At 68.1% G+C, this 55463-nt stretch carries 62 protein-coding genes and 2 riboswitches (2 of these 64 cut by a window edge); of the genes, 14 read left to right on the forward strand and 48 right to left on the reverse strand.

The window, feature by feature from the left end; genetic code table 11:
• The 4 genes in view from ACAG24_RS10180 to ACAG24_RS10195 are tightly spaced (each overlapping or abutting the next) and all read left to right on the forward strand, a layout consistent with a single transcriptional unit that may run on beyond the window.
• On the forward strand, positions 1–409 hold the 3' portion of the coding sequence (locus tag ACAG24_RS10180) for a hypothetical protein (RefSeq protein WP_370471956.1). Its footprint begins 65 nt before the window's first position; the window shows 409 of its 474 coding nt (coding positions 66–474); the start codon falls outside the window, past its left edge; it ends in the stop codon at positions 407–409.
• Entirely contained in the window at positions 400–1359 is a 960-nt protein-coding gene (locus ACAG24_RS10185) for a vWA domain-containing protein (protein WP_370471955.1), read from the forward strand. Before ACAG24_RS10180 ends, ACAG24_RS10185 begins: the two co-directional genes overlap by 10 nt.
• A complete protein-coding gene (locus ACAG24_RS10190; RefSeq protein ID WP_370471954.1) occupies positions 1356–2267 on the forward strand; it encodes a vWA domain-containing protein in 912 nt (303 codons plus the stop codon). Before ACAG24_RS10185 ends, ACAG24_RS10190 begins: the two co-directional genes overlap by 4 nt.
• On the forward strand, positions 2264–2977 hold the full coding sequence (locus tag ACAG24_RS10195; RefSeq protein ID WP_370471953.1) for a hypothetical protein: 714 nt from the start codon (positions 2264–2266) through the stop codon (positions 2975–2977). Before ACAG24_RS10190 ends, ACAG24_RS10195 begins: the two co-directional genes overlap by 4 nt.
• A gap of 10 nt (positions 2978–2987) precedes the next feature.
• Here ACAG24_RS10195 and ACAG24_RS10200 read toward each other — a convergent pair whose 3' ends face one another.
• Together ACAG24_RS10200 and ACAG24_RS10205 are read right to left on the reverse strand one after the other, a co-directional pair.
• Positions 2988–3401, reverse strand: coding sequence for an ester cyclase (locus ACAG24_RS10200; RefSeq protein ID WP_370471952.1), 414 nt, complete (start codon positions 3399–3401; stop codon positions 2988–2990).
• A gap of 64 nt (positions 3402–3465) precedes the next feature.
• Positions 3466–3822, reverse strand: a complete 357-nt coding sequence (locus ACAG24_RS10205; RefSeq protein WP_370471951.1) for a DUF4229 domain-containing protein — start codon at positions 3820–3822, stop codon at positions 3466–3468.
• A 49-nt stretch (positions 3823–3871) separates the two neighbouring features.
• Between ACAG24_RS10205 and ACAG24_RS10210 the strand changes: the two genes are divergently transcribed.
• Entirely contained in the window at positions 3872–4036 is a 165-nt protein-coding gene (locus tag ACAG24_RS10210; protein ID WP_370471950.1) for a hypothetical protein, read from the forward strand.
• A gap of 28 nt (positions 4037–4064) precedes the next feature.
• Here the strand turns inward: ACAG24_RS10210 and ACAG24_RS10215 are convergent, their stop codons facing one another.
• The 21 genes from ACAG24_RS10215 to ACAG24_RS10315 form a co-directional block, all read right to left on the reverse strand.
• Complete coding sequence (locus ACAG24_RS10215) at positions 4065–5135, reverse strand: MinD/ParA family ATP-binding protein (RefSeq protein WP_370471949.1); 1071 nt, start codon at positions 5133–5135, stop codon at positions 4065–4067.
• Positions 5136–5207: 72 nt separating this feature from the next.
• A complete protein-coding gene (gene ccsB, locus ACAG24_RS10220; RefSeq protein ID WP_370471948.1) occupies positions 5208–6182 on the reverse strand; it encodes a c-type cytochrome biogenesis protein CcsB in 975 nt (324 codons plus the stop codon).
• Complete coding sequence (resB, locus tag ACAG24_RS10225) at positions 6179–7765, reverse strand: cytochrome c biogenesis protein ResB (RefSeq protein ID WP_370471947.1); 1587 nt, start codon at positions 7763–7765, stop codon at positions 6179–6181. The genes ccsB and resB overlap by 4 nt, the downstream gene beginning before the upstream one ends.
• Positions 7765–8544, reverse strand: a complete 780-nt coding sequence (locus ACAG24_RS10230; RefSeq protein WP_370471946.1) for a cytochrome c biogenesis CcdA family protein — start codon at positions 8542–8544, stop codon at positions 7765–7767. The genes resB and ACAG24_RS10230 overlap by 1 nt, the downstream gene beginning before the upstream one ends.
• Positions 8541–9125: a TlpA disulfide reductase family protein gene (locus tag ACAG24_RS10235; RefSeq protein ID WP_370471945.1), complete on the reverse strand. Its 585-nt coding sequence runs from the start codon at positions 9123–9125 to the stop codon at positions 8541–8543. The genes ACAG24_RS10230 and ACAG24_RS10235 overlap by 4 nt, the downstream gene beginning before the upstream one ends.
• A 14-nt stretch (positions 9126–9139) precedes the next feature.
• Entirely contained in the window at positions 9140–9745 is a 606-nt protein-coding gene (locus ACAG24_RS10240) for a histidine phosphatase family protein (protein ID WP_370471944.1), read from the reverse strand.
• Positions 9742–11040 carry a glutamate-1-semialdehyde 2,1-aminomutase gene (hemL, locus tag ACAG24_RS10245; RefSeq protein ID WP_370471943.1) on the reverse strand — a complete coding sequence of 433 codons (1299 nt, stop codon included), beginning with the start codon at positions 11038–11040 and terminating at the stop codon, positions 9742–9744. Before hemL ends, ACAG24_RS10240 begins: the two co-directional genes overlap by 4 nt.
• Positions 11041–11103: 63 nt before the next feature.
• On the reverse strand, positions 11104–12468 hold the full coding sequence (locus ACAG24_RS10250; RefSeq protein ID WP_370471942.1) for a cytochrome P450: 1365 nt from the start codon (positions 12466–12468) through the stop codon (positions 11104–11106).
• On the reverse strand, positions 12452–12913 hold the full coding sequence (locus tag ACAG24_RS10255; RefSeq protein WP_370472615.1) for a pyridoxamine 5'-phosphate oxidase family protein: 462 nt from the start codon (positions 12911–12913) through the stop codon (positions 12452–12454). Before ACAG24_RS10255 ends, ACAG24_RS10250 begins: the two co-directional genes overlap by 17 nt.
• Positions 12914–13005: 92 nt before the next feature.
• Positions 13006–13338 (reverse strand): hypothetical protein, encoded by a 333-nt coding sequence (locus ACAG24_RS10260; RefSeq protein ID WP_370471941.1) that lies wholly within the window; start codon positions 13336–13338, stop codon positions 13006–13008.
• 57 nt (positions 13339–13395) lie between these two features.
• On the reverse strand, positions 13396–13989 hold the full coding sequence (locus tag ACAG24_RS10265) for a TetR/AcrR family transcriptional regulator (protein WP_370471940.1): 594 nt from the start codon (positions 13987–13989) through the stop codon (positions 13396–13398).
• Positions 13976–14860, reverse strand: a complete 885-nt coding sequence (locus ACAG24_RS10270) for an oxygenase MpaB family protein (RefSeq protein ID WP_370471939.1) — start codon at positions 14858–14860, stop codon at positions 13976–13978. The genes ACAG24_RS10265 and ACAG24_RS10270 overlap by 14 nt, the downstream gene beginning before the upstream one ends.
• Before the next feature lie 117 nt (positions 14861–14977).
• Positions 14978–15262 (reverse strand): hypothetical protein, encoded by a 285-nt coding sequence (locus tag ACAG24_RS10275; RefSeq protein ID WP_370471938.1) that lies wholly within the window; start codon positions 15260–15262, stop codon positions 14978–14980.
• Positions 15259–15750, reverse strand: a complete 492-nt coding sequence (mce1N, locus tag ACAG24_RS10280; protein ID WP_370471937.1) for a transport-regulating membrane protein Mce1N — start codon at positions 15748–15750, stop codon at positions 15259–15261. Before mce1N ends, ACAG24_RS10275 begins: the two co-directional genes overlap by 4 nt.
• The gene (locus ACAG24_RS10285) at positions 15747–16178 is read right to left on the reverse strand and encodes a hypothetical protein (RefSeq protein WP_370471936.1); all 432 of its coding nucleotides are present in this window, start codon (positions 16176–16178) and stop codon (positions 15747–15749) included. The genes mce1N and ACAG24_RS10285 overlap by 4 nt, the downstream gene beginning before the upstream one ends.
• A gap of 20 nt (positions 16179–16198) precedes the next feature.
• A complete protein-coding gene (locus ACAG24_RS10290) occupies positions 16199–16621 on the reverse strand; it encodes a DUF1129 domain-containing protein (protein ID WP_370471935.1) in 423 nt (140 codons plus the stop codon).
• Positions 16618–17598, reverse strand: coding sequence for a porphobilinogen synthase (hemB, locus tag ACAG24_RS10295; RefSeq protein WP_370471934.1), 981 nt, complete (start codon positions 17596–17598; stop codon positions 16618–16620). Before hemB ends, ACAG24_RS10290 begins: the two co-directional genes overlap by 4 nt.
• A 14-nt stretch (positions 17599–17612) precedes the next feature.
• Complete coding sequence (locus ACAG24_RS10300; RefSeq protein WP_370471933.1) at positions 17613–19310, reverse strand: bifunctional uroporphyrinogen-III C-methyltransferase/uroporphyrinogen-III synthase; 1698 nt, start codon at positions 19308–19310, stop codon at positions 17613–17615.
• Positions 19307–20242, reverse strand: coding sequence for a hydroxymethylbilane synthase (gene hemC, locus ACAG24_RS10305; RefSeq protein WP_370471932.1), 936 nt, complete (start codon positions 20240–20242; stop codon positions 19307–19309). The genes ACAG24_RS10300 and hemC overlap by 4 nt, the downstream gene beginning before the upstream one ends.
• Positions 20243–20267: 25 nt before the next feature.
• The gene (locus ACAG24_RS10310) at positions 20268–21635 is read right to left on the reverse strand and encodes a glutamyl-tRNA reductase (RefSeq protein ID WP_370471931.1); all 1368 of its coding nucleotides are present in this window, start codon (positions 21633–21635) and stop codon (positions 20268–20270) included.
• Between the two features lie 87 nt (positions 21636–21722).
• Entirely contained in the window at positions 21723–21977 is a 255-nt protein-coding gene (locus tag ACAG24_RS10315; protein ID WP_370471930.1) for a glutaredoxin family protein, read from the reverse strand.
• Positions 21978–22016: 39 nt separating this feature from the next.
• Between ACAG24_RS10315 and ACAG24_RS10320 the strand changes: the two genes are divergently transcribed.
• Both ACAG24_RS10320 and ACAG24_RS10325 read left to right on the forward strand, forming a co-directional pair.
• On the forward strand, positions 22017–22928 hold the full coding sequence (locus ACAG24_RS10320; RefSeq protein WP_370471929.1) for an HAD family hydrolase: 912 nt from the start codon (positions 22017–22019) through the stop codon (positions 22926–22928).
• A 36-nt stretch (positions 22929–22964) separates the two neighbouring features.
• Entirely contained in the window at positions 22965–23504 is a 540-nt protein-coding gene (locus ACAG24_RS10325) for an FAS1-like dehydratase domain-containing protein (RefSeq protein ID WP_370471928.1), read from the forward strand.
• Between the two features lie 24 nt (positions 23505–23528).
• Here ACAG24_RS10325 and ACAG24_RS10330 read toward each other — a convergent pair whose 3' ends face one another.
• From ACAG24_RS10330 to ACAG24_RS10370, 9 genes are all read right to left on the reverse strand, one after another.
• Entirely contained in the window at positions 23529–24596 is a 1068-nt protein-coding gene (locus ACAG24_RS10330) for a lysophospholipid acyltransferase family protein (protein ID WP_370471927.1), read from the reverse strand.
• 41 nt (positions 24597–24637) lie between these two features.
• Complete coding sequence (locus tag ACAG24_RS10335; RefSeq protein WP_370471926.1) at positions 24638–25729, reverse strand: SDR family oxidoreductase; 1092 nt, start codon at positions 25727–25729, stop codon at positions 24638–24640.
• A gap of 29 nt (positions 25730–25758) precedes the next feature.
• Positions 25759–25860 carry a 30S ribosomal protein bS22 gene (locus tag ACAG24_RS10340; protein WP_003402602.1) on the reverse strand — a complete coding sequence of 34 codons (102 nt, stop codon included), beginning with the start codon at positions 25858–25860 and terminating at the stop codon, positions 25759–25761.
• A gap of 140 nt (positions 25861–26000) precedes the next feature.
• On the reverse strand, positions 26001–26273 hold the full coding sequence (locus ACAG24_RS10345) for a helix-turn-helix domain-containing protein (RefSeq protein ID WP_370471925.1): 273 nt from the start codon (positions 26271–26273) through the stop codon (positions 26001–26003).
• A gap of 140 nt (positions 26274–26413) precedes the next feature.
• Positions 26414–27286 carry a pyrroline-5-carboxylate reductase gene (gene proC / locus ACAG24_RS10350; protein WP_370471924.1) on the reverse strand — a complete coding sequence of 291 codons (873 nt, stop codon included), beginning with the start codon at positions 27284–27286 and terminating at the stop codon, positions 26414–26416.
• Positions 27287–27307: 21 nt separating this feature from the next.
• Positions 27308–28126, reverse strand: a complete 819-nt coding sequence (locus ACAG24_RS10355; RefSeq protein ID WP_370471923.1) for a thioesterase family protein — start codon at positions 28124–28126, stop codon at positions 27308–27310.
• 51 nt (positions 28127–28177) lie between these two features.
• Positions 28178–29023, reverse strand: a complete 846-nt coding sequence (locus tag ACAG24_RS10360; RefSeq protein ID WP_370471922.1) for a sugar phosphate isomerase/epimerase family protein — start codon at positions 29021–29023, stop codon at positions 28178–28180.
• Positions 29024–29026: 3 nt separating this feature from the next.
• On the reverse strand, positions 29027–30238 hold the full coding sequence (locus ACAG24_RS10365; protein WP_370471921.1) for an Rv0497 family membrane protein: 1212 nt from the start codon (positions 30236–30238) through the stop codon (positions 29027–29029).
• A gap of 27 nt (positions 30239–30265) precedes the next feature.
• Complete coding sequence (locus ACAG24_RS10370; protein ID WP_370471920.1) at positions 30266–31342, reverse strand: Ppx/GppA family phosphatase; 1077 nt, start codon at positions 31340–31342, stop codon at positions 30266–30268.
• Positions 31343–31354: 12 nt separating this feature from the next.
• On the opposite strand from ACAG24_RS10370, the gene ACAG24_RS10375 reads away from it, so the two are divergent.
• Both ACAG24_RS10375 and ACAG24_RS10380 read left to right on the forward strand, forming a co-directional pair.
• Positions 31355–32158, forward strand: a complete 804-nt coding sequence (locus ACAG24_RS10375; RefSeq protein ID WP_370471919.1) for a DUF3109 family protein — start codon at positions 31355–31357, stop codon at positions 32156–32158.
• A complete protein-coding gene (locus tag ACAG24_RS10380; RefSeq protein WP_370471918.1) occupies positions 32155–32457 on the forward strand; it encodes a YciI family protein in 303 nt (100 codons plus the stop codon). Before ACAG24_RS10375 ends, ACAG24_RS10380 begins: the two co-directional genes overlap by 4 nt.
• Before the next feature lie 14 nt (positions 32458–32471).
• Here the strand turns inward: ACAG24_RS10380 and ACAG24_RS10385 are convergent, their stop codons facing one another.
• Positions 32472–34886 carry a glutamate-1-semialdehyde 2,1-aminomutase gene (locus ACAG24_RS10385; protein WP_370471917.1) on the reverse strand — a complete coding sequence of 805 codons (2415 nt, stop codon included), beginning with the start codon at positions 34884–34886 and terminating at the stop codon, positions 32472–32474.
• Positions 34887–34900: 14 nt separating this feature from the next.
• Between ACAG24_RS10385 and ACAG24_RS10390 the strand changes: the two genes are divergently transcribed.
• Positions 34901–35455: a dTDP-4-dehydrorhamnose 3,5-epimerase family protein gene (locus tag ACAG24_RS10390; RefSeq protein WP_370471916.1), complete on the forward strand. Its 555-nt coding sequence runs from the start codon at positions 34901–34903 to the stop codon at positions 35453–35455.
• Here ACAG24_RS10390 and ACAG24_RS10395 read toward each other — a convergent pair.
• The 12 genes from ACAG24_RS10395 to ACAG24_RS10450 all read right to left on the reverse strand — a co-directional run bounded on the left by ACAG24_RS10395 (position 35436) and on the right by ACAG24_RS10450 (position 47927).
• The gene (locus ACAG24_RS10395) at positions 35436–36488 is read right to left on the reverse strand and encodes an NAD-dependent epimerase/dehydratase family protein (protein WP_370471915.1); all 1053 of its coding nucleotides are present in this window, start codon (positions 36486–36488) and stop codon (positions 35436–35438) included. The two genes, ACAG24_RS10390 and ACAG24_RS10395, sit on opposite strands and share 20 nt — an antisense overlap.
• Positions 36485–37144 (reverse strand): PIG-L deacetylase family protein, encoded by a 660-nt coding sequence (locus ACAG24_RS10400; protein WP_370471914.1) that lies wholly within the window; start codon positions 37142–37144, stop codon positions 36485–36487. The genes ACAG24_RS10395 and ACAG24_RS10400 overlap by 4 nt, the downstream gene beginning before the upstream one ends.
• The gene (locus ACAG24_RS10405) at positions 37141–37941 is read right to left on the reverse strand and encodes a glycosyltransferase family protein (RefSeq protein ID WP_370471913.1); all 801 of its coding nucleotides are present in this window, start codon (positions 37939–37941) and stop codon (positions 37141–37143) included. The genes ACAG24_RS10400 and ACAG24_RS10405 overlap by 4 nt, the downstream gene beginning before the upstream one ends.
• Entirely contained in the window at positions 37938–39182 is a 1245-nt protein-coding gene (locus tag ACAG24_RS10410; protein ID WP_370471912.1) for a methyltransferase domain-containing protein, read from the reverse strand. The genes ACAG24_RS10405 and ACAG24_RS10410 overlap by 4 nt, the downstream gene beginning before the upstream one ends.
• Positions 39179–40504, reverse strand: coding sequence for a lipopolysaccharide biosynthesis protein (locus ACAG24_RS10415; RefSeq protein WP_370471911.1), 1326 nt, complete (start codon positions 40502–40504; stop codon positions 39179–39181). Before ACAG24_RS10415 ends, ACAG24_RS10410 begins: the two co-directional genes overlap by 4 nt.
• On the reverse strand, positions 40501–41394 hold the full coding sequence (locus tag ACAG24_RS10420) for a glycosyltransferase (protein ID WP_370471910.1): 894 nt from the start codon (positions 41392–41394) through the stop codon (positions 40501–40503). The genes ACAG24_RS10415 and ACAG24_RS10420 overlap by 4 nt, the downstream gene beginning before the upstream one ends.
• Before the next feature lie 506 nt (positions 41395–41900).
• The gene (gene regX / locus ACAG24_RS10425) at positions 41901–42587 is read right to left on the reverse strand and encodes a two-component sensory transduction protein RegX (RefSeq protein WP_024446069.1); all 687 of its coding nucleotides are present in this window, start codon (positions 42585–42587) and stop codon (positions 41901–41903) included.
• Positions 42588–42594: 7 nt separating this feature from the next.
• Positions 42595–43800, reverse strand: a complete 1206-nt coding sequence (locus tag ACAG24_RS10430) for a sensor histidine kinase (RefSeq protein ID WP_370471909.1) — start codon at positions 43798–43800, stop codon at positions 42595–42597.
• Positions 43801–43942: 142 nt separating this feature from the next.
• The gene (locus ACAG24_RS10435; protein WP_370471908.1) at positions 43943–44695 is read right to left on the reverse strand and encodes a phosphoglyceromutase; all 753 of its coding nucleotides are present in this window, start codon (positions 44693–44695) and stop codon (positions 43943–43945) included.
• A gap of 51 nt (positions 44696–44746) precedes the next feature.
• The gene (locus ACAG24_RS10440) at positions 44747–45250 is read right to left on the reverse strand and encodes a type III secretion system chaperone family protein (RefSeq protein ID WP_370471907.1); all 504 of its coding nucleotides are present in this window, start codon (positions 45248–45250) and stop codon (positions 44747–44749) included.
• Complete coding sequence (gene mshA / locus ACAG24_RS10445) at positions 45247–46575, reverse strand: D-inositol-3-phosphate glycosyltransferase (RefSeq protein WP_370471906.1); 1329 nt, start codon at positions 46573–46575, stop codon at positions 45247–45249. The genes ACAG24_RS10440 and mshA overlap by 4 nt, the downstream gene beginning before the upstream one ends.
• 56 nt (positions 46576–46631) lie before the next feature.
• Positions 46632–47927, reverse strand: coding sequence for an ROK family transcriptional regulator (locus ACAG24_RS10450; protein ID WP_370471905.1), 1296 nt, complete (start codon positions 47925–47927; stop codon positions 46632–46634).
• Between the two features lie 223 nt (positions 47928–48150).
• Here ACAG24_RS10450 and ACAG24_RS10455 point away from each other — a divergent pair, with 223 nt between their 5' ends.
• Entirely contained in the window at positions 48151–48906 is a 756-nt protein-coding gene (locus ACAG24_RS10455) for an SDR family oxidoreductase (protein WP_370471904.1), read from the forward strand.
• 255 nt (positions 48907–49161) lie between these two features.
• Here the strand turns inward: ACAG24_RS10455 and ACAG24_RS10460 are convergent, their stop codons facing one another.
• Positions 49162–50463 (reverse strand): L,D-transpeptidase, encoded by a 1302-nt coding sequence (locus tag ACAG24_RS10460; protein WP_370471903.1) that lies wholly within the window; start codon positions 50461–50463, stop codon positions 49162–49164.
• Between the two features lie 15 nt (positions 50464–50478).
• A complete protein-coding gene (locus ACAG24_RS10465) occupies positions 50479–51528 on the reverse strand; it encodes a UDP-N-acetylmuramate dehydrogenase (RefSeq protein WP_370471902.1) in 1050 nt (349 codons plus the stop codon).
• A 26-nt stretch (positions 51529–51554) separates the two neighbouring features.
• Here ACAG24_RS10465 and ACAG24_RS10470 point away from each other — a divergent pair, with 26 nt between their 5' ends.
• A complete protein-coding gene (locus ACAG24_RS10470; protein WP_370471901.1) occupies positions 51555–52076 on the forward strand; it encodes a DUF2505 domain-containing protein in 522 nt (173 codons plus the stop codon).
• Between the two features lie 21 nt (positions 52077–52097).
• A complete protein-coding gene (locus ACAG24_RS10475; RefSeq protein ID WP_370471900.1) occupies positions 52098–52922 on the forward strand; it encodes a class I SAM-dependent methyltransferase in 825 nt (274 codons plus the stop codon).
• Positions 52923–52933: 11 nt separating this feature from the next.
• On the opposite strand, the gene ACAG24_RS10480 is transcribed toward ACAG24_RS10475, so the two are convergent.
• Complete coding sequence (locus tag ACAG24_RS10480; protein WP_370471899.1) at positions 52934–54472, reverse strand: high affinity choline transporter 1; 1539 nt, start codon at positions 54470–54472, stop codon at positions 52934–52936.
• 27 nt (positions 54473–54499) lie between these two features.
• Positions 54500–54618: riboswitch (guanidine-I (ykkC/yxkD leader) on the reverse strand.
• A 126-nt stretch (positions 54619–54744) separates the two neighbouring features.
• Positions 54745–54811, forward strand: a riboswitch (guanidine-III (ykkC-III) riboswitch).
• A gap of 11 nt (positions 54812–54822) precedes the next feature.
• On the opposite strand from ACAG24_RS10480, the gene ACAG24_RS10485 reads away from it, so the two are divergent.
• On the forward strand, positions 54823–55463 hold the 5' portion of the coding sequence (locus tag ACAG24_RS10485; RefSeq protein WP_370471898.1) for an agmatinase family protein. It continues 523 nt past the right edge of the window; 641 of the gene's 1164 nt are visible here — the first part of the coding sequence; it begins with the start codon at positions 54823–54825; its stop codon lies beyond the right edge, outside the window.

The following is a 55463-nucleotide window of genomic DNA, read 5'->3' on the forward strand; positions in this document are numbered from 1 at the left end:
GGGGCTGGCGTTGCTCGTCCTCGTCATCGCTTGGTACGCGCTGGTTCTCGTCGTCACCATGCCGTCGCACCGGCTCCGTCGGATTCCCGGTGTCGAGGAAGCACACGCGCGGCTGCTCCGGTACCGGTTCGCGAAGACGGTCCGGTCGATCACGCAACGCCACCGCGACGGGGAATTGTCCGCGGAGCAGGCCAGCGCGGCGCTGAGTTGCACGCTGCGCAGCTTCCTCCACCAGGCCACCGGCACCCGCGCCCAGTACATGCAGTTACGCACCATCGCCGCAAGCGATCTCGCGCCTGCGGCGCCGATGCTGGAGGCTCTCGGCAGCGCGCAGTTCGACAGGGCCTCGTCGGCGGACGTCGGCCGCCTGGGCGATGAGACCGAAGAACTGATCCGCTCGTGGAGTTGACGTGGTGGCCCGTCGCGGCCGCCGGACTGGGCGCCGTGATCCTGGCGATCGCGCTGGCGGTGCTGGTGCCGATCAAGGGCAGGCAGGACCGCCAGCTGCCCCTGGCCAACACGGCCCGACTGACCCGGCTGCCCGAATACCGGGCAGTGGTGCGTCGACAGATGCGGGCCGCGGCCGTGGCCATCACGCTGCTGATCCTGCTGTGTGCGGCGACCGTTCTGGCCGGCGCCCGCCCCGTCGGAACATTCTCGGGCGCCGAGGCTTCTGCGCCCCGCGATGACATCATGCTGTGCGCCGCCGGACCCGCGGACGACCAAGCCACCAGAGACGTCCTCCGATACTTCGCGCGGCAGGCCACCACCTACGGATCCGAACGCATCGGACTGACGTCGCTGAACCGGCGGCTGCTTCCGTTGACGCGTGACTACCAGTTCGCCGCCGGTCGGCTGGGCGACTTCGCGCGCGACGCCCCGACAGCGCCCGCATTCATCGCCCCCGTCGAGTACGACGACTACTCCCCTACCGTGGCCGACGCACTCGCGTTGTGCCTGACCGGCTTTCCGGACTTTCAGACCACCAGCGACACCCGGCGATCGCTCATCTATGTGGGACCCGGCGCGCTGCGTCCTCCCGGCGACACCACACCGTCGCTCTACACCGACGCCCAGGTCATCGACATGGCCCGACGGGCCGGTGCGCAGATCAACGCCATCGCGACACCGGGACGCGACACCGCCTCGTTGAGTACTGCCGCCGACGCGACAGGGGGACGGTTCTTTCGATTCGACGCCGCCGACGTCGACGGCCACCTCGACGCGATCCGCGCTTCGGCACCGCCGGGACCCGAGGATCGTGCCGACGCGCGACAGGATGCTCCCGCGGCCGCCATCATCGCCGCGCTCGCGTTGTCAGCGCTGTTGGGTGTCTCACTGCTGGCGGTGCGGCGATGACGTTTGATCCCGTGCTGCCCCCGCTGGTGCTGGCGTTCGCGGCCGTCGCCCTGATCACGCTGCGCCTGCTGTCGCTTCGGCCTGCCGGGCGAACGGGCCGTCACGCGGTGCTGCGGTGGGCGCTGACCACTGCGGCGATGCTGCTGGTGCTTCTCGCCGCCGCACGCCCGGTGACGGGATCGGCGGCCGACACCGCGCCTGCGCAGGCGTCGCAGACCGGCGCCAATGTGTACTTCCTGGTCGACCGGTCCGCCGATTCGGCGATCACCGATTTCGGTGGCGCGTCCCGAATGTCGGGCATCCGGGACGACATCGAGGCGGTGATGGACGCGCACCCCAGCGCGAGGTTCGCCGTCATATCGTTCGCGGCGCGGCCCGCGATCGACTGGCCCCTCTCCGCGGACGCGTGGAGTCTGGTGCCCGTCGTCGAGGCGCTCAACCCGTACCCCGGTGTCGACAGCACCGAGGCCAATGCCGGAGCTGCCGCCAATGTGCTTCGCTACCAACTGATCTCGGCGGGGCAACAGTTTCCGCAGGCCGACAACCTGGTGTACTACCTCGGTTCGGGCGCCGGGCAGTCGACGGTGCCGCAGGGCATTTTCGACACTCCTGCTGTGGACGGTGGCGCCGTCTTCGGGTACGGCCCGGGCCCCGGCGAGAACACGTTGCGGTCCATCGCAGGCCAACTCGGACTCCCCTACATCCAGCGCACACCCGGCGAAGCCCTCCCCCGCGCCGACGGCACATCGAACCAGGCGGGCTCTGCCGATCCGGTAGCGGGGCAGGAGCGCACCGAACTCTATTGGGTCTTGATGATCCTGGCGTCGCTTCTGCTGCTGCCCGAGATCTACCTGACCGCGCGAGACCTCCGTCAAGCCAGAGCCACCCGTACGGAGGTCCTGCCGTGAGCCGAGTCCCCGCCCGGATACGAACGCGCCGACGGTTGCTCGCGCTGTCCGCGTTACCGACGATCGCAGCCGTCGTCCTCGGCGCAAAACTGATCTCGGTCGCCGTGGTGGGAGACTCGGCCCGGGAGAACTTCGCCGCGGGCGACATCGGCGCACTACGCGACGACGTGTCGATACTTCAGATGCTCAACATCGTGGAGCCCGCGAACGCGCAGTGGGCGGCAGGCGGGCTCGCCGTGCTCGAGGACCGGTTGGATGACGCACAGGCGCACTTCAAGGCGGCACTCGCGAACACCGATGCGGCACAGTCGTGTCCGGTGCGGGTGAATCTGCAACTCGTCACGGAGCGCCAAGGTGACATCGATGCATGGGAGGCCAGGCTGGACGAGGCCCGGCAGACCTACGAAACATCGCTGACCGTCATCGCCGAGGCCCCGTCCGGCTGTTTCGCGGGTAACTCGGACCCCGATCCGCGACGACAGGCCGTCCGTCAGGACGCCGAGGCGCGCGTCCGCGCCAAGATCGCCGGTCTGGGGACGGTGGCACCCCTCGCACCACCGTCCCCGCCGCCACCGGCGGCACCTGAGGCGCCTGCCCCGCCACCCGCCGCCGCGGTCGACCCCGACGCGCCCCAGGATCCCCGTCGCCTCGATATCGGCGGCGATCCGCTGGAGGTGCTGCGCCAGGTGCTGCGGGACGCGGCAGGATGACGTCCTGCCGCTAGGCGCGCGCGGTGCTGGTCCAGTATTCGGCGATCCTGCCGTTGGAAATGCGCAGTAGATCGTTGCCGGTGAACCGCGCAGGCCCATCCCTGCCCGACCCTGTGGCGATCCAACGAGCAGCAACCATGTCGCCGTCGACGATGGGTCCCACGTCGACGACGAATACCAACTCCTTGAGCGTGGTGCGGGTGCGGTCGACGGCGGTCTGCAGTTCGTCCGGCCCGCGGACGTCGTGCGTCGGCCAATGCCCAACGAAATCGGGCGTCACCAGCTGCGGCGCAATGCGATGGCCTGCCCACAGTTCGTCGATCCAGCGCTTGTAGAGGCGCTGGCCGATCATGCGTCTGGGGCTACTGATACCTATGGGGCTCGTCATGCCTCTGGGACGGGTCATGACCTGCGGCTTAGTCATGCATTTCGGTTTACCCACCACGAAACGCAGCTAAGCCGCCACTTTACGAATTCGTCATGCGGCGTCAGGTGCCCGCCGTGCCGCCGTCGGCGTCGCGATTCGCCGTCCCCGTACCGTCTCCGGCGCCACCTCCGCGCAGCCGCGCCTGGAGCTGCTCACGGTCACGGCGTCGCCGCGCGTCCATCGCCGCGATGCTCGCGGTCGCGCGCCGGCGCAGCGGACTGAACACCCAGATGCCCAGCGGAAGGGCGATCACGATGGCGAAGAGCAAAGCCACGACGACCGGAAACTCGCGAATCCCGATCAGGTGTCCGACCCCCAGAATCGCTGCCGTCACCACCGCCACGAGCAGCAGCCGTGCCACCACATAGGCCAGCACGTCGAGATAGGGCCGGGATGCGGGCCGCGGGTCTTCGGACACGAATCTGAGCCTACCGATGACGCGTATATTGACAGGAAGGAGGTTTTGAGTGGCTTATCTGCTCCTGATTCTTGTCTTGGCCGCAGTGGTCTACACCGTTTGGCGACTGGCCCGGATGAACGCGAAACGACCGCGCACCCGGACCATCGGACCCGACGACGATCCGGATTTCCTGCGCCGGATCAATCCGCGCGACGACCAGCCGAGGTCCTGACGAGGCGTGACTGCGTAAGACCCGACCGTTAACCCGCCGGGTCGGCAGAACGGCTTGCCCCTGGGAACCCGTCCGCGACAACAGCAGCCAACTCCAACAACGACTCTCGGGTCTCTGCGCGCAGGCGGTCGAGGCTGATCTCGGCGCCTTCCTCGAGGTGAGGGTCGAACGGAACCTGACACACCGCGCGGCAGCGCCGCGCGAAATGGTCGGTCACCTTTGTGAGATCGACCTTCGCAGTGCCCTTTCCGGAGCCTTTGACGCCTCGCTTACCTGCGGGCCGCACGCCGTTGATCACGGCGATGGAGTTGCGGACCAGATCCTGGTGGCCGTGGGCATCGAGCCAGTCCAACGTGGCCGACGCGCTGCGCGCTCCGTCCACCGACCCCGAACTGATCACCACGAGAACGTCGGCCTTGTCGATGACAGCCGACATCGCCGAGTGCAGCATGCCGGTGCCGCAGTCGGTGAGCACCACACTGTAGAAGCGCTCGAGCACCTCCACGGCCCGCGCGTAGTCCTCGGCCGAGAACGCCTCCGACACCGCGGGATCACTTTCCGACGCCAGCACCTCCAGGCGGCTGGGCCCCTGCGAGGTGTAGTGGCGGACATCGCTGTAGGCCGAGATCCCCTCGGCGTCACGGAGCAGATGGCGCACTGTCGCCGCGGTCTCCAACGGCACTTTCTGGCTCAGCGTGCCGCGGTCGGGATTGGCGTCGACGGCGATCACGCGATCGCCGCGATGTGCCGCGAACGTCGCACCAAGGGTGGCCGTGATGGTCGTTTTCCCCACCCCGCCCTTCTGCGACAGCATCGCGATCCGGTAGGCGCTCCTGAGCGGGCGCTGAACACGGGTGACGAGACCGTTGTGGCGGACTACCCTGGGGCTCTCCCCCAGGTTGATCAGCCGGCCCGAACCGCGGTAGACCCACTTGCGCCACCCCGCCGAGGGTGACGCGGGGGTGGTGCGCAGCAGGGCGACCGCCGACGGGTCGAGGTAGGGAACGAGTTCCTTGCTCGGCGGCGGAGCGACCGTGACGATCGGTGGAGCGCCTTCGGGGGGAGTCGGCGCCGTCCACTCGGCAGGGATGGGCGCCATGGGGTCAGAGAACCGTTGCTGTGCCCGAAACCCGCCCGGCACGTCAGACAACCGTCACGTCCCTTCGTACGGTCAGCCGACGCCCGCATACGAGTGCAGGCCCACGGTCACCAGGTTGATGAAGAACAGGTTGAAGACCATTGCGACGAACCCGGCGATGTTGATCCACGCCGCCTTCTTGTCCCGCCATCCCGCGGTCGAGCGGGCGTGCAGGTAGGCCGCGTAGATGACCCACGCGATGAACGACACCGTCTCCTTGGGATCCCAGCCCCAGTAGCGACCCCACGCCTCCTCGGCCCAGATGGCGCCGAAGATGACCCCGAAGCCGAACACCGGGAACGCGAAGATGGTTGTGCGATAGGCGATCCTGTCGAGCGTCTGGGCGTCGGGCAGCTTGCCCACGATGCGCCCGATCCCGTCGGTGCGGTCCGCGTTGCCGAGCTTCGACATCTTCACCAGGAACAGGATGCTGGCCACGCCGGCCACCAGGAATACCCCCGAGCCCAGGCTGACGACCGACACGTGGATCGGCAGCCAGTAGGACTGCAACGCGGGCATCACCGGCGCGGCATGCGAGTAGAGCCACTTGCCCGACACCGTCAGCAGGATCAGCACGGGGACGAGGACGAACACCCACAACGAGCGGTACTGGGCTTTGCGCAGCACCCACGCCGCCGCGACCAGACCGCAGAACGACGTGAGGTTGATGAACTCGTACATGTTGCCCCACGGGACCCGCGAGGTGGACAGCCCGCGCAGCACGATGCAGGCCAGCAGCAGACCTATCCCGACGTAGGTGAGCGCCATGCCCGCCGAGCCGAGGCGCTCGTCCAACGGGCGGCGCGGGGTGTCGGCGACGATGCCGGGCCCGGCACTGTCACCGGTCACCCGGCCCGCGTTGACCAGCTCGCGGTTCTCGACCTTGCGGCTGCGGTTGTAGGCGAGCTCGACGGCGAACAGCAACAGTGCCGCGAGCAGCACCAGCACGGACGACGTGAACGCCCAGTCGGAGTAGCGGGCCAGCCCGATGTCGATGGTCGTGCTCATGAAAGATCCGCTTTCTTCTCTCGCTCCGCCGGTGCGGCCTGCTCGATCCCGGTGAGAATCCGCGACGTCAACCGCTCGAACTCGTCACCCCACCCCGAGTTGTCGGTGCGGGCCAGGCCGCCCAGCTCGACGTTCACCGTACCCGCAGGTCCCGGAGAGAGCCGCACCCAGACGCGTCGGCGCCGAACGATCAGCGACACCAGAAGCCCGCCCATCATCGTCATCGAGAAGACCAGCACCCAGATCTGCGCGGGGTCGTGGGAGACCTGGAGGTTGACGAACGGAACCGCGCCGTCGAAGCGCACGACGGTGCCGTCCTCAAGGCGGGTGTCCTGGCCGGCATCGAGGTTGACCCGCGCCATCTTCGTCAGGCGGCCCTGACCGATCATCCGTTCGTCCAGGGAGAACACCGACTGCGGCCGGCCGGTGTCCAGACCGGTGTCACCCTTGTAGATGTCGACGGCGACAGCGGGGTCCTGCATCTCGGGGAAGCTGGACGACAGCAGCGTGCCGTGAAGGGATGCCGTGGGTGCGAACAGCCCCTGGATCGCGATCTGGTTCTTGCGACGCTCCCGTTCGTCGGCGTACGTGCCACCGGGCGGGTCGAAGCGCATCGCGCCCGACGACAGGAAGGTGACCTGATCCTCGGGGCGCCACTGCAGGGTCTGTGTGCGGGTCTGCCCATCGGGGAAGGTCACGGTGAAGGTCGGGGCGTAGCCGTGACCCTGGAGGTAGACGCGGTCACCCCCGACGCGCAGCGGCTCGTTGACCTTGAGCAGGTACGGATTCCAGGTGCCGGAGGTCAGGTCGTCACCGGCCTGGTAGTCGATGTCGGCCTGGAAACCCACCGCCTGACCGTTCTCCATATAGGTGGCCTTGAAGTTGTTGACCCGGATGCACATCGGATACAGCGAGGTGCCGTCGACGGTGTTGCCCGCCCGGAACGAGTCGAACGCCGCGGGCGAGGCGCTGCAGAAACCCGGACCGCCGTCGGCGATCACGATGACGTTGCCCTCGTAGCTGAACAGCTTGCCCGCGGCGATCGCGACGAGCAGGCCGAGCAGCGAGAAGTGGAAGACGATGTTGCCGAACTCCCGCAGGTAGCCCTTCTCCGCCGAAATCTCCGTGATCCCGTCCATCTGGCGGGCGGTGCGACGCCAGCCGCGAAGGTGGTCCTCGACGGCCGCCGCCATCGGGGCGACGTCGTGGCCGCGAACCTCGGCCTCATGGTGCTTGGGCAGCCGGCTCAGATTCCGCGGCGCGGCAACAGGCGTCGCGCGCAGGCTGCGGAAGTGCTCGAAGAATCGTGGTGTCAGACAACCCACCAGCGAGATGAACAGCAGCACGTAGATCGCGGTGAACCAGACACTGGAGAACACGTCGAACGCCTGCAGCCTGTCCAACCACGGACCTAGAGTCGGGTATTCGGCGATGTATTCGGCGACGTTGGACTCGTTGAGGCTGCGCTGCGGCAGCAGTGCGCCGGGGATGGCGGCCAGCGCGAGCAGGAACAGCAGCACCAGCGCGGTGCCCATCGACGTCAGGGTGCGCCAGGTGTTGCGAACGAGCGCGATGAGCCGCATCAGATCGGCAGCCTCACGTCGCTGACGAACGCATCACGCACCCAGGAGACGAAGTCGTTCCACAGCCCCGTCACCAGCGCGGCGCCGACGAGGATCATCAGGACGCCGCCGACGATCTGAATGGTGCGGGTGTTGCGGCGCAGCCAGCCCAGCCCCGCGACAGCGCGCGCCGAGCCGAAAGCCAGCAGTACGAACGGCATTCCCAGACCGAGGCAGTACGCGATGACCAGCACCACGCCGCGCAGGACGTTGCTGCCCTCGGTGGCCGAGGCCACCGCGATCACCCCCGTGAGCGTCGGGCCCAGGCACGGCGTCCAGCCCAGCGCGAACACCGCACCCAGCAGCGGGGCGCCGCCGAGGGTGGACAGCCGGCGCGGCGTGAAGCGCGTGTCGCGCTGCAGCACCGGCACCAGCCCGATGAACACCAGACCCATCAGGATCGTGACGACACCGCCGATACGTTGCAGCAGAAGCTGATTGGTGATCAGTGCGGTCGTCATGCCTAGCACCGCGACGGTCCCGAGCACGAACACGACGGTGAAGCCGGCGACGAAAAGCCCCGCCGCACCGGCGACACGAAGCCGCGCACCCTTGACGGCAACGGTCGCTCCCGGAAGGTCCTCGACACCGACGACCGCGGCCAGGTACGACAGGTATCCGGGCACCAGCGGCACCACGCACGGCGACGCGAACGACACCAGACCCGCCAGCGCGGCCAGCCCCATCGCCAGCAGCAGCGGCCCCGTGGCGGTCAACTGGTCGATCTGGTCGAGGTTCATCGTTCGGAGGCCAGTCGCTCGACGACGGGTTGCAGATCCTGCGCGAGCAGTTCGCGAAGGAACACCGCCGCCACCCGGTGCTCGCGGTCGAGCACCACCGTCGACGGGATCACCGTCGTCGGATAGCGCCCACCGAACGCGATCATCGTGCGCATCGGTGGGTCGTAGATCGACGGGAACGTGACCCCCCGATCGATGATGAAGTCTCGCGGCGCGTCGATGTTGTTGTCCCGCACGTCGATTCCGAGGAAAGCCACGCCCTTGTCACGGGTGGCTTCGTACACCTGCTGTAGCTGGGTGATCTCGGTGCGGCACGGTGCGCACCACTGCCCCCACACGTTGATGACGACGACCTTGCCGTCGAAATCGTCGAGAGAGATCGTCGTGTCGGTGTCCATCAGGTCTGGACCCGACAGCGGTCCCGGTGTGCCGCGGTCCTGCGGAGGGTCGTAGAAGATGTCGGTCTGGCCGCCGGGTGCGACGAACTCGAATGTGCCGCCTTGCGCGACAGCGTCACTGCCGGTGGAACATCCGGCAACGAGCGCCACAGCCGCGCACGCTGCGACCAGCGTGCGCGCCATGGCCACCACCTGCATCACTGCCCGGCCAGCTCCGAGTATCCCCAGCCGACATAGGAGTCCCCGTGAAAGTAGAACGACGTCACCGACGCGAGATTGCACATGCGCCGCGTCGGAAAGTGGTGCAGTTGCTTGTCGGTCATCGCGCGCCGCAGCGTCTCCACGGGCAGCTGATGGCTCACACAGATCGCTTCGTGTCCGTCGGCGGCCGCACGGGCGCGGTACACCGCCCGCTTCATCCTGGCCGCGATGTGGGTATACGGCTCACCCCACGACGGTGTGCGGGGGTTGCGCAGATGCCACCAGTTGCGCGGGTCGCGCAGCGCACCGTCACCCGGGGACACCTTCTGTCCCTGGAAGATGTTCTCCGACTCGATGAGTTCGTCGTCGGTGTTCACGACGAGACCCTTGCGGGCCGCGATCGGGGCGGCGGTCTCCTGGGCGCGCTCCAGCGGTGACGCGACGACATGGGTGATGTCGCGCAACGCAAGCCAGTCGGCGACGGCCCTGGCCTGGGCCTGACCGCGTTCGGACAGGTGGTAGTCGGGCAGCCGACCGTAGAGGATCTTTTCGGGGTTGTGCACCTCGCCGTGCCGCATGACGTGCACGATCGTGTTCGTCATGCGGTGGCCTGCGCGGCAGCCTTCGCCGCAGCTGGAAGTGCGGCGGCGATCCGGTCGAACGCATCATCATCCAGAGCTGTTGACACGAACCAGGTTTCGTAGGCGCTCGGCGGCGGATAGATGCCCGCGTCGAGCAGACCGTGGAAGAACGCGGGGAATCGCCATGTCTCGGTTGCCTTCGCCGAGGCGAAATCGGTGACCGGGTCGGCGCCGAAGAAGACGCTGAACATGTTGCCTGCGCGCGGGATCTGATGCGCCACACCGGCTTCGGTCAGCGCATCGCCGATGAGCCCGACCAGCCGGTCGGCATTGGCATCGAGCGTCGCGTAGGCGTCGTCGTCGGCGGCGCGCAGGGTGGCCAGGCCCGCGGCCATCGCGACAGGGTTTCCGGACAGCGTGCCGGCTTGGTACACCGGTCCGAGCGGTGCGAGCCGCCCCATCACCTCGGCCCTGCCACCGAACGCCGCGGCGGGCAGCCCGCCGCTCATGACCTTGCCGAACGTGAACAGGTCGGCATCGACGGGATCCACCCCGTACCAGCCGGCGCGGCTGACGCGAAAGCCCGTCATCACCTCGTCGACGATCAGCAGTGCGCCGTGGGCGGAGGTGATGCGCCGCAGCTCGGCGTTGAAGCCCGGCAGCGGCGGCACGGTACCCATGTTGCCGGGGCTGGCCTCGGTGATGACGCAGGCGATCTGGTCGCCGAACTGTCCGAAGGTGTCTTCGAGGGCGGCGACATCGTTGTACGGCAACACGATGGTGTCGGCGGCGGCCGCGCCGGTCACGCCGGGCGAGGACGGCAGGCCGAGGGTGGCGACGCCAGAGCCGGCGTCGGCGAGCAGGGCATCGCTGTGGCCGTGATAGCAGCCGGAGAACTTCACGATCTTCGCGCGACCGGTGAAGCCGCGGGCCAGCCGGATCGCGCTCATCGTGGCCTCGGTGCCGGAATTGACCAGGCGGACCCGCTCGACGGGTGCGACGCGATCGATGATCTCGCGGGCCAACTCCGACTCCGTCGGCGTCGGCGCACCGAACGACAGTCCGTCGGCGGCCACCCGCTGCACCGCTTCGACGACGGCCGGGTGCGCGTGCCCGAGGATCATCGGACCCCACGAACACACGAGGTCGACGTAGCGATTGCCGTCGGCGTCGGTGAGCCAGTAGCCCTTGGCCGAGGTGATGAACCGCGGCGTCCCGCCCACGGAGTTGAAGGCCCGGACCGGAGAGTTGACCCCGCCGGGGATGACGGAGGACGCGTCGGCGAACAGCTTCGCGGACAGGTCGGTACTGCTCATGCGACCAGTCTCCCAGCTGGGTCAAAAGCGTCAACTACAGGGTGTAGTGGAACGCCGGTGCGATCACCCGCGGGGGCGGACCGTCGCCCGGATCGGACCGTGCGCGACCGTCGTGAACGGCACGTCGACCGCGAAGTCCGCGTCCAGCGACGTCACCTCCAGGCTCCGAATGACCGTCGCGAGCGCGAGCGTCGTCTCCAGCCGGGCGAAATGCTCGCCGATACACGACCGCGCACCACCTGCGAACGGCAGGAAATGCCAGCGGTCGCGCGCCGCGGTGTTCTCCGGGCTGAAGCGGTCCGGGTCGAACCGCTCCGGGTCCGGCCAGAGGTCGGGGTCGCGGTGCAGCGCATAGATGCCGACCGCCACGAGCGTGCCCGCCTCGACACGGTGCCCTCCGACGGCGATGTCGCGCACCGCGAGGCGTCCCACACCCGCCGCGGGCGGACACAGCCGCAGCGCCTCGTGCAGCACCTGGATCGTGTAGCTCAAATGCGGGACGTCGGCGGGTTCGAGTTCGCGGTCACCGAGGGCGGCCACCTCGGCGGCGACGCGGCGCTGGATGTCGGGATGGTGACCGAGGATCCACAGCGCATACGTCAGCGCGGTGGCGGTGGTGTCGTGCCCGGCCAGCATAAAGATGAGCAGGTCGTTGCAGATGTCGTCGTCGGAGAGGCCCTGCCCGGTCTCGGGATCCTTGGCCTCCATGAGCGCCCGCACCAGCGGAGCGTCCCGGTCGGGGTCGTCGCGGCAGGCCTGCAGCATGTCGGAGGTCACCCGGCGCATCTCGGCGACCGCGTGCTTGGCCCGCCTGCGCGCGGGGGTCGGCAGCCAGCGCGGGGCCCGGATCGGGCGCAAGGCGCGATCGGCGGTGTAGCCGGAGGCGACATGCATGTGCTCGGCGATCACGTCGGCGCTCTCGTTGAGATCGACACCCAGCACCGAGCGGCCCAGCGACTGCATGGTGATGCGGCGGCATTCCAGGTCGAGATCGACCTCCCCGCCACCGGACCACGCGTCGACGAACCGCTGGGCGGCCTTGGACATGTGGCCGCCGAACAACCGGACGTTGTGCCGGGTGAACACCGGCTGCAACGCGCGCTTGCGCGGACGCCAGGGTTCGTTGGGCAGGACGAACAGGCTGTCGCCGGCCATGTCCTGCACCTCCTCGTGCACGATGCAGCGTTCGGAGAAGGCGTCGTTGCGGCCGAGCACGTCGCGGATGCCGTCGGGTGAGAACACCGCGACGAACGGCGGAAACAGCCATTTCGGCGCGACTTGCACACGCGTGATCGGCCCGCCTGCCGCCCGGACCCCGAGCTGGCCGGTGTCCAGCGTGCGCACCAGCCGCAGCAGCTGTCGGTACGGCAGGGGATTCTTGGGTGCCAGCGGCAGGCTCTCGACGCTGCTCTCAGTCCCGGCGACCACTGTGATCACTCCAAGTCAGAACTTCGCCCTCGCCGCGGGTCATCATGCTGCCGGGCATCACGCGCAGGCGGTACGGCGTCAGTCGCAGGACGGCGAACTCATCGGACGTCGGGCCGTCCCTCCACATCGGGATGATGGACGGGTCGTAGCCGACGGGCTCCGGGGCCGTCGCGAATTTGTCCCACACCGCGGCACAGGTGTCATCGTCGGTGTACCACTCGACGAGGCACTCCGCCGCGCAGGTGTCGTGTGTGGGTGCCCAGTAGCTGACCGAGACCTCGGGGTGCACCGCAAGGTGAGCCCGCTTGACCGGCGACGGCACGGTGGCGATCCAGCCGAAGAGGTCGGTGCCGTCCCACTCCCAGAACGGATGGAGGATGCGCGTGCGGGGCCTTCCGTCGCCGTCGACCGTCGCCACCGACGCCCAGACGATCGAGTGGGCCATGTCCACGAAGGCGGGCGCGGTCCGGCCGAGCCGATCGAACGCTGACACAGGTTCTAGATGTAGCAGACAGCGTTGCGGCTGTCTGCCTACCGTCACTCGTCCAGCTTTTTGCGGAACTCCTCGGTGTTGCGATATTCGACGTTGCCCTCGTCTGCGGACGTCTCGATCTTGCCCTTGTCCTCGTCGTCCACCCAGTCGGTGACGGAGGTTCCCGACACGGTGCCGCTGCTGCCCGGCAGCGTCGTGGTCTTCAGGTCGTCGGAGTAGGCCTTGGCCATCTCCTTGGCCTTTTCGCGGTGCTCGTCGGTGATCTCCGGTTTCTCGGTGAGCTCCTGATTGTCCGGATCGGGTGTCTCGGTGACGTGTTCGAGCTGGACGTCCGGCTTGTCTCCGGGCTGGCGCTGCTCGGTCTCGTTCTGTGTCATGAGTAGCGGGCTGCCCGAAAGTGTGATCTGCGAAACACCCTGCTCCGGCACACCACGTCACGCGGGCACCCCCCGCAGCGCCACCGGCAGGCTGGGCAGGAAGTGCCGGCGGGCGAACGCGCGGATGTCATCGGCCGTCTCCAGCGGCTGCGCGCTGGGCAGCAGCAGCACCATCGCGGCATAGCGCAGGATGCAGTCGGCGAGCTCGTCGACCGCGTCGGGGCCGATCCGCTCGGCGAACCCCGGCGGGAAGATCACCCGCAGCGCCTCGGCCATGCGCTCGATCGCGGCGCGGTGGTACTGGCCGGCGAGCGCAAGCACGAGCCCCGGTTCCTCGGTGATCATCTGATGCAGGACGCGATGGTTGCGGAACTTCAGTATCGACAGCGTGAACGCTTCGACGTAGTAGTTCGACTGTGGCCCAGAGGTTTTGAGCTCGTTGGCGATGTCGGCGAAGAGCGCGACGTTCTCGCGCTCGATGACGGCGCCGACGAGCTCGTCCTTGTTGGCGAAGCGCCGGTAGATCGTGGTGCGGCTGACACCGGCGCGACGCGCCACGTCTTCGAGCGCAACGCGACGGAAGCCGTGCCGCTCGAACTCGACGACGGCGGCGTCGAGGATCTGCTGTGTCGCCGAGTCAACCGCGGGCATAGCCCTTGACGGCGTAACCGCTGTAACGCACCCCCATGGGCAGATGGTCCCAGATCCAGTTCACCGGCCGCGACCGCCAGAAGGCCGCGAAGCGCTGGTAGCGGCGTTCCTGCTTGTCGGTCCACGGCAGGCCGAGCAACATCCGGGCACGGGGCGGCAACCCGCCGGTCGTCAAGAAGGCGGCAAGGGGGTTGAACACCGGCGCGACGAGCCGCCAGACGAGCGGGTGAACGGCCTTGGGCTTCGGGAAGCCCTTGGTGACATAGCCGACGCCGTACTTGGCCGACGGGTGCGCGACCACGACCTGGTTCATCATCCGGTCCCAGTACTGCTCGAACTCGGCGTAGGTCGCGGGCATCACGCGGTCGCTGACGCCGTAGCGGCGGTACCACGTCTTGGATTCCAGCCAGATCTGCTCGCGCTCGGCGTCGGTCAGGCGTTTCACGAAGGTGTCGGCGAAGTAGTAGATCTGCTCGACGAAGGTGGCGTGCGCCCAGAAGTACGTCTCGGGATCCAGCGCGTGGTAGCGGGCACCCTCAGCGCCGTAATCGTCGGGCATCTCGCCTTTGACGTGGTGGTGGAAATCGCGGACCTGAAGGCCGGCGTTGTTGTCGTCCGAGCCGTAGACGGTGTTGAAGATCGGCGGGATCGTGCGCTTGAGCCGCTCGGCGGTGTCGGCGAAGAACGTGGAGTGGTCGTACACGCCCTGGCCCAGCTCGGCGAGCATGTTCTGCAGCACCGCCGGGCGCGGCCCGATCAGGTACATGCGGTTGTCACCGAACCACCGCCACACCAGGGACTGCGGCCCCAGCGGCAGGGCATCCGTATGAGCACTGTCGAGGTGTCCGCTCTTATCCGCCAACTCGGTCATGCGCAACAGTGTTACAGATTCTGCACTTTGTACCAAGGTGGTTGTGGCGAGGCCCACACCGTTGAGGAGGGAAGGGGTTTCGAGACCGCCGCCACGGTCGTCAGGCGGCGCCAAACACTACGGTGCTGACGGTTTCGCGAGACCGCGGCGCAGGCGCGCGATGCCGAGGGTGGCAAGCACCCCGGCGACGGTCGCCAGCAGCAGGGACAGCGTGAGCATCGGTGCGTAGTAGACGTGGGAGATGGTGAACGGCTCACCGTCGAGCACCGGAGCGACGACGACCTCACTGGCGGCGTTCAGCCACGCCACCACGCAGCCGACGGCCGCGAGCACGGCCACGAAGAGTTCGATGGCGGCGCGCCGGTTCTTTCTCCCGTCGCTTCGCTCGCCCCGGACGCTCACGAGGTGGCCTCGGGGGGGATGCGTTCCTCCACCAGGTTGGTCAGCGCGGCGCGCAGCTGATGGTGCTTGCGCGCCCACGCCTGCGCGGTCCGGTCGTTGGTCAGCCGCACGCCGATGCCGGTACGTCCGCGCGGGACGCCCGTCAGCTCACCCAGGGCGCGGGCGTACTGCCACTTGGGCGTCTCGGATCCACTGGCCTCGGGGTAGATGCGCACGATCTCGTCGGTCAGCGTGATCTCGGTGCCCTGCCGCAGCCTCTCGGTCGTCAACTCCACCGACGTGTGGATGCGGGCGGCCTTCACCTGGATCGCGAGGAACGACGAGACGAGGACGAAGAACAGGATCGGCACCACCCACTGGATGCCGTAGCCCGCGGACATCTGGATCAGGGCCATCGCCACCCCGGCCCCCGGGCCGGCCAGCACCCACAGCCAGCTGGCCCCCTGCTCGTAGAACAGCACCTCGGGCTCGGGGGTCGATTCCGTCACGTCGCGTCCTTCTGCTGCTGGAACCACCGCCGCGCCGACGGCTGCACGAACAGCAGCACCCCGATCAGCAGCGGGAGCAGGGACAGGAGGATGAACAGGTGCACCGCGCCGATCCACCCCGCAATGATCACGATCACGACGATCGCGGCCACTGCGAGGGCCAGCGCGGCGCGGTGGAACCGGGCGTCACCGCGGCGCGCCTTGCCTGCGAGGAAAGCTAGGGCCCCACCGACGAGCACCGCACCGATGCCGGTGCCCCGCACGATCGCCAGGAAGGCGTCGGCATCGGCGATCCGGAGGCGTTCGGCGTCGAATGCCGCGGTGGACGCCATCAGGCCGCCGACGATCATGACGACCGCGCCGACGACGAAGCACCAGAACGCGAGATCGACGACTCGGGGTCGGCTGTGCGGCGTCGGGGCGGTCATGGTCGGGCCAGCCTAACCAATCAGCGCGTGAAGAAGTCGTGGGAGTCCTTGCGGTGCAGCAGATACATCCCGCCGCCGACCAGCACGGACCCGATGATCACCGGCACCGCGTAGGCCACCGCGAGCGTGTCGGACCGCTCCACGTTGAACAGGCTCGACACCGAAAAGACCACCACGGCGATGGCGCCGCCGGTCAGCACAGTGCGGGCCCAGCGATAGCCCTGCCGCATCAGGAACATGAACGTCAGCACGACGGCCGTGACGATGACGACGAACATCACCGAGATCGCGAGCACGAAGCCGTTGGGGTGTTGCGCCACCGTGACGAGGTCCAGCACATAGCCGCCGACCATCAGCGGCACGGAGATCACCCACAGCCAGAAACCCGTGTCGACATCGGCAGGCCGAGCGGGCTTCTCCGGTGGCGCGGCAGGACCCGTCACGACAGCCAACGGGCGACGTCGGCCGCCCAGTAGGTGAGCACGATGTCCGCGCCCGCGCGCCGGATGCCGGTCAGCGACTCCAGCACCACGGTGCGCCGGTCGATCCAGCCGTTGTCGGCCGCGGCGGTGATCATCGAGTACTCGCCCGACACCTGGTAGGCGGCGACAGGAACCGGTGAGACGTCCGCCGCCGCGCGCACCACGTCCAGGTAGGACATCGCTGGTTTGACCATCACGATGTCGGCGCCCTCGTCGATGTCGAGTTCGACCTCGTGCAGCGCCTCCCGCGCGTTGCCCGGATCCTGTTGGTAGGTACGACGATCGCCCTGCAGGCTGGACGCGACGGCTTCCCGGAAGGGTCCGTAGAAGCCCGAGGCGAACTTCGCCGCGTAGGCCAGGATCGCCGTGTCGGAGTAACCCGCCGCGTCCAGACCGTCGCGGATCGCGGCGACCTGGCCGTCCATCATGCCGCTCGGACCCACCACGTGCGCGCCCGACTTCGCCTGTGCGACAGCAAGTTCGACATAGCGCCGGTTGGTCTGGTCATTGTCGACCCTGCCTGCGGCGTCCACGACGCCGCAGTGGCCGTGATCGGTGAACTCGTCGAGACAGGTGTCGGCCATCAGCACCGTCGCGTCACCGAGGTCGGCGGCGAGGTCGCGCAACGCGACGTTGAGGATCCCGTCGGGATCCACGCCGATGCTTCCGGTGGAATCCTTGTCCTCGTCGCGGGGCACGCCGAAGAGCATCAGCCCACCGACGCCCGCGGCCACCGCGTCAGCGGCTGCTCGGCGCAACGAATCCCGGGTGTGCTGCACGACGCCGGGCATGGACCCGATGTCGCGCGGCGCGTCGATACCGTCGGCGACGAACATCGGCAAGACGAGATGCCGTGGCTCCAACGATGTCTGGGCCACCAGCCGGCGCATCGCCGGCGAAGTCCGCTGCCTTCTGGGACGGTGTCGTGGGAACGCCACTCTCAGCTCCTCGGCTAGCGGCGGCGGCTCTTCTTCCGCGGCGGCGGCAACGCCCCCTCGGCGCGGAGTCTGGCGGCATGCTCGGCCAGCGCCTCCACCAGCGGACCCACCGCGGCCACCTCGGGCTGCACATCCACACGAAGTCCGAATTCCGCTGCGGTCTCGGCAGTCTTGGGTCCGATGCACGCGACGATGGTCCGCGCGTGCGGCTTGCCCGCGATGCCGACGAGGTTTCGCACCGTGGAGCTCGACGTGAAGCACACGGCATCGAAGCCACCGGTCTTGATCATCTCGCGGGTGTGCGCCGGCGGCGGAGCCGCACGCACCGTCCGGTATGCGGTGACATCCTCGATCTCCCAACCGAGTTCGCGCAACCCTTCGGCCAGCGTCTCGGTGGCGATGTCGGCACGCGGAAGCAGCACCCGGTTCACCGGATCGAAAATGTCGTCATAGGGCGGGAATTCGTCGAGCAGGCCGAGCGACGATTGCTCACCGGTGGGCACCAGCTCGGGGTTGATCCCGAATGCTCGCACCTTCTCGGCGGTGGCCTGGCCGACACACGCGATCTTCACTCCGGAGAACGCGCGGGCGTCGAGGCCGAACTCGTTGAACTTCTCCCACACCGCACGCACGGCGTTGGTGGAGGTGAACACCACCCACTGGAAGCGGCCGTCCACCAAACCCTTGACAGCCCTTTCCATCTGGGCCGGGCTGCGGGGCGGCTCGACGGCGATGGTCGGCACCTCGATGGGCAGTGCGCCGTGGCCGACGAGGCGGTCGCTCATCTCGCCCGCCTGATCCTTGGTGCGCGGAACGAGAACCGTCCACCCGTACAGGGCGCGACTCTCCCACCAGTTCAGCTTGGCCCGGTTGGCCACGGTGCGGCCGATGGTGACCACCAGCGTCCCGGTCAGCGGGCCCGCCGGCTCGGCACCGGCCAGGGTCGCCTTGTCGAGCAGACCCGCCAGGGTGGTCTCGACCGAACGCTGCTGGCACGTGGTGCCGTTGGCGGTGACGACGGTGGGCGTGGAATCGGCGAGGCCGTATTCGATCAGCGTGCGAGCGGCCTCCGGGAGGCGCGACGCGGTCGCGTGCAGGATCAGAGGTCCCGGCGCTGCTGCCAGCGCGGCCCAGTCGACGTCGCCGCGGATGTCGGCCACCGTGTGCGCGGACCCCAGCGGCAGACCCGCATAGGTCGGCACGGCCGAGGTGTCGGGCAGGCCGGGCACGATCTCGAAGTGCAGCTGCGTCTTGGCCAGGGCGTTCACCTCGGTGATCACCGAGTCGATCGACAGCGGGTCGCCGGCGACGAGGCGCACGACGTCGTTACCGGTCCGAGCCTCGGTGGCCAGCGTCTTGGCGACCTCGGCCGGATCGCCGAGGGCGGGCCGCACGTCGGGGCCACCCGGGATGACCGCGTCCTCGGCCGGCGCAGCGGCGGCCTCGGCCGGGTTGACGGGCTGATCGTCCTTCTTGCCCGCCGCGTCGGACGGCTTGGCCGCCGCCTCGGCGGCGGGAAGGGGTCCCGACGGCGGCGGCAACTCACAGCCCACCAGGGCGAGCACCGCTTCAGGCACGTCGGGGTCGGTGAACACCAGGGCGGCGTTGGCCAGCACAGCGCGGGCACGTGCGGTCAGCAGGCCCGGATCCCCGGGCCCGGAGCCGACGAACGTGATGCGGCCGGGCTTGCCCTTGCGTCCTCGCAAGCTCATATGTCTCTCCCGCGTTCGTCCAACAGGTCGCGTGCGCCCAGCTCGAACAGCTCCGCGGCCACCGAGAGCCCCAGCTCCCGTGCCCGCTCGGGTGTCCCGATGCCGGACGCACGGATCACGTCGGATCCGTCCAGCGTCGCCACGCAGCCGCGCAGCGACAGCTCTTCGAAGACTCGGCCGTCCTCATCGATCGACTCGACCACTTCCGCGATCGCGCCCACCGGTGCGGAGCAACCCGCCTCCAGTTCGGCCAGCAAGGCTCGCTCTGCGGTGACCGCCGCGCGGGTGTCGGCGTCATCGAGTGCCGCCAACAGCTCCGCAAGCGCCGTATCACCGGCACGGCACTCGACTGCCAACGCCCCCTGCGCCGGTGCCGGCAACATCTGTACCGGTTCCAGCGTCTCGGTGACTGCGTCGAGGCGACCGATGCGGGCCAATCCCGCCCGGGCGACGACGACGGCGTCGAGATCACCGCTGCTTACCCTGTTCAACCTGGTATCTAGGTTGCCCCGTAGGGGGCGGATTTCCAAACCGAGACCCAGTGCTCTAAGCTGCGCCGTCCTTCGCGGGGAGGACGTTCCGATCACCGAGCCCGCCGGCAACTCCCCCAGCACGAGCCCGTCGCGGGCCACGAGCGCGTCGCGGGCGTCCGCGCGCACCGGGATCGCCGCGATCACGAAGCGGGGGTCGGTCGCGGTCGGCAAATCCTTGTACGAGTGCACCGCCATGTCGACGGAGCCGTCGGCGATCGCTTCGCGCAGCGCTGCGGTGAACACCCCGACGCCGATCTCGGCGATCGGAGCGTCGGATCGGTCGCCCTCGGTGGAGACGATGACCAACTCGGCCTCGTGCCCGTGGGCGATCAATGCGTCCCGGACGACGCCGGCCTGAGTGGTGGCAAGCAGGCTTCCCCTGGTGCCGATTCGAATCACGTGATGGTTCTCCGCCGACCGAGCGTCACTCGGTCTTATCGAGATCGATTGCGGCAGCGCTGATTTCACTGCCTGCGATGGGGCTCAACTCACCCGCCGCGACCGCGTCGACGGCGTGCTGGTCGAGTTCGAACAATTCGCGCAGGGCCTCGGCGTAGCTGTCGCCACCCGGCGCGCTCGCCAACTGCTTGACCCGCACCGTCGGCGCGTGCAGAAGCTTGTCCACGACCCGGCGGACCGTGTTCGCCACTTCGTCACGGTGCGAGGAGTCCAGCCCTGGCAAACGGTTGTCCAGCCGGAGCAGCTCCGCTTCCACGACGTCGGCCGCACGCTGTCGCAGCGCGGTGACGGTCGGGGTTACCTCGGCCATCCGCTGGCCGGTGAGGTAGTTGGCGACCTCCGCGGCGACGATCGTCCGTGCGGCGTCGGCGTCGGACGTGGCGGCCTTGGCCGACGGCTCGCGCAGGATGCGGTCCATGTCGACGACGAACACGCCGGGCAGGCCCGCGACCGCGGGGTCGACGTCGCGGGGCATGCCGAGATCGCAGATGACGAGCTGTTTGGGCTCCCTGACGTGCGCCAGGCCGCGGTGCACGTCGGCGAGCGACACGACCGGACGGACCGCCCCGGTGCAGGTGACGACGACGTCGGCGTCGGTCAGCAGCGGCGGCAGGTGGTCGAACGGGAACGCGTCGGCGGCGATGCCGTGGCCGCGGATGTTCTCGGCGAGCCTCTTGGCGCGGGGCAGGCTGCGGTTGACGACGTGGATGCTCTCCACGCCGGCCCGCATCAACTGCTTGGCTGCCAGCGCGCCCATGGATCCGGCGCCCACGACCACCGCGCGGCGACCGGCCAGCGAGCCGACCTTCTTCTCGGCCGTGGCCAATGCGACCGACACCACCGACGCGCCTGCGGCGTCGATCCCGGTCTCGGAGTGCACGCGTTTGCCGACGGCCAGCGCGCGCTGCGACAGCTCGTGCAGCGTGCGACCCACGGTGTGGTTGGCTTCGGCCGACGCATACGCCCGCCGGACCTGGCCCAGGACCTGCTGTTCGCCGACGACGGCGGAGTCCAGCCCACTCGCGACGGCGAAGAGGTGCTCGACGGCGGCCTCGGCGTAGCGCACGTACGCGTACTTGGTCAGATCCTGCAACGACATGCCGGAATGCTCGGAGAGCACCTGGCCGATCACCGACAGGCCGCCGTGGAAGGCGTCGACAACGGCGTAGATCTCGACGCGATTGCAGGTGGAGAGGACCATGGCTTCGGTGACCAGGGAGGATTGCAGCACCTCGGCGATGATCTTGGCCTGGTCGGATTCGTCGGTGCTCAGCTGCTCGAGCACGGACACCGGCGCGCTGCGGTGCGAAACGCCGAAAAGCAGGACGCTCATGGCTTCCTCACCAGGGTCAGCACACGACCAAGGTAGTCGTTCACCAGCTGGCCTACCAAATTTGCTCTCCCGGCACCGGCGGCCTGCTCAGCCGGCGAGGTCGGCCCGCAATCGGGGTTCGTCGACCTCCCAGTAGCTGTGCTCGGCGCCGTCGAGCAGCACCACGGGAAGCCGGTCGCCGAATTCGGCACGCAGCGTGCTGTCGCCGGCCGCCGCGGCGGCGTCCACATCGGTGACGGCCAGAGCGAATCCGAGCTCGCCTGCCAACACCGAAAGCTGCTTTGCCGCGGCGGCGCACATCGAACAGCCCTCGCGCGTCAGCAGCTCCACCTGTCGGTCCACCCCGCCAGTATCCCGATGAGGTGACCTAGTGTTGTAGCCGTGTCCGATACCGGGGGATCTCCGTTCGATCCCGACATCCGGGCGCAGGAACTCGCTGGGGAGGCCAGCGCCGAGGCGGCTTCGGAGGGCCTTTCCGGTTCTCCCGGCCCGCTGGGCGAGCTCGACTCCCCGCCTCCGCCCCCGCCCGACCTGACCGCGGCCGCCTTCTTCGACGTCGACAACACGCTGGTACACGGCTCGTCCCTGGTCCATTTCGCGCGCGGACTGGCCGCCAGGGAGTACTTCACCTATCAGGACCTCGCCCGGTTCGCGTTCGCCCAGGCAAAGTTCCAGCTGACCGGCCGGGAGAACAGCGACGACGTGGCCGAGGGGCGGCGCAAGGCGCTGTCGTTCATCGAAGGGCGCTCGACCGCGGAGCTGGTCGCCCTCGGCGAGGACATCTACGACGAGATCATCGCCGACAAGATCTGGCCCGGGACCAGGGCGCTGGCCCAGATGCATCTCGACGCGGGCCAGCAGGTGTGGCTCGTCACCGCGACGCCCTACGAGCTGGCGGACACGATCGCGCGGCGGCTGGGCCTGACCGGCGCGCTGGGCACCGTGGCCGAGTCGGTCGACGGGATCTTCACCGGCCGGCTCGTCGGCGACATCCTCCACGGCAGCGGCAAGGCGCACGCGGTGCGGTCGCTGGCGATCCGCGAGGGCCTGAACCTGCGACGCTGCACCGCCTACTCGGACAGCTTCAACGACGTGCCGATGCTGTCGCTGGTCGGCACGGCCGTGGCGATCAACCCGGACGCCGACCTGCGGGATCTGGCCCGTGAGCGCGGCTGGGAGATCCGCGATTTCCGCACCGCCCGCAAGGCGGCGCGGATCGGGGTGCCGTCGGCGCTGGCACTGGGCGCCATCGGCGGCGCGCTGGCCGCGGCCGTGTCCCGCCGCGACAAATAGGAGGCCTGGGCACGGGCGTTGGTAGGCTCGCGCCCCATGGGTATCGCTGAAGAGATCATCGGAACTCACTACCGGTATCCCGACTACTTCCAGGTCGACCGGGAAAAGATCCGCGAATTCGCCCGTGCGGTCAAAGACGAGCATCCCGCCCACTACGACGAGGACGCCGCGCGAGAGTGCGGGCATGACGCGTTGATCGCGTCGCTGACGTTCATGGCCGTGGCGGGACGTCGCGTGCAGCAGGAGATCTTCAACCAGTTCGACATCCCGATCAACATGGAGCGGGTACTGCACCGCGATCAGAAACTGATCTTCCACCGGCCGATCCTGGCGGGCGACAAGCTGTGGTTCGACTCCTACCTCGACTCGGTGACCGAGTCGCACGGCGCGGTGCTGACCGAGGTTCGCGGCGAGGTCACCGACGACAACGGTGAACCCGTGATCACCAGCATCGTCACCGTGATGGGCGAGGCCGCCCACGACGACGAGGCCGACGAATTGACCGCGCAGATCGCGGCCAAGCGCGACGAGGCCATGAAGCAGATGCTTGCTCGGCAAACCGCCAAGTCGGACTGAACGCGACGGCCGGGCGGGACCGGCTCAGCCGAAGAAGGTGTTGCGGCGGTTCGCCAGCAGTTGGTAGAGCGTCTGCTGGATCGTCTCGCGCACCTGGTCCGTCAGCTCGAAGGTGACCATCGGATCCTCGGCGGCCGCCTCGTCGTAGTCGGTGGTGTCGATGGGCTCACCGAACTGGATGTACCACTTCGACGGCAGCGGCACGACCCCGAGCGGGCCGGCCAGCGGGAACAGCGGCGTGACCGGGAAGTACGGCAGTCCGAGCAGCCGCGCCACCAGCTTTACGTCGGCGACCATCGGGTAGATCTCCTCGGACCCGACGATCGAGCACGGCACGATCGGCGCCTTGGTCCGCAGCGCGGCCGAGACGAAACCGCCGCGGCCGAACCTCTGCAGCTTGTAGCGGTCCTTGAAGTGCTTGCCCAGCCCCTTGTAGCCCTCGGGGAAGACGGCGGTCAGCTCGCCCGCCGCCAGCAACCGGTGGGCGTCGTCGGTGCAGGCCATCGTGTGGCCGGCCTTGCGGGCGGCCTGTCCGACGACCGGCATGTCGAAGACCATGTCGGCGGCCAGGATGCGCAGGTCGCGGTGCACCGGATGCTTGTCGCGGACGGCGACCTGGGTCATCAGTCCGTCGAAGGGCAGCACACCCGCATGGTTGGCGACCACGAGTGCAGCGCCGTCGTCGGGCAGGTTCTCGATACCGCTGACCTCGACCCGGAACCACGAGTTGAAAAGGGTTCGCAGCAAAGGCAGGAAAATTGCTTCGTTGAGATGGCGGTCGAAGCCGAACTCGTCGACGGTGTATTCGCCCGTCATCCGCTTGCGGAGGAATTCGGCGACGGCGGCGATGCGCTGTGCGAGTTCGTTGGGCGCCGGATCCTCGATGCCGGCACCGGCGGCGAACCCGCGGCGCTGATCGATCTCGCGCACGACGGCGGCGATCTGTTCAGCGGACGCACGACTTCCCGGGTCGTTCAGCAGCGAGGGATGACGACGCGCGCCGTCGGCCCGATCCGCCGATCGACGTGCCGTCGCGCCGCGACCTGAATTCGCATGCAGCGGAATGACTTTCGCCCTTGGCTCGCCCGCCATCCTCTTAACTCTCTTCCCCCACCCAGTACTGAGCGATGAGTTTACCGTCCCCAGCGCTGTGCCGCCGCTACCGCGCGATTCTCGACAGCATGTATCCAGCGAGGATCCACGATCGGCGTCAGGCCGCGCCCGCGGACGTAGTCGTCGAATGCCTCGGTTGTCGTCCACTTCGTCGTGAAGCCGAGCTCGTTGCGCATCCTGGTGGTGTCCATGACGCGGCCGTAGCTCAGGTAGTCCAGTTGCTCCCGATCGAGCTCGGTGTTGCGGGTCGCCCGCCACAGCGAATCGACCGCGACCAGAGCCGAACGGGGCACCGGCAGTGCCAGCCGGCCCGCGCGGCGGATCGCCTGGCTCATCATCATCACGCCCATCGCGCCGATGTTGAACGCACCCGGCTTGCCGGCCATCGTCGCGCGCTCCAGGGCCCCGAGCGCGTCCTGCTCGTGCAGGAGCTGCAGCCGCGCGTCGTGCCCGATGACGGTCGGCACCACCGGGCCGGCGAGATACCGCGACAGCGCGGTGTCCATCGCAGGCCCGATCATGTTGGCCAGCCGCAGAATCGTCACCGCGATGTCGGGGCGGCGGCGACCGAGGCCGCGCGCATACCCTTCGATGTCGATGCTGTCGCGGGCGAAGCCCTCGGCGGGCGGCCTGCGACGGCTGCTGCTCTCGGTGAACAGCACCGGGTCCCGCGAGCTGGACCCATACACCTCGGACGTCGACTTGAGGATGACCCGGCGGACCGACGGCGCCTTCTGGCAGGCTGCGAACAGTTGAATCGCGCCCATCACGTTGAGTTCCTTGAGCGTCGCTTTCCCCCCTGCGCGGGGGGCGTAGGACGCGGCGGCGGCGTGGACGACGGTGTCGACCTCGCCGTTGCGGATCACCTTCGCGATGAAGGGGTTACGGATGTCGGCGCGGACGAACTCCGCCCGGCCCATCCTGCGCAGCAGATCCTTGCTCGGAGCGACGGCGTCGACCGCGATCACATGATTGATCAGCGGATTCTGCGCCAAGCGCGCAGTCAGGTAGCCGCCGAGGAAGCGGCACGCACCGGTGACCAGAACGACTTTCGGGTAGTTCAGGGCGTCCGATCCGTCGGCGTCTCCCCCGGGCCGACCCTCAGAGTCCATCCCGACAGCCTAACGACGAGGCGAAGAACCTACTTGCCGAGTTTTCTGCGCTGCACCCGAGTGCGACGAAGCAGCTTGCGGTGCTTCTTCTTCGACATGCGCTTACGCCGCTTCTTGATGACAGAACCCATGAACTCCGCTACCTACCAATTGTCGTGAAAGACGCCTGCGGCACCTCCATACCGGTGCCAGCCTCGACGGATCACCTTACCTGCGACCGTCCCGGCACCGAAATCCGCCGTCGGGCGTCGGACGGGGCTACCCCGCGTCCCTACCCCGCGTCGAAGTACGAACTCTCCAGCATGTCGTGGACGGCCTTGGCATGCACGCGGAACGAGCGCCCCACCCGCACGGCGGGCAGTTCGCCGTTGTGCACCAGCCGATACACCGTCATCTTGCTGACCCGCATCAGGCTCGCCACCTCGGCGACCGTCAGGAATTGAGCCCGAGGCGCTTGCGCGTCGCCGGCACCGCCCTGAGCGGCGTCACGCGCCGCCTTGCCGCCGGCAGAATCCCGCGAAGATGGCCCGTTCATAGACGTCATCGCAACCCAATCCATCAGGCCCGGGCAGTTCCAGCGGCTTCCCCACCGCTGGCACCGAACCCGTGCTTACCACTGGGAGAATAGCGTGGCGGATGGGGTTACTGCGACGGGTGTGGGGTAATCCGTTCCAAATTCATTAACTACTCTGGTGTAATTCCGAGCTGCTCAGAGCGCTTTTTCGCGGCTTCCACGGCGTTGGCGACCGCGGCCCGCAGGCCGCCCCGCTCCAGTTCCCGCAGACCAGCGGCAGTGGTGCCGCCCGGTGAGGTGACCGTGGCCCGCAGCTGGGCGGCGGAGGTGTCCATCGCCGCACCGAGTGTCGACCCACCGGCGGGGGTGGCGTCGTCGAGGCGCTCCAGCAGCATCGCCGCCGAACCCGCCATCGTCTGTACGACGAGATCGGTCGCCACAGCTCTTGCCAAGCCGGCGTCGACAGCCGCGTCGACGAGCGCCTCGACCATCAAGAAGAAGTAGGCCGGCCCCGAGCCCGAGACCGCCGTGACAGCGTCGATCTGAGTCTCGGACACCGTGAGCACGCCGCCGACGGCGTCGAAGAGGTTCGAGACCTCCTTGAGCTGTTCGGCGGTGGCGAAGCGGCCCGGGGCGATCGCGCTGACGCCACCACCGACGAGCATCGGCGCATTCGGCATGACGCGGACCACCGGCGAGCCTGCGGGCAGCTTGTTCTCGTAGTAGGCGGTGCTGACGCCTGCCGCGACACTCACGAAAACCTGTTCGGCCGCGTCACTTTCGGCCCGGGCCGCAGTGTCGGCGATGTCGCCGATGACGTTCTGGACGTCGAGCGGCTTGACCGCCACGATGACGTACGTCGCCGTGTCGACCGCCTCCGCGACAGACGTGACCCGTACGGAGTATTTCTCGGCGAGGAACTTGGCGCGCTCCGGAAACTTCTCCGCGACGACGAGGTCCTTGACCTGCCTGCCTGCGCGCAGGAGCCCCGCCAGCAACGCCTCGCCGATATTGCCGCCGCCGATGATCGCGATTCTGGCCATGCGGGCAAGCATGGCACGGGCTCAGGACGCAGGCGCGGGCACCATCGCCAGCTGACGGGTCTGCACGATGATGCGGCCCTCGCAGTCGACGACCACGTGGTCCTCGTCGAACCAGTCCTGCCCGATCTGCGTGGCGGTGCACATGACCCGCAGCCAGCCGTCGGCGGGCGTCGCGCGCAGGAACGCCGTCAACTGCACGGTGGGCGCCCAGCCGAACCTGTTGACGCCGAACGTCACCGGGGCCGACACGTCGCCGCACAGCAGCGCGAACAGCACGTCGGGGGCCACACCCTTGGGGCGCACCCAGTACTCGATCACCGGCATGCCGCCGTCTCCACGGGGTTCGAACGTCGTCAGCGAAGGCCGGATGTCGCAGCCGTGGGCGAGGTGCACGATGTCGGCCATCCGGTGGCCGGGGCCGATCGGCTCCAGCCCCGGCGGCGGCTCCGGTGTCATCAGGGGTACCACCGGATTCACCGACAGCAGGGGCGGAACGTGATGCTCGGGGGTGCCCATCGTGATCGCCGCGCGCAGGGCGGTTCGATCCCCCTGGTTCAGCTCGACGTCGATCAGGCTGACCCGCCGACCACGCTTGCGGACGGTGGTGACGACCTCCATCGGGCCGGGATCGGGGGCCCACAGGAAGCTGCCCGACACCGCGATCGGCTCCACGCCGGCCTCGCCGAACTCGGTGCGCGCAGCGTTGGCACACAGGGCCAGCATGGCGCCGCCGTGCACCTTGGGACCGATGGTCCAGTGCTCGTTGAGCACACCGTGGTAGACCCCGTCTCCGGCCGACGTCAGCGCCATCGCGTCGGTGAACAGGGTGGAGTTCGTCATGCACGCGTCCTTCAGAGGTCAGCGGTCGTCTGTTCTTCGCGCAAGCGCTCATCAGCGCAGCAGATGCGTCCTGGCGAACTGCAGCGACTCGGTCAACAACGCCTCACGTTCGGCGGCGTTGCGCGCGCCCGAGGTCGTGACCTCGAGGATGACATGTCCGGAGAAGTTGCTTGCGGCCAGCATCTCGCAGACCTCCACGGTGGGTTGTGTGCCGTGGCCGGGAACGAGATGTTCGTCGTGGGAAGCTCCGCTGCCGTCGCACAGATGCAGGTGCACCAGGCCGTCCCCCATGCGCCTGGCCATGTCGACGGCGTCGGTGCCTGCGGTCGCGGTGTGCGACAGATCCAGCGTGTAATGGGCGTGACCGCCGTCGAGCGGATCGTAGGACGGCGCGAACGCCGAGATGCCGGGGCCGGGGTTGCCGCCCCGCTTACGCATCCGCTCGATCGACGTCTGTCCGGCGCCGAAGAACCTGTCCGCGCGGAACGGGAACATGTTCTCGACGGCGACCATCACGTCGCTGGCGGACTCCAGTGCGGCCACCTGTTCGCTGAAGCCTTCGGCGTAGCGCCGCTGCCACCGGAACGGCGGGTGGACGACGACGGTCTGGGCGCCGAGCTGTTCGGCGGCGCGCACGCTGCGTTCCAGCTTCGGGATCGGGTTGGCGCCCCACACCCGTTGTGAGATGAGCAGACACGGCGCGTGCACCGACAGCACGGGTACGCCGTAGTGCTTGGACATCGCCTCGATCGCATCGATGTCTTGGCTGACCGCTTCGGCCCAGACCATCAACTCGACGCCGTCGTAGCCCAGTTTCGCGGCCGACTCGAAGGCGGCCTCGGTCTTCAGCGGATAGACCGAGGCCGTCGAGAGTCCAACCTTGATGGCGGGGCGCACCCGTCAGCCTGATTGCAGCAGCGCAAGCGGCCCCAGGGTGACCAGGGCGCCGACCGCCACCGCGATCAGAGTGCTGACGATGTCCTCGGTTTTGCGCACCACCCGCACGCCGACCACGAGGCCGAGGATGACGAGGACCGACAGCACCAGCGCGACGATGTTGTTCCACTTCCACAGCTGGTCGAATGCGACGAACAGACCGGCCCCGAACACCACGGCGATGACGCTCTGACCGACGATCCACAGACCGTGCACGGCCGGCGACATCGTGCGGGGCTCGCCCTGTGCCGCGTCGAAGTCGTCGCCTTCGTCGTCGGCGCCGTCGTCCCTGAGATCCTTGTGGTCCCTGTCGTCCTTGACCGTCGTGCGGTCACCCCGCAACGCGTCGTCGGCGACGGAATGGCCACCGAAGAGGGGCTCCTCGGTCGACCGCAGATAGGACGGCAGTTCATCGCGTTCGGTGTCGTCGTCGGTCGGGTCATCTCGGACCTCGCTGAGCGAGCCGTCTCGCTCAGCCTCGACGGCGGCCTCGGCGTCCAGAGCCTCGACCTCGAGGGGCTCGTCGAGCTCGTCGGTCACCTCGGTCGCGTCGCCGCTCCCGACGACCGGGTCGGGCGTCCATTTCTCGGCGTCGACCTCGGGATTCTTGCGGCCGAACCGTCCGAATCCGAACCGGCGGGTGGGTTCGACCTCGGGGGTCTCCGCCTCTTTGTCGGCGTCGACCCCTTTGCCGGCGTCGACCTCTTTGCCGGCGTCGGCCTCTTCGTCGGCGTCGACCTCCTCGTCGGTACCGCGCTGCTCGACGCGAGCGGCATACGCGGCAACCGCGTCGGCGTAGTCGTCGTCGGCCTCGTCTTCGACAGTGCCGTCGTCTTCCGCGGCGGCCTCGTCCGTTTCAGGCTCGACGTCGTGTTCGACGAAGCCGTTGGTCGACGGTGTCTCGTCGGCGGCCGGGGGTGCACCGTAGGCTTCGACGGCTTCGTCGACCGGTTCCTCGACGGGCGCGGCAGGTTTCTCCGGTGCCGGGGCGGGCGGCGGATCGTCGGGACGGATGATCGGGATCTCGCCGGTCAGCTCGGCAACGGTCACGGCGTCGGCATTGCCGCGGCGTCGACGGCGCCTACCGCCGACCGGGGGTGCACCGATCGTCCCGTTCTTGGCCAGCAGCTCGGCGACCGAGATGGGCCGCGTGTTGCTGTTGCTGTCGTCAGTCATCGTCTGTTGCCTTTGAGCCTCGCTGCTTCACCGTCCAGCATTGCGTACGGACATCAGCCGTGCGGCCGATTCTCCTGCCCCGCCCTTGGCGGCTTTGTCCGTTCCGCTCACTTTGCCCGACTTGCCGGAACCGCCGGACTTCGTCGCGGGCTCGCTACCTCCGACGAAAGCGGTGCCGTCGGCCTCGCTGTCGAGTTTCCGCAGAATGAGCCCCTCGCGCAACGCCCATGGACAGATGTCGACGCTCTCGATACCGAGTGCTTTCATGCTCGCCTCCGCCACCAATGCGCCCGCCACGATCTGGGGAGCCCGGTCGACACTCACCCCTTCCAATTCCGCTCGGTCAGCCGCGGTCATCCTAGAGATGAAATTTATGAGTTGCCGAAGACCCGTCGCGGTGAGCGTGCGCTTCACGCGCGGCCCGGCGCCCGACGGCGCAGCGCCGGTGAGCCGCGCCAGCGATCGAAATGTCTTCGACGTGGCGACGGCCAGATCCGGACTGCCCGCCTCGGTGATCACCGCCGCGGACTCGGCCATCTCGTTGGACAGCCAGTCCCGCAGCATCCCCACCCGACGGCGCCCCGGCGGATCGTCGGGCAGCCACTCCCTCGTCATCCTGCCGGCGCCCAGCGGCAGCGACAGCGCGACGTCGGGTTCCTCGTCCACCCCGCTGGACAGCTCCAGCGAGCCGCCACCGATGTCGATGTTGATGATCCGCCCCGCGCTCCAGCCGTACCACCGGCGCACCGCGAGGAATGTCAGCCTGGATTCGTCCACCCCGCTGAGCACCCGCAGCTCCACACCCGTCTCGGCCTTGACCCGGGCGAGCACGTCCTCGGAGTTACGGGCGTCGCGCACCGCGGAGGTCGCGAACGCCATCAACTCCGAACATCCCGAACTCGTCGCGATGCGCGCGAATTCGTCGACGGTGCCGACGAGTCGGTCAGCACCCCGGCGGGTCAGCTTCCCGGAGTCGTCGATCGCCTCGGCCAGCCGCAGCGAGGCTTTCGTCGAACTCATCGGAGTGGGGTGCCCGCCGCGACGGGCGTCCACCACCAATAGATGGACGGTATTGCTGCCCACGTCGAGCACGCCTAATCGCACTTCTCCAACTTAATGGGTCTACCGTGGGAAATTGTGAGCGCATCGCCTTCTCATCCAGGTGAGGTCGAACTGGATTTCGCCCGCGAGTGGGTCGAATTCTACGATCCCGACAACCCGGAGCATCTGATCGCGGCCGATATGACGTGGCTGCTGTCGCGGTGGACGTGTGTGTTCGGCACCCCCGCGTGCCAGGGCACGGTGGAGGGCAGGCCGGACGACGGATGTTGTTCGCACGGCGCGTTTCTGTCCGACGACGACGATCGCGCCCAGCTCGACGACGCGGTGAAGATGCTCACCGCGGAGGACTGGCAGTTCCGTGACAAGGGCCTGGGCAAAAAGGGCTATCTCGAGATGGACTCCTATGACGACAAGCCGAACCTGCGGACGCGAAAGTACAAGGGCGCCTGCATTTTCCTGAACCGGCCGGGCTGGCCCGGCGGCATCGGCTGCGCGCTGCACAGCAAGGCGCTCAAGATCGGTGTCGAGCCGCTGACCCTCAAACCCGAGGTGTGCTGGCAGCTGCCGATCCGGCGCACACAGGAGTGGGTCACCCGGCCCGACGACACCCAGGTGCTCAAGACCACGATCACCGAATACGACCGGCGCGGCTGGGGTGAGGGCGGCGCCGATCTGCACTGGTACTGCACCGGCGACCCGGCCACACATGTCGGCGCCAAGCAGGTATGGCAGTCGTACGGGCCGGAACTGACCGAGCTTCTCGGCGAGAAGGCCTATGCCGAGCTCGCGGCAATGTGCAAGCGCCGCAGCAGTTTAGGGCTGATCGCCGTGCATCCGGCGACCCGCGCCGCCGAATGAGCGGGCAGCAGCTGTTCCTCTTCCGGTTGATTCCGCCGCGCGCCGATTTCGCGCAGACGATGACCGACGTCGAGCAGCACACGATGCATCTGCACATGACCTACTGGCAGGAGCTTCTGACAGCGGGGCGTGTCGTGGTCTACGGTCCGGTCGCCGACCCCGAAGGCGTGTGGGGCCTGGGGGTGCTGCGCGTGTGCGACCGGGCCGAGGCCCTGGCGATCGCCGAGGACGATCCGTCAGTTCGCGCCGGCGTCAACACCTTCGAGGTGTTGGAGATCATGGGCGGCACCACGGGCTGAGCGCCCTCGGCGCTTCAGGGTCTGAGCGCCCTCGGCGGTGAAGTCCGCCGGATGGCGGGCGCCACCGGTCTGCCTTGGAGCAGCCCGCGCACGCTGCCCGCCTCGATCGCGTACCCGTAGACCGCCAGTGCCCCGCGCACCGCCTTGACGGTCGCGTCGACGTCGTCATCGGTGTGCGCTGCCGACGTCACGAACGACTGGCCGAGCACACCGCGGCGCATCAGCTCCTGCAGGAACAATGTGCGATAGGCCTGTGACGGAACACCATCGGCATCGCAGGTCGCAAAGACCAGACAGGACGGGCGTCCCGTCACCCGCACGTACCCGGACAATCCGGCCTCGGCGACAGCGTCGGTCACCCCGGCCGCGAGCCGCCGCCCGGCATGCTCCATCGCCGCAATCGGTTCCTGGGTCCGGTACGCCGCGACCACGGCCCGAAATGCCGCCAGCGACGCGGTTTCCGGACCGTGGGTGGTGGACAGCAAGAACACGCGATCCGAATCGGTGCGCAGCCCACCCAGTTCCATGTAACGACGCCGGCCCGCGAGCGCCGACACCGGGAAGCCGTTGCCCATCGCCTTGCCCCAGCACGACAGGTCGGGCGTGACCCCGTACAGAGTCTGGGCTCCGCCTGCCGCCCAACGGAATCCGGTGATCATCTCGTCGAAGACGAGCAGCGTTCCCGTCCGGTCGCACAGCTCCCGTACGCCGTGCAGGAAGCCCGCGGCGGGTTCGGCGGTGGCCGTCGCCGCCTCCATCACCACGCAGGCCACGTCCTGTTGTTCCAGGAGCACGGCCAGTGATCCGAGATCGTTGTAGCCGAACCTGACAGTCGCTTCGGCGTGACCGGCCGGGATTCCGCCCGCCATCGGCGTCGTCCCGATGAACCAGTCGTCGGTCGAGAAGAACGGCTGGTCGCAGATCGCGACCTTTACCCGGCCGGTGACCGCGCGGGACAGGCGCACTGCCGCCGTGGTGGCATCGGAGCCGTTCTTCGCGAACTTGACCATCTCGGCGCCGGGTACGAGCTCCAGAAAGTCCTCGGCCGCAGCGACTTCGAGCGTGGTGGGCCTGCTGAAGCCGAGGCCGTCCGCCACGGCCGCCGCGGCCGCCTCGACGACCGGCGCATAGCCGTGGCCGAGCGTCACGGCCCGCAGCCCCATGCCGTACTCGACGTAGGAGTTACCGTCGGCGTCCCAGACGTGCGAGCCCGCACCGTGCGTCAGCACGGCGGGCATGAACTCCGGGTACTGATCGGGCCCGCGCGCGTAGGTGTGCGCACCGCCGGGGATCATCTCGTGGAGGCGCCACTGCAGGTGCCGTGAGCGCGCGAAACTCGGTACGGGCGAGACGAAGCGGTCGTCGGTGACCCAGCGGCCGTCCAGTTCCGGCCACCGCGCCGACACCTCGGGCAACAGATCGACGAGCGTCAGCAGCACGCGGTCCGGTTCGGCGGTGACGAGGTCCTCCGGAGCGATGATGGGCACGTCGGTGCCGGGCATCCGGCGTCCCTGCTTCGCCGCCGATGCGTCGGCGACCGCGGCGATCAGGTTCCGGTCCACGCCCGCGCGCGCGAACAGGGCGACCGCTCGCGACGCCGCGCCGTAGGCGTAGACACGACGCCCGGCTCTGCGCTCCTCCTCCAGCCAGCAGCGCAGTCCGACGACCTGCGAATCGGCGGCGTCCTGCACCACGCCGACGGTGCCGGGGTCGGCGAGGGCGGCTTCGGATTCCAACAGGGCCGCGACGGTGGGACCCGGTGCCCCCTCCCCGTGCACAGCTGCCACCAGCACGGTGCCGCCGTAGAGCTCGAAGGTCCACGCCTGCACTGCGCGCATACCGACACGCTGCAGCTGAGCCACGACGACGGGGGTCGAGTAGTACGCGAAATGCCCGTGGCGCAACGAGTTCCACTGACCACGCGAGACGATGGCGCCGAGGGTGTGAAACTGCAACAGCAGCACACCGCCCGGCGCGGTGGTGGCGGCACGCTCTTCGAAGGCCGCCGCCTGGTCCGCGTCGTGCATGATGCCGAAGCTGTCCAGGACGACGTCGGCCTGCTGCTCGCCCACCCGGTATCCCCGTTCGGCGAGCAGCGGCACCCAGCTGCCGCCGTGGGGGCTGCCGAACTCGCGGACGGTGCCACCGGGCAGCCACCCCGCCTCGGCAACCCGCCGAACCGCCTCTGCCGCCTGGTCTTTGAGCGCCTGAGGCTCGACACCGCGCGGTTCGGAGGTCTCGGTGTCGTCGTTGGCCAGCTGAGCCAGGCCGCACCCGGCGCACAGATCCATCGCAAGGGGATGCGACACCTCGGCCGGGTCGACGGGCGACTCGGCCGGCGGGAAGTCGTCTGCCGCAGGCACCGATCCGAGGTCGAGCACACGGTGAAGTTCATGATGCCCGCACCCGCGGCAACGCCGGGCGGTCATGCCACCATGTCCAGGTGCGTATCGAACCGTCCCAGCTTTCGGGTGTCATCACCTTCGTACCCCAGCCGCACCACGACGACCGCGGCCTGTTCACGCGCACGTTCGACGCGCAGATCTTCGACGAGTGGGCCGGAAGTACCACCGCGGCGACGTTCGTGCAGGATTCGCAGTCCCGCTCCCTGCGCGGCGTGATCCGCGGTCTGCACGGGCGCAGCGGCGCCGGCGAGGCCAAGCTGGTGCGGTGCGCACGTGGCGCCGTCCACGACGTCCTCGTCGACGCCCGTCCGCAGTCGCCGACGTTCGGCAGGCACGAGGTCTTCCTGCTCGACGACATCGAATTTCGGCACCTGTACGTCCCGCCGGGGATGCTGCACGGATTCCAGGCGCTCAGCGACATCGCCGACGTGTGTTACCGCATCGACCGACCCCACGACCCCACCGAAGATCTCGCGGTCGCCCATGACGACCCTGATCTCGGCATCGCCTGGCCGCTGCCTCCCACCCTGTTGTCGCCCCGTGACGCGGCAGCGGGCAGTTGGGCGGAGCTCGTCACGCATCTGCGCGGCTAGCCGGCGACACAGGGACCCGGCGCAGTTCCTCGTCGAGGCCACCGGTGTCACGCAGGTGCGCCAGCCGGGCCAACCGGGTGAACTTCGCGTCGAAGTCGGCAGCGGACAGGCCGTACTGCTGATACGCCGAGGACAGCTCGACCGCACCCTCGGCCACCGACACAGCTGCCTCGAATCCGAGTTCGGTTCGCGCCCTGCCGAAATCGACTCGATACGACCGCGGATCGGCTCCGGTCTCCCCGGTGATCAGCACCTCGGATCCCGGAACGGCTCGGGCCGCATACTGCGCGATCTCCGCGACGGTGACGTTGTTGGCCTCGCTGCCGATGTTGAACGCACGGCAGGAGATCGCCGATGAGGGCATCTCCAGACACCGCGCGAAAGCGGCGGCGATGTCGCGTGCATGCACCAGGGGACGCCACGGGGTGCCGTCGGACAACACCCGCACCACGCCGGTCAGCACGGCCGAACCGACGAGGTTGTTGAGCACGATGTCCGCCCGCAACCGGGGTGAGAAGCCGAAAGCCGTGGCGTTGCGCAGGAAGACGGGACTGAAATCGGTATCGGCCATGGCGGTCAGGTCGTCTTCGACGCGCACCTTGCTGACTGCGTAGGGCGTGAGTGGGTGCAGTGGTGCGTCCTCGTCGACGAGGCCGTCTCCGGCGGCTCCGTACACCGAGCAGGTCGACGCGTACAGAAAGGTCTTGACCCCGGCCTCTTTCGCCGCGCGGGCCAGCCGGACGGACGCGTGGTGGTTGATGTCGTGTGTGACCTCGGGGACCAGCGCGCCGAGCGGGTCGTTCGACAGCGCGGCCAGGTGGATCACGGCATCGATGTCGCGCAGGTGCTCAGGCCCGACGTCGCGCAGGTCGACCGTGACCCCGGCGGGGTCGGCGGGCCGCGGACCGAGCACGCAGTCGTCGAAGTACCCGACGTCGAGTCCCGAGACCTGATGTCCGGCGGCCTGCAGAATCGGCACCATCACGGTGCCGAGGTACCCGAGATGCCCCGTGACGAGGACGCGTTGGGTCATGCCGCACCCGCCTGCGCGAACGTCAGGACGGCCTTCTCGGCGAGAAACGCTTCGGCGTGCGGGCTGCGGCACTGCACGCCGCGCAGCCGGGACAGCCCGAGGAAGGAGTGTTCGTCGAACCAGTCGCGGCCGGCCTGTGACGGATAGTGCTTGTGCAGCAACCTGACCTTCTCCTCGGCAGTAGCCGTATCGATCGGATGAAACACGTTGGGGGACGGGGTGTCCGACTCCCATTTCAGGATCTCGTAGCCCAGCACCAGATGGTCGCGGAACTCCGTCGGTGTCAACTCGGCGAGCAGCCGGTGATCCTGGTGAGCGTCGTTGCGCTGGGTGCTGAACACCACCTGCGGATCACAGGTGCGGCGAAAAGCCTGCAGCCCGTCCTTGACCTCGTCCCAGTGCGCGGGCGTACGGCCGTCGGGCACGGCCAGCATCGTCACGTGCACCTGCGCACCGGGGCAGAACGCCTCCAGCGCCGCGCGCTCTTCCGCTTCGCGTTCCGTGCCTGCGCCGCACAGCACCAGCGCATGCACCGCGACACCTGGGTTGGCCCTGCACAGCGTGAGAAGCGTTGCGCCCATGCCGATCGCGATGTCGTCGCAGTGCGCGCCCAACACGGCGACCTCGTGAACGGCCTCGGTCAGCAGCGTGATCACGCGAGGGGCGCCTTTTCCCGTTCCCACAGGGCCCACGGGCGGTCGCCGTTGCGGTAGGCGGCCTCGAGTTCGGCACGCTCCTTGAACGTGTCGGCGGGTTTCCAGAACCCGAGATGCTTGTACCCGTAGAGCGTTCCCTCGTCGGCGAGGCGAGCGCACACGTCCTCGACGAGGTCGCAGTTCTCGGTGAGCAGGTCAAGGGCCTTCGACGTCATCACGAAGTAGCCGCCGTTCTCCCAGATGGGGAGCCGCGAAACCGGGGTGATGCCCGTGATCTTGGCGGCGCCCTCGCCCGCGTCGATGTCCACGCAGTGGAACGACGACTGCGGCGGCACGATCAGCATCGAGGCGGCCGCGCCGGCGGCCTTGACCTCGTCGATGATGTCGTTGAGCGGTGCGTCGGTGAGCACGTCGGCGTAGTTGGCCAGGAAGTACTCGTCGTCTTCGACGAACTTCCTGACCCGCCGGAGCCGTTCTCCGATAGGCGATTCCGTTCCGGTGTCGACGAACGTGATCGACCAGTCGCTGATGTCGGTCTGCAACAGCTCGACCTTGCCGTTGCGGATGACGAAGTCGTTGGACACCGTCTCCTGATAGGTCAGGAAGTAGTTCTTGATGTGCTCGCCCCCGTAACCGAGGCACAACACGAATTCGGTGTGGCCGAAGTGCGCGTAGTAGCGCATGACATGCCAGATCAGCGGCCGTGGCCCGAGCAATTGCATGGGTTTGGGGATGGTGTCGTCGCTGCCGTTGCGCATCCGCATCCCGTAGCCACCACAGAACAGCACGACCTTCATTGCCAGGTTCCTTCCGTCAGGTCCACCACGGTCAGCGTGGGAAGTGGAAACACCAGGCGCGCACCCCATTCGGCGGTGTGGGCGAGCTGGTCGGTGATCTCGGTGCGCAGGTTCCACGGCAACACCACGATCACGTCGGGCCGGTCCTTGTCGATCTGCGCGGGGTCGAGGACAGGGATGCGGGTTCCCGGGGTGAAACGTCCGTGCTTGTAAGGGTTCCGGTCGACCGTGTACTCGATGAGGTCGGTCCGGATACCGCAGTAGTTCAGCAGGGTGCTGCCTTTTCCGGGCGCCCCGTAGCCGATCACACGCTCGCCGCGTGCCCGGCAGTCGAGCAGGAACCGCAACAGTTCCGCGCGAATAGCTTCGGTGCGGGGCCGCAGCCCGAGATAGCCGTCGACGTGGTGAAGACCGGCCTCGGCCTCGGAGCGCAGCACCTCGTCGACTCGAGCTGACGGCGCGCCCGCGATCTCGGTGGGGCGGGCCCACAGCCTGATCGACCCGCCATGCGTCGACAGCATCTCGACATCCACCACCGACAGTCCACCGGACGCGAGCGCCCTCATCGCAGACAGCACGGTGTAGTACTGAAAATGCTCGTGGTACACGGTGTCGAACTGGCCCAGCGCGACGAGATTCATCGCGTGGTGCACCTCGATGCTGAGCCAGCCGTCGTCGGCGAGCAGAGTCCGCAACGCACGTGTGAACCCCACCAGATCGGGGATGTGGGCGTAGACGTTGTTGGCCACCACCAGATCGGCGGGCCCGTGCTCGGCACGCACGCCTGCTGCCACCTTCTCGTCCAGGAACGCCGACAACGTCGGCACCCCGCGCTCCCGGGCCGCCGCGCCCACGTTCACCGACGGTTCGATCCCGAGGCACCCGATGCCGGCGGCGACGACGTGCTGCAGGAGGTAGCCGTCGTTGCTGGCGACCTCGACGACGAAGGAATCCTGCTGCAGCCCAGCGCGTTCGGTGGCATCGCTGACGTACCGTCGCGCGTGCTCGACCCAGCTTCCCGAGAAGGACGAGTAGTAGGAGTAGTCGGTGAAATTCTCCTCCGGCGTGATCAGCGCCGGTATCTGCAGCAGCAGGCAGTCCTGACACAACCGCAGGTGCAGCGGATAGGTCTGCTCGGGCAGGTCGAGTTCATCGGCGGTGAGGAACTTCGCACACGGTGGCGTGGCCCCCAGGTCCAGCACACTGTGCAACTGGTTGGATCCGCACAGACGGCATGTCATGACGTGTAGCCCTCCTGGAATCGGTCGAGGGTGGCCGCCTCGCTGTCGGCCGGCTCGAGGCGCGGCACGGCATCGGGGTCGCGTCCCACCCTTCGCAGCCAGGCGATGGCGGGACCGATCAGGATCAAGGCCGACAGTCCTTCTGCGGCCAGGTACGCCCAGCCGACGCCGGTCACCCCGATCGCCCTGGTGCCGAACCACGATCCGGCGAGGATCACCACCGTCACGAGGGCCTGCACCGACAGGTAGAGCGCGAGCCTGCGTTGCACGCGGGCGAATCCCTCGAAGGCGGCCGACACCGCGGACAACGGTAGGAACGCCGCCGCCAACAGCAGCAGATCGCCGCCCTCCGAGCGGTATTCGTCACCGGCGAGGCTGAGCATGAACGGGCCGACGAGCAGCAGTCCCGCCGATGCGACCAAGGCGACCGCGGCCAGCATGCCCACCATGCGCCAGGACAGAGAGCGCACCTGGGCGGGGTGTGCGGCCACCTCGGCCACATAGGGGCTCACGACGAGGTGCATCATCAGGTAGAGCGCGCTGACCATCGCCCACGTCACGGCGAAGTGCGCGTTGGCGACCGGCCCGATCTGGGTGACCACGATCAGCGGAACCACCAGAGGACCGATCGACCACAGCGACGCGATACCGAACGACGAGCCGAAGTAGGACCACACCTGCCGGCTCGGGGGCAGGTCCGCCGCCCGCTGCCAGCGGGGATGGGTGCGGCTGCGACGGTGCAGGACAGCGTAGGTGCACAGCGCCGCCACGCCGGCGGTCAGCGTCCAGCTGAGCACAATCGTGACGGCCTGCTCCCAGATCGCCAGCGCGGCGACGGCGGCGAGCTTCGCGACGGCGTGTGCGAGGTTCTTCACCGCTGCCCACCGCGCGACCCCCAGCCCGGCGGCCGCTTTGTCGAGCAGCGCGAAGACCGCGAGTGTCAGCACCATCAGCGGGAAAGTGGCCATGGCCCAACCGGATTGGAACATCGGGTCCCTCGGCCCGACCGCCACCAGGACGGACCCGACAAGCACCCCTGCGCCGGCGACGAGCAGGAAGCCCCGCCTCAGCAGGTGTGGCGCCCGCGTTCCAGCCACCGGCAGGAAACGTTCGTACAGCACGTCGATGCCCAGGGTGGACATCGTCGACAGCAGCACCGCCGAGGTGATGAGCGCCGACGCCAGTCCGACCTCTTGGGCTGGGAACAGGCGGGCCACGACGGCCCAGAACGCCAGCCCCAGAACACCGGTCGAGGCCGTCGACACGATCAGCGCGACGGTGTTGACCCGCATGTTGCGTTCGGCACGCTCGTTCACGGTCATACCCGTGCCGCGCGGGACTTCATGCGGCGCCTGCCGCTGCGCACGGCGCTCAGGGCATAGAGACCCGTACGCCGCAGCTGCATGTCGTAGGACCGCAGGCGTCCGAACACCCGGTCGCCGGTGGTGACGTTCCAGGTGGGGTCGGCGGCGAGCCTGTCGGCGAAGCCGACGACCTGGGACAGCTGCGAGCGCGCCGAGGTCAGCGCTGTCGTGGAGTCACTCGCGATCCGGAATGCGGCCAGCGTCTTCGGCACGCCATAGAACTCGCCGAGCTCGAGCAGGCGCACCCACAGGTCGAGCTCACTCAGAAACGAGGTGACGGGCCGGAAGCTGCCGCAACGGTCGAAATCCGAGCGCCGGAACATGGCCGCGACGGGGGGACCGATCGGATTGGTGCCGCTGCGCACAATGCACCGCACGACGTGATCGGCGGGTTGCCTGCCGACGATCTTGCCGAGTCCGCGGGCCGGGCGCATCATCGCACCGTCGTCATCGATGAAATCGGTGCGGGCCGACACCAGCTTCACGTGGGGCATCGCGTCGAGCGCAGCCGCCTGGACCTGCACGCAGTCCGGCATCAGCGTGTCGTCGGCACACACGAGCTTGACGTAGTCGCCCCGGCTCTCACGGATGGCGATGTTGAAGTTGTCGACCATGGACACCGTGGTCGGGTTTCGCACCACCCGGACGCGCGGGTCGGTCAGTTCGTCGAGGATCGCGGCCGTGCCGTCGGTGCTGTTGTTGTCGACCACCACCACCTCGAGGTTCGGATGGGTCTGGTCAAGGACGCTGTCGAGGGTGACCCGGAGATGTCTTTCGGCCTGGTAGGCCGGGATGCAGACAGACGTGAGCGTGGTCGATCGCGCGCCCGGAACCGTCAGCTCGGCCACGCTCGGCTCCGTTCTCTCGACGTTGCAGGCCCGTTTCCGCCACATCACCCCGACGTCACCGCGCTCGCAAAGTGCCATTCATTCGCTATCGATTGCTATGCGTTCGACGCGCGCGATGCTGTGGGGAGACCATATCACCGCGCAAAGTTGTCAGCCTTGGACACTATCTGCGATCAGCAAATTCTCCCGCAAGGGCAGAACAAGCAATTTCCCACGCCCGCAATACAGTCCGATGAACTGGAACAAAGCGTTACAGATGACAGCTGGGCAAGCTATCTTGATGGGCTATCGACGTCGCGCGCGACACCACGAAGCAAACAGGTGGGACGGCCACCGCGCCTGCTCACTGTGACTGAAATCACAGTATTTGCCTACCCTGGTCGATGCCATCCTGGGTCGCTGATCAGTTTTCAGCAAATCGGTAAGCCACCAAAGGTCGAGCCGCAAAGCAAAAGGAGCGGCAGTCGTTCACGACGACTACCGCTCCCTGCCTGCACGACGGGCGATCAGCCCTCCAGCTTGTATCCCAGTCCTCGCACGGTGACCAGATGCACCGGGTTGGCCGGATCCGCCTCGATCTTGCTGCGCAGCCGCTTGACGTGCACATCGAGTGTCTTGGTGTCGCCCACGTAATCGGCGCCCCACACCCGGTCGATCAGCTGGCCGCGGGTGAGTACCCGTCCGCTGTTGCGCATCAGATACTCGAGCAGGTCGAACTCCTTGAGCGGCAACGTGATCGGCTGGCCGTTCACACTGACGACGTGCCGCTCCACGTCCATGCGCACAGGCCCGGCCTCCAGTACCCCGTCGGCGATACCGGGATCCTCGCCGTCGGATCCCCGGCGCAGCACGGCGCGGATGCGGGCGATCAGCTCGCGGGCAGAGTAAGGCTTGGTGACGTAGTCATCCGCACCGAGCTCGAGCCCCACGACCTTGTCGATCTCGCTGTCACGGGCCGTCACCATGATGACCGGGACGCTGGAACGGGACCGCAACTGCTTGCAGACATCCGTGCCGCTCATCCCCGGCAGCATGAGGTCCAGCAGCACGATGTCGGCGCCCGCCCGTTCGAACTCGGCCAGAGCCGAAGGCCCGTCGGCCACCACGGTGGCTTCGAAGCCCTCTTTTCGGAGGAGGAAGGCCAGGGGATCGGCCAAGGACTCCTCGTCCTCCACGATCAGCACGCTGGTCATCGATGTATCAGTCCTCTCGTTCAGGAAGATGGTCAGCACCATCGGCATCGTCGCCGCGGAGATGATGGGGAAGGGCCGCCGGAATCGACAGCGTGAAGGTGGAACCGGTGCCCGGTTGACTCCAGAGGCGGATGGAGCCGTTGTGGTTGGCGGCGACGTGTTTGACGATCGCCAGCCCGAGCCCGGTGCCACCGGTGGCCCGGGACCGTGCCTTGTCGACACGGAAGAATCGTTCGAAGACCCGTTCCTGGTCGCTGGGCGCGATGCCGATACCGCGGTCGGTGACCGCGATCTCGATGTTCTCGCCCCGCCGACGGCGGCTGATCGAGACCGCAGAACCGTTGGGCGAGTAGGCGATTGCATTAGACACCAGGTTCGCGATGGCGGTGACCAGCAGAGTCTGGTCCCCGAGCACCCGGTAGCCGGTCGGCGTATCCGTGGTGATGGCGATGTCGGCGTTGTCAGCGGCCACTTTGTGCCGCGACAGCGCCTCGGAGACGACGCTGTCGACGTCCACCACTTCGAGGTCGGGCAGCCGCTCGCCGCCCTGCAGCCGAGACAGCTCGATGAGTTCGCCGACCATGTTGGCCAGCCGGTTGGATTCGGTGACCATCTTCTCGGCGAAGTGCTTGACCGTCTCGGGATCGTCGCTGGAGGCCAGCACCGCTTCGGCAAGCACCCCGACCGCACCGACCGGCGTCTTGAGCTCATGGCTGACGTTGGCCACGAAATCGCGTCGCGTCGCCTCCATCCTGGCGTGTTCGGACTGGTCGTCGACGTAGACCACGGCGAACCGGCGATCCTCTTCGGTCAGCAGGCGGACATGGCCGCGCACCGAAAGGCCGGACCGCCCCGGCCTGCTGCGCTTGCGGGGTGAAAGGTCGAAGTCACCCTGCTCGCCCGTGGCCAGTGTGCGTTCCGCCGCCACCCACGCCCTGTCGTCCAGCAGGCGCTCCCGCACGAGGCCGAGCTCTTCGGCGCGGTCATTGGTGTAGACGACGTCACGGAAATTGTCGACGACCACGATCCCGACCGGTGATTGCGACACGATGTGCTCGAGCATCCGCGACACCGTGATGCCCGTCTGTTCGGCCGAACGCCGTTGCTGGCGTTCCTGAAGCCGCGGCGCCACCCGAACCCCGATCGCCGCACCGATCGACAACGCGAGCAGTGCCACGACCGCTGCGAGAAGCAGCGCCGAGATGACACTCACGCGCAAATCGTACGCATTCGGTGAACGTCATCCCAGCAGCGTGCAGCCAAAACGGGACAAGTCACAAACCCAAAGACGGATGTTCGAACCACCGTCCTCCATTGTTCACCCGCCGTTTGCCGGCTGCCCGGGGCGCGACGCGCTACTTGGCTCCCTGCGCGGCCACCGCCGCCGCTCCGGCGGCCGCCGCATCCGGGTCGAGATAGCTGCCGCCGGCGACGATCGGAGAAAGCGTGTCATCCAGGTCGTAGCGCAGCGGAATGCCGGTGGGGATGTTGAGACCGACGACGTCCTCGTCGGACATTTTGTCGAGGTACTTGACGAGTGCCCGCAGCGAATTGCCGTGCGCGGCGATCAGCACGGTCTTGCCCGCTTTCAGGTCGGGGACGATCACCTCAGTGAAGTACGGCACGAACCGCTCGACGACATCTTTGAGGCATTCGGTCAGCGGCGCGCCGCCCTCGATGCCGGCGTAACGCACCTCGGTGTCCTGGCTGAACTCCGAACCGGCCTCGATCGGCGGGGGCGGGGTGTCGTAGCTGCGACGCCATGCCATGAACTGTTCCTCGCCGTACTTGGCCTTCGTCTCGGCCTTGTTGAGCCCCTGCAGGGCGCCGTAGTGACGTTCGTTGAGGCGCCAGTCGCGATGCACCGGAATCCAGTGCCGGTCGGCCTTGTCGAGCGCGACATTGGCGGTGGTGATGGCGCGCCGCAACAGCGACGTGTACAGCACGTCGGGTTGGCGGTCCTGTTCCTTGATGAGCTCGCCGGCGCGGGCCGCCTCGGCACGCCCCTTGTCGGTCAGGTCGACGTCGACCCATCCCGTGAACAGGTTGAGCGCATTCCATTCGCTCTCACCATGGCGGAGCAGGATCAGCGTCGCGGTATCAGCCATGAGGAAAATCCTCTCACGCCACGGACCGGCCGTCGCCGCTGTCGTCGGAGCTCAGTCGTCCTCGATGAGATGCTGGAAGGCCTGCAGGTTCTTCAGCGACTCCCCGCGGGAGACCCGCCACTCCCACTCCTTCTGGATGGATGTGCGAAAACCCAACTCCAGCAACGTGTTGAAGTCCGCGTCCACAGCCTCGAGCACCTGGCCCAGCACCCGGTCGACCTCCTCGGAGGTCACCGACGACAGGGCCATCCTGCCGACGAGATAGATGTCACCGACATTGTCGAGGGTGTAGGCGACCCCGTAGAGCCTGCGGTTGCGTTTGAGAAGGAATTTGTAGACGCCCTCGAAGTTCTCGTCGGGCCTGCGGCACACGAACGCCTCGACCCGAACCGAGTGTTCGCCGATCGAGAGGATCGTGTTGGTCTTGAGCCTGCGCTCGCCGGGCAGCGCCACGATCAGCCCGGGCAGCCCGCCCGCCGCGCCTTCGTGCAGGGTGTATTCGAGGTCGCTCTCGTTGAGTGTCGCCTCGATGACGTCCTGAACCGTCGTGCTCACGCTCGTACTCCTCGCCTCATCGAGAATCGTCGTCCGCTGCGTTGCGCGGCGAGCTGCCGCTGGTGTTCGGCGCGGTAGTCGGCGATGGCGCGGCCGTAACCGGCCAGCAGCGCGTCGACGGTGTGCGCCCACGAGAACGTCGCGGCGTGATCGACCGCGGCGACGCCGAGGGCGGCCGGATCGGCTTTGAGCACCTCGTCGAGCGTCTTCGCCCACGCCTCCGGGTCGTGCCCGTCGACCAGGGCTCCGGTGACGCCGTCCCGCACCGCGACGGGGAGACCGCCGACGGCGGCGGCGACCACCGGCGTCCCGCACGCCTGTGCCTCCACCGCCACCAGACCGAAGGATTCGTTGTGGCTGGGCACCGCGACGATGTCGGCTGCCCGATAGACCCGCACCAGTTCCTCGCGCGACTGCGGCGGAAGGAATGTCACGCGGTCGGCGATACCGAGTTCGGCCGCCAGGCTCACGAGGTTGTCCGGGGTCGCCAATCCGGATCCCGACGGCCCGCCCGCGACGAGCACCTGGACCCCGGGCAGGAGCGCCGCCGCCCGCAGCAGCACGTCCGGAGCCTTGAGCGGCTGGATCCGTCCGACGAACGCCACGATCCTGGCGTCTGCGTCGAGTCTTAGCGCGGCGCGGGCGGCGAGGCGGTCGCCGGGGGTGAACGTCGTGAGGTCGACGCCGGGGTGGACGACGTCGATGCGCGCCGGATCGGCTTGATGGAGCGAAACCAGTTGCTGCGCTTCGTGTTCGGTGTTCACGATCAGCCGGTCGGCTTCGTCGACCACCTGCTGCTCACCCACCGAGCGCATCGGCGGTTCCGCGGTGTCTCCGACCGCCAGCGAGGCGTTCTTGACCGCGGCCAGCGTGTGGGCGGTGTGCACCAGGGGCACTGCCCACCGGTCAGCGGCCAACCAGCCGACCTGGCCCGACAGCCAGTAGTGGGAGTGCAGGATGTCGTAGTAACCGGGCTCATGGGTGGCCTCGGCACGCAGGACCCCGGCCGTGAACGCACACAGCTGGGTCGGCAGGTCGTTCTTGTCCAGCCCTTCGAACGGACCCGCCACGACGTTGCGAACGAGGACGCCGGGCGCCACCGGTACGACGGGCTCGTCGGCCGATGACGTGGCCCTGGTGAAGATCTCGACCTCGACGCCCCGGCGGGCCAGTTCGAGGGAGGTTTGCAGGACGTAGACGTTCATCCCGCCCGCATCGCCGGTGCCCGGCTGGGCCAGCGGCGACGTGTGTACGGACAACACCGCTACCCGCCGTGGTGTGGGCAGCCCGGTCGGTGAGCCGGCCGGATCGGTCGCTAGACGCACAGTGTCATGTCTACACCGCAGCGGAAGTTTCTAACCTTCCGGCGTGCAGGCCATGCTCATGCGCTCACTTCGGGCCTGCGGGCGTGCGCCCGGCGCATCGCGGCGATCGGATCGGCGTACAGCCCGCCGAGGGACACGATGCCGGCACCGGCCTCCTGCACCCGGTTGCCGAACGCCGTCACGCGGATGTCTCGGTGACCCAGCACCGAGCGCTCCGCGAACGACGACTCGACGACGCTCATGCCCTCCGGGTATTCGGTGAATGCCTGGCCGCCGACGACGAGATCGTCCGGGTTGAGCATGTCGCGCAGCAGCGCGACGGCCTCGCCGAGCACCCGTGCGCGTTCGGCGACCAGCGCGGCAGCCTGGTCGTTGCCCTGCCGGGCGGCGCGCAGCACGGCCGTCACGGTCGAGGTCGGACCGTCGGCGGCAACGATGCGCGCCCTCCTGGCCGCCGCGAGCACCGCCTCGTCGCTCACGGTGGATTCCAATCGCCCTGTGCCGCCCAGCAATTCGGAGTGGACGGGCAGTGCCGCGATCGTGCCGGGGCCGCTGGAGGGGGAATGCACCTGCCCCCCGATCGACAGCGCGTAGCCGACGGTTTCGCGGGCGTAGACGTAGAGGCTGGTGGCCGCCTTCGTCGGCTGCCTGCGCACGCCGAGCAGCAGTTCGGCACCGGCCATGGCGTCCACATGCGAGGCCACCGAGACGGGCAGGCTCAGCGATTCGGCCAGCACCGGCCCGACGGGCGCATCCGACCAGCCCAGCCGGGGATGATCCAGATATCCGGTGGCGCTGTCGACGACACCTCCGGTCGCGACGCCGACCCACAGCGGGCGGCGCCGGTGCCAGCGGCTCAGGTAGCGGCGTGCGCTGCCCGCGACGGCAGCCAGGGCCGCGGCCTGATGTCCGCGGGGGGTGGGGGTCTCGACGACGTCGAGCGTGCGACCGAACAGATCGGCGGCCACGATGCTGGTGGTGCGGGCACCGATGTGAATGCCGAGGGTCAGGAAGGGTTCATGGTTGACCTCCACCGGCACTCGCGGCCTGCCGATCGCACCGGAGGCGGCGAGGTCGGCCCGCTCGCGAAGCAACCCCGCGTCGAGCAGGGCTGTGACCTGGCGGTTCACCGTGGCGATGCTCAGCCCGGTGACCTGCGCGATCACATCGCGGGCGATGGGTCCGCGCTGCCTGGCGGCTGCGAACACCGCTGCGGCGGCAGCCTCGGGCACACGCAGCGAGGGCGCGACGATGTGGTGCAGAAGGGCCTGCGGGTAGCGCCCGGTGCCGGTGGTCGACGTCGCCCGCGTGGTGGTTGCGGTGCGGGGACGCTGGGTAAGGGTGGTGCTCACGGGATGGTCCTTCGAGTCGAGTCCGATGGTGGGGCGAGGCCACACCTTGGCGACTCAGCAGGACGTGATCAGTCCGGGCAGTCAGGCGCGGCGGGGTGCGCAACAACAACACGCACGCCGCGCGGCAGCGAGAACTGCCTGACTGTTCCGGGACACGCGGTCAACGTAGCACGACTGCGCCGGGCGGCGCGAAGCAAACTTCGATGGGCCTAGGCTTGTGTCCATGACGACACCAACAGACGCCCGCCGGGTCGCGGTGGTCACCGGGGCCAGTGCCGGAATCGGCGAGGCTACCGCGAGAACCCTTGCCGCCCAAGGCTTTCACGTCATCTGCGTGGCTCGTCGAGAGGAACCCATCAAGGCGTTGGCCGCCGAGATCGACGGCACGGCGATTGTGGCCGACGTCACCGATCCGACCGCGGTGGCGGCCATGGCTGGCCGTCTCGACCGGGTGGACGTGCTCGTCAACAACGCAGGTGGGGCCCGCGGGCTGGAGTCGATCGCCGACGCGGACGTCGAGCACTGGCGCTGGATGTGGGAGTCGAACGTTCTCGGCACGCTACATGTGACGCGCGCACTGCTGCCCAAGCTGATCGACTCCGGCGACGGGCTCATCGTCACGATCACCTCGATCGCCGCGGTGGAGATCTATGACAACGGCGGTGGCTACACCTCGGCCAAGCACGCCCAGGGTGTCCTGCACCGCACGCTGCGCAGCGAGCTACTCGGAAAACCGGTGCGGCTCACCGAAGTTGCGCCAGGAATGGTGAAGACCGAGTTCTCTCTGAACCGGTTCGAGGGAGACGAGGAGCGCGCCGACAAGGTCTACCAGGGAGTCGCGCCACTGGTGGCCGAGGACATCGCCGAGGTGGTCGGATTCGTCGCGAGCCGGCCGTCGCACGTCGACCTGGATCTCATCGTCGTCCGACCGCGCGACCAGGTCAGCGGGGCCAGCGGCTCGCGCTTCAACAGGCAGTAGTGACTCTCAGCATTCTGTCAGCACTTTCGATGCCAATTTCTTGGGATACGGCCCGGGAAATTCTTCGCTTCGGCCACGAAGCTGGGTAGCGTCCGATCAAGGCGCAACTCACAGGCGAGGACTGCGATGGCAACTCTGACTCTGCCCACTCACGCGATCGACTCGACGCTGGAAGCCGTGCCGGAGATGAGCACCCTCGAAGCGATGGTCCTGGAAGCGTTCTGGACCGGCGACGACTGAGGCCGCCACCGGCGCCTAACCGCCGGGTCGGCTCCCCGCCGGCTGCGGGGCGCCGGACGGGGTGGCCGGCGCGTTGCTCGGGATCCCGTCGGGCTTCGCGGCCGCCGACAGCGCCGACATCGACGTCCACTCGTCCCACGGGACAGCCCAGTCCCAGATGTCGCCGTCGGCGTAGGACAGCTGGATCCGTGTGCCCGTGACCTCGACGGGGTCGCCGTACATCGCGACGTTGAAATACTGCTCGGCGTCGGTCAGGGACAGGTTGATGCATCCGTTGGTGACGTTGCTGTTGCCCTGGGCGCCCGAGCTGGCCGGGTTTGCGTGGATGAACTCGCCGTTGTTGGAGATCCGCACCGCGAACCGCTCGCGCACGTTGGCGTAACCGGCGGCGGGGTTGGTCATGTAGAAGTCCTCGTACTTCTCGGTGACCACGTGGATGCCGCTACGGGTGACATTGCGGTCCAGATCGCCCTCGCCGTAGCTGCACGGGAAGTCCATGATGACGCCCGCGTCGGTGACAACCTGGATGCGGTGACTGGATGCCTCGGCCTTGACGACCTGGAACCGGCCGATGGTGAAGTCGAGGGTCGAATCGGCGGCGCCGTAGGCCCCACTGCCGAAGGGAACGCCGTAGAGGTCGGCCTCGACGCGCACGGTGGTGCCTGCCGGGTAGTAGTCCTTGGTACGCCAGTGCACCCGCGAGCCGCCGGCTTCGTCGGGCAGCCAGGCCCAGCTCCCCTCCACCGGCGGGGTGGTGGTCACCTTCAGCGCCTTCTCCACCTCAGCGCGGTCGCCTTCGGCGATGGCGGCGTCGAACTGCAGGATGATCGGCGCCGCGACGCCGACGGTCTGCCCGTCGGCGAGTTGGAACCGGCCGCTGACCTCGGTCGTCGGCGTCACCGTGGTGAACGTCCCGGACAGGGGCACCGCCTTGCCGTCCTCGCCGACCGCGGAGCCCGCCCATGCGTAGGACGCGCCGTAGCCGAGCGACTCGGAGATCGTGTACGCGGTCCGGTCCTTGTTCAGCGCACCCGCGACGACCTTGCCGGTGCTCGTGTTGGTCAGCGTGACCTTCTGGAACCAGCCGTCGGTCACCTTGACGCCGACGCTGCCGGTGGGCACCACCTCGTCGGCGGCGTCGGAGGGTTCGTAGGTGATGGTCGGCGCCTTGGCCGCCTCCTCGGCGGCCTCATCTCCGGCGGGCGTGCCGCCGGTTCGCATGCAGGCGGCGAGAGCACCCGGCGCGACGACACCGACCGCAAAGGCGGTCAGGGCTCGCCGTCTCGTGATCGACGGCAGCGGTTGCTCATGGCTCACGTGAACCCACGGTACCTAGAGAGAGCACCCAACCAGAACCGGCTCGGGTGTGAGTTCGATCCCGAAAGCCGTCTTGACGCCGTCGCGCACCGTCCTGGCCAGGGCGATCACGTCCGATGACGTCGCCGCGCCGCGGTTGGTCAGCGCCAGGGCGTGCTTGGTGGACAACCGCGCGGGCGCTTCACCATCCGGATATCCCTTTCGGAATCCGGCTTGTTCGACCAGCCAACCCGCAGCAAGCTTCACGCCGTCGTCGGCCGGATAGTTCGGGACGGGACCGTCGACGGCCTCGTCGAGGCGCTCGAACTCGGCGCGGGTGACGACGGGGTTGGTGAAGAACGACCCGACGCTCCAGGTGTCGTGATCTGCGCCGTCGAGCACCATGCCCTTGCGAGCACGCAGCGCCAATACCGTCGCCCGGACCTCCGCCGGATCGGCGCGCTCCCCCGCCCGCGCGTTCAGCGCGGAGGCGAGTTCGCCGTACCGCAGCGGAGCGCTGCGCCCCGCGGAGTCGAGTTCGAATTCCACCTCCAGCACCACCCAGGCCCGCGAGTGCTTCAAAATGCTTGTGCGATAACCGAACCGGAGAACTTCGGGGGTCACCCAGCGGTCCTGCCCGGTGGCCCGGTCGAGCAACCGCACCCGCCGGATCGTGTCGGCGACCTCCGCGCCGTATGCGCCGACGTTCTGCACGGGTGTCGCCCCGGTCGACCCGGGGATGCCCGACAGGCACTCCAGCCCGCCGAGCCCGTGCTCCAGCGACGCGGCGACGACGTCGTCCCACACTGCTCCCGCCTCGGCCCGCAGCAGGGACCCGTCGACGGTGATGCCGGTGTTGGCGAGCCGGACGACGGTGAGGCCCGCCAAATCGTCGGCCAGTACGACGTTGGAGCCGCCTGCCAGGACGAGCGCCTCGGGCCCGGCGGCCAGAACTGCGTCGATGACCTGCTCGGTGGTGTCGCAGGTGGCCAGACGCGCGGCGACCGGTCCCACACGCAATGTCGTCAGCGGTGCCAGCGGCACGTTCTGGGCAAACGGCACGCCGCCCAACAACGAAGTGCCCACGGGCGGTAACGGTAGCGTGGCCAGCTATGCCGCGTTCATTCGACATGGCCGCCGAATATGAGGGCACGGTCGAGCAGGTGCACAAGGCGTTCAGCGACGAGGAGTACTGGCTGGTGCGGCTCGACGGTTCCGGCGCCGACACTGCCACCCTCGACGAGATGGTCGTCGACGACGCGGGCGGCATCCACGTCAGGACCACCCAGACACTGCGCGCCGACCGGCTGCCCGCGGTCGTCACGCAGTTCCACCGCGGAGACCTCAGTTTCGTCCGGGAGGAGACCTGGACGCCGGTGGCCGATCGGCGGGCCACAGCGGTGGTGCGCGGCTCGATCCCCGGGGCTCCCGCCACGCTGACCGGCGACGCGGTGCTGTCGTCGGTGGTCGACGCCCGCGGCGGGATCGCCTCGAAGATGGCGTTCAAGGCCACTGTCGAGGTGCGGGTGCCACTGGTCGGCGGCAAGATCGAGAACTTCATCGGCAGCCAGCTGCTGTACCTGTTGACGGCAGAACAACGCTTCACCACGGTGTGGATCACCGAGAACAGCTGACCCGGTCTCTACCATCGAGCCATGGCGCAGGGCACCCCATGCTCCTCGCGTGCGCAGCCCCTCGGACAGGTGACGCGGGGCACCACGGGCCACAACCGTCTGCGCCGCAGCGACCGCTGGCTGGTGCACTCCTCACGCGTGCGCACCGCCCTGCAAGCCTCCCCCGATCCGCTCGTCGTCGACCTGGGTTACGGAGCCAAGCCCGTCACGACATTGGAACTGGCGGTGCGGTTGCGCGAGGTGCGCCGCGATGTGCGGGTGATCGGGTTGGAGATCGAACCCGAGCGGGTGCGGGCCGGTCAGGCCGCCGTGCAGAACGGGGCCGCCCCCGGTGTCGAATTCGCCCTCGGCGGTTTCGAGTTGGCGGGCCACCGGCCAGTTCTGGTGCGGGCCTTCAACGTTCTGCGCCAGTACCCGGCCGAGGCGGTACACGACGCCTGGGCCGCGATGCGGGAAGGGGTGTCCGCCGGCGGCTTGATCGTCGACGGCACCTGCGACGAGCTGGGCCGGCTGTGCTGCTGGGTGCTGCTCGACGCGACGGCGCCGGTGAGCCTGACCCTGGCGTGTGATCCGTTCGCGATCGAGAGACCCTCCGATCTCGCCGAACGCCTCCCCAAGGTGCTGATCCATCACAACGTCGAAGGGCAACCGATTCACACCCTGCTGCGCGCCGCGGACCGGGCGTGGGCCAGCGTCGCCGGACACGGCGTGTTCGGGCCGCGAATCCGCTGGCGGGCGATGATGGAACTGCTTGTCGGCGAGGGATTTCCGGTGTCCATGCCGCGAAAGAGCCTGCGCGACGGCGTGCTCACGGTGCCGTGGGAGGCCGTCGCACCCCACGGGTGAGCACCTCCGGGTCACGTCGCTTGTGCGGGCACCTTCGCCGGAACGACGTCCTTGTCTTCGAACCGGTCGGGGTCGTCGAGCACGTCGTCGAGGTCCTGAGCCACCTGGATGTCGAGCCCCCGCATGTGCGCAGGCGGCGTGGCCAGCGACACCGCCACATAGGTGAGAAGGCCTGCGGCGAACGCGATGAACGTCGGCCAGCCGTCGAACGAGGCGCCGATGACGTCGTTGGGGATGTAGAGGATGGTGTTCTCGACACCGAACATCGTCGGCGTCATCACGAACAACCCGAGCCGGACGACGAAACCGACGGCGATCGCGGCGATCGCGGCCGTGGTGGTTCCTCGTCGCCACACGAGCCCGAGGATGAACGGCACCGTCAGGCAGGCCAGCATCAGGTCGAAGGCCAGCGTCAGCAGGATCCCGGTCTGCTGGACGTAGATCGCGAACAGGATCGAGAACAGTGTCATCGGCACCATCGCGATGCGGGTGGCGCGCAGCAGCGGGTCCCGCTGGCCGGGCACGTGTACCCGTCGCACGCCACCGAGGTTGCGCACGCACACGTTCGAGATCGCCAGGATCGCTCCGTTGGCGGTGGACATCGACGCGCCGACCAGACCACACAGCACGAGCACCGTCAGCCCGACCGGGGCGTACTGGTCCAGCAGCACGAAAAGCACAGGGCCGTCGAGTTCCTCGGGCATGAACGAATGCGCGGCGAGCACCACCAGCCCGAACGGGACGCAGATCGTCACCGTGCCTGCGGCCGCGGTGAAGCACGCCTTGCGGGCAGCTTCGGGAGATTTCGCCGAGAACACCCGGGCCATGAAGTCGATGGCGACGATGTCACCGATGCCGAGCGCGATCAGCGTCGCCCAGTTGATGACCGCGCCCTGCGCAGGGTCGGAGAGCTGACCCAGTGCGAAAGGCCCTGTGCCCTCGGCAATGTCGAGTCCGTGGGTGGTCGTCATCCAGACGAACAGACCGATCGCCCCGGCGAGGATCAGGCCCATCTGGATGATCGCGGTGTACGCGTCGGCGATGAGCCCGCCCGTCCCGGTGTAGGCCACCGCGATCGCGGCGATCAGCAGCACCCCGAGCCAGTAGGGCATGCCGAGGAAGTAGTTGAACAGCAGACCGCCCGCGACCAGGTTGCCTGCGACGAGCATGCAGAACGCGATGGCCAGCAGCACGGAGGCGCCGACCTCCACCGAACGGCCGAATCGCAGCCGGTAGTAGTCGGGGAACGACGTCAGTCCCATCCGGTTCATCGGCTTGGCGAAGAAGATGCCGGTAATCGTCAGGCACAACGCCAGTCCGAGGGGCAGACAGGCGCCGGCCCAGAAGCCGAACTCGAAAGCGAGGTCGGTGTTGCCGAGCGTCGCGTTGGTGTCGACCGCCGCGCCCATCAGGGCACCACCGACGAGCCAGAAGGGCAACATGCGGCCGCCGACAAGGAAATTGGAGCTGTCGCCCTCGATCCTTCTTGACACATAGAAGCCGACGGCCACGACTGCGGCGATGCTTATCGCCACCCCGAGAAGAATCATGGTGGGGAGCCTCCCGATAGAGATGGAGTCTCCCGGGCTTTTGTCCCGCCGTGGAACGCCCGGGCTCCTATGCCGGCCGCCTGCGTCTCTCGGACCAGGCCCGGCCATGAATGCACACAGCCGGCGGAACCCTAGACGCGCCCCACCCTGGTTCTTTGGGTGGGTCTCCCCTAGGAAAGACCTGGTGTGTTTCGTGATGTCGCGCCGCGTGTAAACGGTGCGTTTCTTCCACCGCTGGACAGGAATTCACCGACGTGCCAACAATGACGTCAGGCGCCGTGACATCACCGCGCCCCGGACGAGGTGCGTCGTACCCGGTCAGCGACAAGACGGCGCGTTGAGGAGAACTCATGTCCGAGCCGTCCGGTTTTCCGGCCCCCGACCCGTCCCTGCCGAACGCCGAAGGCGCCTGGGCCCAACAGGTCGAGGCCAACCTCGGTGACCGTCGCCTGCGCGAGGAGATCGACCGCGGCCTGAGCTACGGCCTCGAGGCCGCCCCGACCATCAACGACAGGACGATCTCGACGTTCGTCCGCGGCGAGAAGCCCCACTTCGCCGGCGAGCGCGGCACGTTCCTCAAATGTCCGTTCATCGAAGACGTGAACGAGGTCGACGACGCCGAGGTCGCGATCTTCGGTGTCCCGCTGGATGCCGGCGCGACCTACCGGCCCGGTACCCGATTCGGCCCGCAGGGCATCCGACGGTCCACCAACCTGTTCGGCACCTACAACTACGAGTCCGGTGTCGATCTGCGCGAGCAGCTGAACATGGTCGACATCGGCGACGTGTTCACGATCCCCGGCAATCTGGAGAAGTCGTTCGACCAGATCAGCACCGCGATGGCTCACGTCGCGCAAAAGGGCGTCATGCCGATCGTGCTGGGCGGCGACCACTCGATCGGCTTCCCCACCATCCGCGGTCTGGCGCCGTACATGGACGGCAACATCGGCATCATCCACTTCGACCGGCACGTCGACACACAGGAGACCGA

Origin of the sequence: Mycobacterium bulgaricum, from assembly GCF_041287165.2 — a bacterium.
GTDB classification, from domain to species: domain Bacteria; phylum Actinomycetota; class Actinomycetes; order Mycobacteriales; family Mycobacteriaceae; genus Mycobacterium; species Mycobacterium bulgaricum.

Bases quoted from the DNA above. Each gene is read 5' to 3' on its own strand.
- ACAG24_RS10190 (WP_370471954.1), top strand. From the start codon at position 1,356: ATGACGTTTGATCCCGTGCTGCCCCCGCTGGTGCTGGCGTTCGCGGCC.
- ACAG24_RS10200 (WP_370471952.1), bottom strand. From the start codon at position 3,401: ATGACTAAGCCGCAGGTCATGACCCGTCCCAGAGGCATGACGAGCCCC.
- ACAG24_RS10215 (WP_370471949.1), bottom strand. From the start codon at position 5,135: ATGGCGCCCATCCCTGCCGAGTGGACGGCGCCGACTCCCCCCGAAGGC.
- ccsB (WP_370471948.1), bottom strand. From the start codon at position 6,182: ATGAGCACGACCATCGACATCGGGCTGGCCCGCTACTCCGACTGGGCG.
- resB (WP_370471947.1), bottom strand. From the start codon at position 7,765: ATGCGGCTCATCGCGCTCGTTCGCAACACCTGGCGCACCCTGACGTCG.
- ACAG24_RS10230 (WP_370471946.1), bottom strand. From the start codon at position 8,544: ATGAACCTCGACCAGATCGACCAGTTGACCGCCACGGGGCCGCTGCTG.
- ACAG24_RS10235 (WP_370471945.1), bottom strand. From the start codon at position 9,125: ATGGCGCGCACGCTGGTCGCAGCGTGCGCGGCTGTGGCGCTCGTTGCC.
- ACAG24_RS10240 (WP_370471944.1), bottom strand. From the start codon at position 9,745: ATGACGAACACGATCGTGCACGTCATGCGGCACGGCGAGGTGCACAAC.
- hemL (WP_370471943.1), bottom strand. From the start codon at position 11,040: ATGAGCAGTACCGACCTGTCCGCGAAGCTGTTCGCCGACGCGTCCTCC.
- ACAG24_RS10255 (WP_370472615.1), bottom strand. From the start codon at position 12,913: ATGGCCCACTCGATCGTCTGGGCGTCGGTGGCGACGGTCGACGGCGAC.
- ACAG24_RS10260 (WP_370471941.1), bottom strand. From the start codon at position 13,338: ATGACACAGAACGAGACCGAGCAGCGCCAGCCCGGAGACAAGCCGGAC.
- ACAG24_RS10265 (WP_370471940.1), bottom strand. From the start codon at position 13,989: ATGCCCGCGGTTGACTCGGCGACACAGCAGATCCTCGACGCCGCCGTC.
- ACAG24_RS10270 (WP_370471939.1), bottom strand. From the start codon at position 14,860: ATGACCGAGTTGGCGGATAAGAGCGGACACCTCGACAGTGCTCATACG.
- ACAG24_RS10285 (WP_370471936.1), bottom strand. From the start codon at position 16,178: ATGACCGCCCCGACGCCGCACAGCCGACCCCGAGTCGTCGATCTCGCG.
- ACAG24_RS10300 (WP_370471933.1), bottom strand. From the start codon at position 19,310: ATGAGCTTGCGAGGACGCAAGGGCAAGCCCGGCCGCATCACGTTCGTC.
- ACAG24_RS10310 (WP_370471931.1), bottom strand. From the start codon at position 21,635: ATGAGCGTCCTGCTTTTCGGCGTTTCGCACCGCAGCGCGCCGGTGTCC.
- ACAG24_RS10325 (WP_370471928.1), top strand. From the start codon at position 22,965: ATGGGTATCGCTGAAGAGATCATCGGAACTCACTACCGGTATCCCGAC.
- ACAG24_RS10330 (WP_370471927.1), bottom strand. From the start codon at position 24,596: ATGGCGGGCGAGCCAAGGGCGAAAGTCATTCCGCTGCATGCGAATTCA.
- ACAG24_RS10335 (WP_370471926.1), bottom strand. From the start codon at position 25,729: ATGGACTCTGAGGGTCGGCCCGGGGGAGACGCCGACGGATCGGACGCC.
- ACAG24_RS10340 (WP_003402602.1), bottom strand. From the start codon at position 25,860: ATGGGTTCTGTCATCAAGAAGCGGCGTAAGCGCATGTCGAAGAAGAAG.
- ACAG24_RS10345 (WP_370471925.1), bottom strand. From the start codon at position 26,273: ATGACGTCTATGAACGGGCCATCTTCGCGGGATTCTGCCGGCGGCAAG.
- proC (WP_370471924.1), bottom strand. From the start codon at position 27,286: ATGGCCAGAATCGCGATCATCGGCGGCGGCAATATCGGCGAGGCGTTG.
- ACAG24_RS10355 (WP_370471923.1), bottom strand. From the start codon at position 28,126: ATGACGAACTCCACCCTGTTCACCGACGCGATGGCGCTGACGTCGGCC.
- ACAG24_RS10365 (WP_370471921.1), bottom strand. From the start codon at position 30,238: ATGACTGACGACAGCAACAGCAACACGCGGCCCATCTCGGTCGCCGAG.
- ACAG24_RS10375 (WP_370471919.1), top strand. From the start codon at position 31,355: ATGGGTCTACCGTGGGAAATTGTGAGCGCATCGCCTTCTCATCCAGGT.
- ACAG24_RS10380 (WP_370471918.1), top strand. From the start codon at position 32,155: ATGAGCGGGCAGCAGCTGTTCCTCTTCCGGTTGATTCCGCCGCGCGCC.
- ACAG24_RS10385 (WP_370471917.1), bottom strand. From the start codon at position 34,886: ATGACCGCCCGGCGTTGCCGCGGGTGCGGGCATCATGAACTTCACCGT.
- ACAG24_RS10395 (WP_370471915.1), bottom strand. From the start codon at position 36,488: ATGACCCAACGCGTCCTCGTCACGGGGCATCTCGGGTACCTCGGCACC.
- ACAG24_RS10405 (WP_370471913.1), bottom strand. From the start codon at position 37,941: ATGAAGGTCGTGCTGTTCTGTGGTGGCTACGGGATGCGGATGCGCAAC.
- ACAG24_RS10410 (WP_370471912.1), bottom strand. From the start codon at position 39,182: ATGACATGCCGTCTGTGCGGATCCAACCAGTTGCACAGTGTGCTGGAC.
- ACAG24_RS10415 (WP_370471911.1), bottom strand. From the start codon at position 40,504: ATGACCGTGAACGAGCGTGCCGAACGCAACATGCGGGTCAACACCGTC.
- regX (WP_024446069.1), bottom strand. From the start codon at position 42,587: ATGACCAGCGTGCTGATCGTGGAGGACGAGGAGTCCTTGGCCGATCCC.
- ACAG24_RS10435 (WP_370471908.1), bottom strand. From the start codon at position 44,695: ATGGCTGATACCGCGACGCTGATCCTGCTCCGCCATGGTGAGAGCGAA.
- ACAG24_RS10455 (WP_370471904.1), top strand. From the start codon at position 48,151: ATGACGACACCAACAGACGCCCGCCGGGTCGCGGTGGTCACCGGGGCC.
- ACAG24_RS10470 (WP_370471901.1), top strand. From the start codon at position 51,555: ATGCCGCGTTCATTCGACATGGCCGCCGAATATGAGGGCACGGTCGAG.
- ACAG24_RS10475 (WP_370471900.1), top strand. From the start codon at position 52,098: ATGGCGCAGGGCACCCCATGCTCCTCGCGTGCGCAGCCCCTCGGACAG.
- ACAG24_RS10480 (WP_370471899.1), bottom strand. From the start codon at position 54,472: ATGATTCTTCTCGGGGTGGCGATAAGCATCGCCGCAGTCGTGGCCGTC.